Source organism: Selenomonas sp. AE3005 (assembly GCF_000686945.1).
GTDB lineage: Bacteria > Bacillota > Negativicutes > Selenomonadales > Selenomonadaceae > Selenomonas_A.
Genome location: NZ_JMME01000008.1, coordinates 1 through 57671, shown reverse-complemented (window position 1 = coordinate 57671; position 57671 = coordinate 1). Strand labels below are relative to the sequence as shown.

Annotated in this window: 46 protein-coding genes, 1 other RNA gene and 2 pseudogenes (1 of these 49 running past the window's edge); 9 read left to right on the top strand and 40 right to left on the bottom strand. The window is 46.8% G+C overall.

Features of this window, described 5'->3' with window-relative positions:
- The 37 genes and pseudogenes from DL94_RS14455 to DL94_RS0107010 all read right to left on the bottom strand — a co-directional run.
- Positions 1-377 carry the start of a glycosyltransferase family 2 protein gene (locus DL94_RS14455; protein WP_051586362.1) on the bottom strand. 1165 nt of this gene lie to the left of the window's left edge, so the window shows 377 of its 1542 coding nt (coding positions 1-377); the start codon lies at positions 375-377; the stop codon falls past the left edge of the window.
- Entirely contained in the window at positions 367-3201 is a 2835-nt protein-coding gene (locus DL94_RS14450) for a glycosyltransferase family 2 protein (RefSeq protein ID WP_051586361.1), read from the bottom strand. The genes DL94_RS14455 and DL94_RS14450 overlap by 11 nt, the downstream gene beginning before the upstream one ends.
- Positions 3202-3330: 129 nt before the next feature.
- Positions 3331-4650: a flagellin N-terminal helical domain-containing protein gene (locus DL94_RS0107185; protein WP_028129582.1), complete on the bottom strand. Its 1320-nt coding sequence runs from the start codon at positions 4648-4650 to the stop codon at positions 3331-3333.
- 223 nt (positions 4651-4873) lie between these two features.
- Positions 4874-6037: an FkbM family methyltransferase gene (locus DL94_RS15265; RefSeq protein ID WP_051586360.1), complete on the bottom strand. Its 1164-nt coding sequence runs from the start codon at positions 6035-6037 to the stop codon at positions 4874-4876.
- An 83-nt stretch (positions 6038-6120) separates the two neighbouring features.
- Entirely contained in the window at positions 6121-7440 is a 1320-nt protein-coding gene (locus DL94_RS0107175) for a flagellin N-terminal helical domain-containing protein (protein WP_028129582.1), read from the bottom strand.
- A 186-nt stretch (positions 7441-7626) separates the two neighbouring features.
- Positions 7627-8760, bottom strand: a complete 1134-nt coding sequence (locus tag DL94_RS0107170; protein WP_028129581.1) for a glycosyltransferase family 2 protein — start codon at positions 8758-8760, stop codon at positions 7627-7629.
- Positions 8761-8826: 66 nt separating this feature from the next.
- Positions 8827-9174, bottom strand: coding sequence for a flagellar protein FliT (locus DL94_RS0107165; protein ID WP_028129580.1), 348 nt, complete (start codon positions 9172-9174; stop codon positions 8827-8829).
- On the bottom strand, positions 9164-9577 hold the full coding sequence (gene fliS, locus DL94_RS0107160; protein ID WP_028129579.1) for a flagellar export chaperone FliS: 414 nt from the start codon (positions 9575-9577) through the stop codon (positions 9164-9166). The genes DL94_RS0107165 and fliS overlap by 11 nt, the downstream gene beginning before the upstream one ends.
- Before the next feature lie 29 nt (positions 9578-9606).
- On the bottom strand, positions 9607-11685 hold the full coding sequence (fliD, locus tag DL94_RS0107155) for a flagellar filament capping protein FliD (protein ID WP_028129578.1): 2079 nt from the start codon (positions 11683-11685) through the stop codon (positions 9607-9609).
- Between the two features lie 13 nt (positions 11686-11698).
- On the bottom strand, positions 11699-12133 hold the full coding sequence (locus DL94_RS0107150) for a flagellar protein FlaG (RefSeq protein ID WP_037371514.1): 435 nt from the start codon (positions 12131-12133) through the stop codon (positions 11699-11701).
- 41 nt (positions 12134-12174) lie between these two features.
- A complete protein-coding gene (csrA, locus tag DL94_RS0107145; RefSeq protein ID WP_028129576.1) occupies positions 12175-12402 on the bottom strand; it encodes a carbon storage regulator CsrA in 228 nt (75 codons plus the stop codon).
- The gene (gene fliW / locus DL94_RS0107140) at positions 12402-12848 is read right to left on the bottom strand and encodes a flagellar assembly protein FliW (protein WP_028129575.1); all 447 of its coding nucleotides are present in this window, start codon (positions 12846-12848) and stop codon (positions 12402-12404) included. Before fliW ends, csrA begins: the two co-directional genes overlap by 1 nt.
- Before the next feature lie 29 nt (positions 12849-12877).
- Positions 12878-13462 carry a DUF6470 family protein gene (locus tag DL94_RS0107135; protein WP_037371513.1) on the bottom strand — a complete coding sequence of 195 codons (585 nt, stop codon included), beginning with the start codon at positions 13460-13462 and terminating at the stop codon, positions 12878-12880.
- Between the two features lie 93 nt (positions 13463-13555).
- On the bottom strand, positions 13556-14878 hold the full coding sequence (flgL, locus tag DL94_RS0107130) for a flagellar hook-associated protein FlgL (protein ID WP_028129573.1): 1323 nt from the start codon (positions 14876-14878) through the stop codon (positions 13556-13558).
- A gap of 26 nt (positions 14879-14904) precedes the next feature.
- Entirely contained in the window at positions 14905-16707 is a 1803-nt protein-coding gene (gene flgK / locus DL94_RS0107125; RefSeq protein ID WP_028129572.1) for a flagellar hook-associated protein FlgK, read from the bottom strand.
- A 46-nt stretch (positions 16708-16753) separates the two neighbouring features.
- Entirely contained in the window at positions 16754-17221 is a 468-nt protein-coding gene (locus DL94_RS0107120) for a hypothetical protein (RefSeq protein ID WP_028129571.1), read from the bottom strand.
- Between the two features lie 35 nt (positions 17222-17256).
- Positions 17257-17739: a flagellar protein FlgN gene (locus DL94_RS15260; protein WP_028129570.1), complete on the bottom strand. Its 483-nt coding sequence runs from the start codon at positions 17737-17739 to the stop codon at positions 17257-17259.
- Between the two features lie 20 nt (positions 17740-17759).
- Entirely contained in the window at positions 17760-18038 is a 279-nt protein-coding gene (gene flgM / locus DL94_RS0107110) for a flagellar biosynthesis anti-sigma factor FlgM (RefSeq protein WP_051586359.1), read from the bottom strand.
- Between the two features lie 173 nt (positions 18039-18211).
- Positions 18212-18622, bottom strand: coding sequence for a flagellar protein (locus DL94_RS0107105; protein WP_028129568.1), 411 nt, complete (start codon positions 18620-18622; stop codon positions 18212-18214).
- Between the two features lie 79 nt (positions 18623-18701).
- Positions 18702-20363: a ShlB/FhaC/HecB family hemolysin secretion/activation protein gene (locus tag DL94_RS0107100; protein WP_028129567.1), complete on the bottom strand. Its 1662-nt coding sequence runs from the start codon at positions 20361-20363 to the stop codon at positions 18702-18704.
- 23 nt (positions 20364-20386) lie between these two features.
- A complete protein-coding gene (locus DL94_RS0107095) occupies positions 20387-30376 on the bottom strand; it encodes a YDG domain-containing protein (protein ID WP_028129566.1) in 9990 nt (3329 codons plus the stop codon).
- Positions 30377-30556: 180 nt separating this feature from the next.
- A complete protein-coding gene (locus DL94_RS0107090; protein WP_028129565.1) occupies positions 30557-31882 on the bottom strand; it encodes a flagellin N-terminal helical domain-containing protein in 1326 nt (441 codons plus the stop codon).
- Positions 31883-32099: 217 nt separating this feature from the next.
- Positions 32100-32504, bottom strand: a pseudogene (locus DL94_RS16450) (flagellin); the annotation flags it as partial.
- A 942-nt stretch (positions 32505-33446) separates the two neighbouring features.
- A pseudogene (locus tag DL94_RS16445) lies at positions 33447-33869 on the bottom strand (flagellin); the annotation flags it as partial.
- 145 nt (positions 33870-34014) lie between these two features.
- Positions 34015-35016: a GGGtGRT protein gene (locus DL94_RS0107070; protein WP_028129562.1), complete on the bottom strand. Its 1002-nt coding sequence runs from the start codon at positions 35014-35016 to the stop codon at positions 34015-34017.
- Between the two features lie 56 nt (positions 35017-35072).
- Positions 35073-35765: an iron-sulfur cluster assembly scaffold protein gene (locus tag DL94_RS0107065; RefSeq protein WP_028129561.1), complete on the bottom strand. Its 693-nt coding sequence runs from the start codon at positions 35763-35765 to the stop codon at positions 35073-35075.
- 125 nt (positions 35766-35890) lie between these two features.
- Complete coding sequence (gene gpmI, locus DL94_RS0107060; RefSeq protein ID WP_028129560.1) at positions 35891-37420, bottom strand: 2,3-bisphosphoglycerate-independent phosphoglycerate mutase; 1530 nt, start codon at positions 37418-37420, stop codon at positions 35891-35893.
- A gap of 15 nt (positions 37421-37435) precedes the next feature.
- Positions 37436-38185 carry a triose-phosphate isomerase gene (gene tpiA / locus DL94_RS0107055; RefSeq protein ID WP_028129559.1) on the bottom strand — a complete coding sequence of 250 codons (750 nt, stop codon included), beginning with the start codon at positions 38183-38185 and terminating at the stop codon, positions 37436-37438.
- Between the two features lie 278 nt (positions 38186-38463).
- Complete coding sequence (gene pgk / locus DL94_RS0107050; RefSeq protein ID WP_028129558.1) at positions 38464-39657, bottom strand: phosphoglycerate kinase; 1194 nt, start codon at positions 39655-39657, stop codon at positions 38464-38466.
- A gap of 97 nt (positions 39658-39754) precedes the next feature.
- Positions 39755-40765, bottom strand: coding sequence for a type I glyceraldehyde-3-phosphate dehydrogenase (gene gap, locus DL94_RS0107045; RefSeq protein WP_014425549.1), 1011 nt, complete (start codon positions 40763-40765; stop codon positions 39755-39757).
- Positions 40766-41049: 284 nt separating this feature from the next.
- Positions 41050-42450 carry a thioether cross-link-forming SCIFF peptide maturase gene (scfB, locus tag DL94_RS0107040; RefSeq protein WP_028129557.1) on the bottom strand — a complete coding sequence of 467 codons (1401 nt, stop codon included), beginning with the start codon at positions 42448-42450 and terminating at the stop codon, positions 41050-41052.
- A gap of 83 nt (positions 42451-42533) precedes the next feature.
- Positions 42534-42671 carry a six-cysteine ranthipeptide SCIFF gene (gene scfA, locus DL94_RS15620; RefSeq protein WP_065813989.1) on the bottom strand — a complete coding sequence of 46 codons (138 nt, stop codon included), beginning with the start codon at positions 42669-42671 and terminating at the stop codon, positions 42534-42536.
- 77 nt (positions 42672-42748) lie between these two features.
- Positions 42749-43528 carry a histidinol-phosphatase HisJ family protein gene (locus tag DL94_RS0107030; protein WP_028129556.1) on the bottom strand — a complete coding sequence of 260 codons (780 nt, stop codon included), beginning with the start codon at positions 43526-43528 and terminating at the stop codon, positions 42749-42751.
- Between the two features lie 61 nt (positions 43529-43589).
- Entirely contained in the window at positions 43590-44018 is a 429-nt protein-coding gene (locus tag DL94_RS0107025; RefSeq protein WP_028129555.1) for a hypothetical protein, read from the bottom strand.
- Between the two features lie 29 nt (positions 44019-44047).
- Positions 44048-44857 carry a hypothetical protein gene (locus DL94_RS0107020; protein ID WP_028129554.1) on the bottom strand — a complete coding sequence of 270 codons (810 nt, stop codon included), beginning with the start codon at positions 44855-44857 and terminating at the stop codon, positions 44048-44050.
- Between the two features lie 278 nt (positions 44858-45135).
- On the bottom strand, positions 45136-45777 hold the full coding sequence (locus DL94_RS0107015; RefSeq protein ID WP_028129553.1) for a hypothetical protein: 642 nt from the start codon (positions 45775-45777) through the stop codon (positions 45136-45138).
- Between the two features lie 163 nt (positions 45778-45940).
- A complete protein-coding gene (locus DL94_RS0107010; RefSeq protein WP_028129552.1) occupies positions 45941-46927 on the bottom strand; it encodes a diaminopimelate dehydrogenase in 987 nt (328 codons plus the stop codon).
- Between the two features lie 398 nt (positions 46928-47325).
- On the opposite strand from DL94_RS0107010, the gene DL94_RS0107005 reads away from it, so the two are divergent.
- Complete coding sequence (locus tag DL94_RS0107005) at positions 47326-47601, top strand: DUF896 domain-containing protein (RefSeq protein WP_028129551.1); 276 nt, start codon at positions 47326-47328, stop codon at positions 47599-47601.
- A 63-nt stretch (positions 47602-47664) separates the two neighbouring features.
- On the opposite strand, the gene ssrS is transcribed toward DL94_RS0107005, so the two are convergent.
- A non-coding RNA gene (ssrS, locus tag DL94_RS15615) (6S RNA) lies at positions 47665-47838 on the bottom strand.
- A 167-nt stretch (positions 47839-48005) separates the two neighbouring features.
- Between ssrS and DL94_RS0107000 the strand changes: the two genes are divergently transcribed.
- The 8 genes from DL94_RS0107000 to DL94_RS16040 all read left to right on the top strand — a co-directional run bounded on the left by DL94_RS0107000 (position 48006) and on the right by DL94_RS16040 (position 54797).
- Complete coding sequence (locus DL94_RS0107000) at positions 48006-48320, top strand: hypothetical protein (RefSeq protein ID WP_028129550.1); 315 nt, start codon at positions 48006-48008, stop codon at positions 48318-48320.
- A 56-nt stretch (positions 48321-48376) separates the two neighbouring features.
- Positions 48377-49624 (top strand): histidine-type phosphatase, encoded by a 1248-nt coding sequence (locus DL94_RS0106995; RefSeq protein ID WP_028129549.1) that lies wholly within the window; start codon positions 48377-48379, stop codon positions 49622-49624.
- Between the two features lie 2315 nt (positions 49625-51939).
- Complete coding sequence (locus DL94_RS14425) at positions 51940-53466, top strand: RNA-binding domain-containing protein (RefSeq protein ID WP_051586358.1); 1527 nt, start codon at positions 51940-51942, stop codon at positions 53464-53466.
- A gap of 213 nt (positions 53467-53679) precedes the next feature.
- Positions 53680-53904 carry a DUF1659 domain-containing protein gene (locus DL94_RS0106975; RefSeq protein ID WP_037371512.1) on the top strand — a complete coding sequence of 75 codons (225 nt, stop codon included), beginning with the start codon at positions 53680-53682 and terminating at the stop codon, positions 53902-53904.
- Positions 53905-53917: 13 nt separating this feature from the next.
- Entirely contained in the window at positions 53918-54130 is a 213-nt protein-coding gene (locus DL94_RS0106970; protein ID WP_028129546.1) for a DUF2922 domain-containing protein, read from the top strand.
- Between the two features lie 65 nt (positions 54131-54195).
- Complete coding sequence (locus DL94_RS0106965) at positions 54196-54402, top strand: DUF1659 domain-containing protein (RefSeq protein ID WP_028129545.1); 207 nt, start codon at positions 54196-54198, stop codon at positions 54400-54402.
- Between the two features lie 14 nt (positions 54403-54416).
- Entirely contained in the window at positions 54417-54635 is a 219-nt protein-coding gene (locus tag DL94_RS0106960; protein WP_051180441.1) for a DUF2922 domain-containing protein, read from the top strand.
- Between the two features lie 12 nt (positions 54636-54647).
- The gene (locus DL94_RS16040; RefSeq protein WP_071837954.1) at positions 54648-54797 is read left to right on the top strand and encodes a YvrJ family protein; all 150 of its coding nucleotides are present in this window, start codon (positions 54648-54650) and stop codon (positions 54795-54797) included.
- A gap of 146 nt (positions 54798-54943) precedes the next feature.
- On the opposite strand, the gene DL94_RS0106950 is transcribed toward DL94_RS16040, so the two are convergent.
- On the bottom strand, positions 54944-55741 hold the full coding sequence (locus tag DL94_RS0106950; RefSeq protein WP_028129544.1) for a hypothetical protein: 798 nt from the start codon (positions 55739-55741) through the stop codon (positions 54944-54946).
- Between the two features lie 1545 nt (positions 55742-57286).
- Positions 57287-57565, bottom strand: a complete 279-nt coding sequence (locus tag DL94_RS14420; protein WP_051586357.1) for a YnfA family protein — start codon at positions 57563-57565, stop codon at positions 57287-57289.
- Between the last annotated feature and the right edge of the window lie 106 nt (positions 57566-57671).

Below are 57671 nucleotides of genomic sequence, written 5' to 3'. Positions count from 1 at the left end.
GCATTGTGCCTATCCTTATCAATATTTATCAGCTTGCATATAAAGCCGGCCAGCATTTTATCATGGTGCATTTTTTTTATCTTGGCCTTAATCCTCGGTATGTCATTAGGACGGAAATATTCGTCAGCATCTAAAAAAACAATCCATTCGCCACTTGCTTGTGACAAAGCATAATTTTTTGCTGCAGAAAAATCATTACACCATGAGAAAGTATATACTTTTGCCCCTGCTTCTATGGCAATATTAACCGTATTATCCACGGAACCTGTATCCACGACAATCCATTCGTCAGCCAAGCTCTTAACACAGCGCAGCCACTGTGGTAAATTGGCTTCTTCATTCCTGACTATGACACATGCAGATATTTTAGGCATCATTCTTCAGCCTCCTTTCGTTCCATGTTATATATGACCTGCACTCTTCATCCGTATCATCATAGGCTGTGGCATTGGCAAAACATTCACCTGCAATTTCATTATTTCCTAAAGAGAACTGGCATATTCCGGCATGGCACCAAAATTTTCCTTTGACATATTTACTGGCAGCAGGAATTCTACTATAGACATTCCACGCTATCAACCATTTTTCACCTTGGAAAAGTTCTTCGGCCATTTCCCATAAGCACGAATCAGATAAACCAGCAGCCAATTCAACAAAATCTTGCAATTGCTCTGCACTTCCCCATACAATCATCTGGCGCAGCCAAACTTTATATCCATCCCAGTGAAAATCATTTACCGGTTCATATTTTTGCCAACACTCCCATACTGCATACATAGCCTCTGGCAAAGCTTGAGATAAGTTCGCTATCTGCACACCTTTTATCAACGAATCTCTTTCTTGATGTAATTTTATCAATATTCGGCATAAACCAACTATATTATTAGCCATATCTTGCTCAATTTTTTTATATAACACTATTAAATCTTCATTTTGAGCCAATACATATTCCTGTTTATTTTCCCCGGTAAAAATCTGCCAGTGCTTTAGGAAACCTTTTTCCTCCAGCCATTGAGCAATGTAATGCTGATTTATTGTTTCGTTCCCCATATATGATTGCAATGCTTTCACTTGTTCTGCTATATTTTTTTCTTTGTTGCTGTTTAAAATCATTCGGATTATACCATCATCAAGACTGGAAAATTGCTTTGCTTTTTGTAAGCACAAAGCCGCTTTTTCCCATTCACGTTTCTGATGATATATCAATGCCATATCCTGATATAACAATGATTGTTCTGCAATTGATGTATATGTATCACCTGTATTGTTGTTATTTTCCCGCAAGCATACCAGCGCCTTTCCAAACTCCTTTGCAGCATCATCCGTTTTTCCCACACTAAACAGATAATGCCCTGCTTTTATAAAATACGCCGCTTTTTTAGGGAATAATGCTTGCGCTTTTTTTGCCAAAGCCAGACATTCTGCCACTTTACAATCCATTTTTTCTACACAAGTTAAAGCAATATCAAACATATCACTTGCTGAATCAACGGCCTGTACTGTTGATCCCAGAGCCAGAATTGCATATTTCAATGCCTGTTCCATATTTCCTCTAGCATAATAGCAATCTGCCAAATAACGATAATGTACAGGCTGTTCGCCATTTTTTTCTATATCATCTTGCAGAATTTTCCAGTTTCTTTCTACTTTGCCAGCAATGATGTGCGATGAATATCCCGTATGGATAATTTGTAAATCATGTTCTTCTTTATATAGCTGTAGTGGCTTCCCTTCTGCCATCACCAGTCTTTCATGTACATATCCTTCATAATGAATACCCGGCAAATTCCTGAAAATACGCACATTTAAAAAGCGGCTTATTTCCTGATTATTCATATCCGTATCAATATTGATTATCGGAACCATAATTGCATCTATATTTTTTTTATATTTTTCTATTCCAGCTAAATATCCCCTTAATTGCTGCGGGTTAGCAAAAGTCTCATCCGCATCTAAAAAAAATACCCAATTACCTTTGGCTTTACTCAACGCATAATTTTTCGCCTGAGAAAAATCATTTTGCCAATTAAAATCATATATATATGCCTTACTTTTTTTTACAATTTCTACCGTTTTATCCTTAGAGCCTGTATCCACCACCACTTGCTGATCAGCGTACTGCTGAGTATTTGCCAGCCATGCAGCAATATTTTTCTCTTCATTGCGTACAATGACACAGGCCGTTATATATAGCTTTTCACTATTTTTTTGCAAAACTTTCCAGTCATTCAATCTTTTTTTTAGCATTATCAGCATATCTGTTGTAAATTGCATCGGTTCTATATCATCATAGTTATGAAATAATTTTTCTGCCTTTTCCGCCTCTCTTATCGCATCTGTATATATGTAATCAGCAGCCAGGCTCTCCGCTAATTCAGCGTGAAATTCCGGTATTTCAGGAAAATTAAACACAGCGCTAGCTGCTATCTCTCTGCGCTTTCTTTTATCATTTTCCTTAACTGCATAATCTAACAATATACGCCATGACTTGCTTGCAAATGTTATTCGTCGACGGCCATTTTTTATATCCTGTTCTGCGTAGTATTTTGCTTTTTCTGCATTATCCAATGCTGCATAAACTTCTGCCAAATATGGATATAGCACATCCGGTTTTTCTGTATTTTCCAATTCATACAATAACAACTGCAAATTTCGTTCTGCTTTCTCATGTGATATGGAAACAGAATATCCTGTATGAACAATTTTTAACTGTTCTTCTGGCACATAAACTATTTTTTCTACCTGTTTTCCACGATAGCGCAATTCTTCATGTATTCTTCCTTCATAGCACAATCCCTCAACATTGCGGAATATTCTCGGCGCATAAAATGTCAGAAGATTTTCCCGACTGTCTGCATCGATATTATCCATAGATACCAGCATGACATCAGCAGGCTGTAAGGACAGGATTACTTCATGCAAATCAACAGATGGATTATCCGAAAAATATTCATCTGCATCCAAAAACAAAATCCATTCTCCTGTTGCTTGGGCAATGGCCACATTTCTGGCTTCACTAAAATCATTTTTCCACGGAATACAGAAAATTTTTGCATTAAATTTTTTTGCTATCCCCACAGTATTATCTGTGGAGCCAGTATCCACTACTATGAGTTCGTCAACTTTATTTTTTATACTGTTTAAAGATTTTTCCAGATTAACCTCTTCGTTTTTTACAATATAACAAGCAGATATTTTCAATGAACTCCCCTCCATCACTATGCTGTTCTATCTAAAATATTCTCTATATAACAGAAAATACCTTCCACAAAAAAAACCGCCCCGAAGGGCGGTTTTTGGCAGTTAATCGTAATAACGAAGAATTGTCTGTTACTGGAGGAGGCTGAGTACCGAGCTGCTGCTCTGGTTGGCCTGCGCCAGCATGGACTGAGCGGCCTGCAGAAGAACATTGTTCTTCGTGTAGTTCGTCATTTCCTTCGCCATGTCAGCATCACGAATCGTGGATTCTGCAGCCTGTACGTTCTCAGATGCCGTGGTCAGGTTGCTGCTGGTGTACTCAAGACGGCTTTCGATGGAGCCGATAGTCGTCTGCTGATCCAGTGCTTTCTGTACCGCATTATCGAGAACATTGATCGCGGCATTAGCCTTCACCTGCGTGGAGATGTTCAGCTTCGTGCCATCGGAACCGGAAAGCCCCAGAGCCTCGGAACGCATATCCGTAAGACCTACCTTGATGGCCTGATTGGCTTTCGTGCCAACCTGTAATACCAAGCTGTTGTCATCACCGGTATTTTCTGCACGGATAGATTCGGTGAAGTTATCCAGTACAGCGTTGGCAGACTTATTTATATTGCCATCAGAATCCGTTACACTAATCGTGAAACCGCTAATCTGACCGGCAGTACCACTGACACCTGCTGCAATCGTCAGTGCATTGCCACCATCAGCCGTGTAGACTGAATTGCTGGAGCTGTCCAAACCGATATACGATGTATTGGCCTGAGAAAGCGATAAATCGCTACCACCGGCACCAGTTGCCGATGTTGCCCTATTGATAGCTGTACCCAAGTCAGTAGAACCTACACTAAACGTGGTAGAATAAGTCTTGCCCTGTTTTACATAGGAAACCGTAATGTTATCCGAAGAATGGATGTTCAGATTGTTGCCGTTACGATCCTCCAATGCAGTCAAAGCAGTACCGGAAGCAGTAGCAGAATTCAAGCTCTCATTGGTCAAAGCTGTAGAGGTCTGCACAATCTTCTTGTTGTGCGAACCATCAACAAGATACTTGCCGTTGAAGGTAACATTGGCATTGTCGTTGATCTGGTCAATGCTCTGGTTCAGTTCCTTCTGGATGGTCTGACGGTCGCTGTCCGTGTTGGTATCGTTAGCTGCGTTGATAACTTTCTCTTTCAGCGTTTTCAGGATATCAACGGTGGAGCTTACGGCACCTTCTGCAACCTTCAGCATGCTGCTGCCGTTCTGCGTGTTGGCATTTGCCTGATCAAGACCGCGAATCTGAACGCGCATACGCTCGGAAATCGCATAACCGGAAGCATCATCTGCTGCCGAGTTAATCTTCATACCGGAAGATACTTTCTGCAGGCTCTTGGACAGTGCGCTGGAGTTCTTGTTCAGAGTGTTCAGCGTCGAGATTGCCGACATGTTGTTCTTTACTACCATTGCCATGATGTTTTTCCTCCTTGAATGTAGAAAAATAATATTTTGTAACAGCCATCCCTGACTGTCGTTAGCATATATAATTAGCAAATCGCTACTCTTGCAAGTGGCTGCTAGCTGACCACAAGCATCCTTGTATTGATTTGCTGATTATCTTCGCTTACACTATATATATCGTATGTTTTTTCAATTTCTTAAGTATTTTTTTGCGAACCCATAATTTTTTTTACTTTTAACGAGCATATAATACATATTCCCAAGGGGTTGGCACCATATAATCCAAATCATAATGCCTGTATACTTTTCTCAGATTATCATCCAGATAATAATCACGCCCATCAATCCTGTAATGCCGGAAAGCAAATTGATAATCACATCTTAGTGAACGTATGTACTTTTGTATTTCATATAAATCCTCTGGCTTGTGATAAGCGCTTATTGCCAGTTTCGGCTTGAACTGGCTGATGGTTAAAAACGCCCCTTTCAGCACCTCAAGTTCAGCACCTTCTACATCCAGCTTGATATAATCAATTCTGGGTATATTATTCTCCCGGACATAGGTGTCAATATCTATCACACCAGCACACTCACCACCCACATTGCTTATATGGGAACCTGCTCCCTGCACATTGTAGTTCAGCTGCCTTTTACATGACCATAATCCCATGTTTTCAAACACGCAATTATTATCTGTATTGTTTTTTTGGCAAGCAGCAAAATTTACAGCATTCATTTCAAACGCATATACTCGCGCGCCCATCGCCGCAAAATCCTTGGCCGTTTTTCCGTCAAAAGCTCCGCCATCTATTACGATATCACCTTTGTCGGGCATATAACCACAAAGCATATATTGTGGTTCTGGCGCAAATCTAAACTCCGTCAATTGTCCATTCATGCGTTCGCGTATGACCGCCAGATACGTTTCCTTTGATTCATCATCTGCCAATAACATATATTCATCAAAATAATCCGTTATATGAGCCCATGCCTCCTTGCGCCGTATATGATAACGGTCGGAGTCCTCAAGCATATAAACCGACAAGCCCTGTTCGAGAAAGTATTGATAGATTGCCTCCGGCCATACCTTATAAGAATTCAATATCAATATTTTCTTAATCCCCCGTGCTTTACTGTTCAGCTGGCTGACTGTGACTATTTCCAGCTCATCAACGGCCAATCGAACCAGTTCGGCACATTCGTCCAACACACAAATACAAGCAATTTGCAGGCCTTGCATTCTCAAGTGCCGTACTATATCTATGGCTGTTTCCAAAGCCGGAACATCATTAGCAGCAGTAAACAAGCCTACCTTGTCCCCGTTTTCTATCAATTTTGCCAGTTCTGCTTCCTGAGTGCTCCCCTTCATTTTCTGTAACATTTTTATAAAATTTCTCATTACCTGTCTCTCCATATTAGCTGAAAAAGCCGCCCCGAGGGGCGGCTTTTTGGTAGTGAATTGTAATAACGGAAAATTGTCTGTTACTGGAGGAGGCTGAGTACCGAGCTGCTGCTCTGATTGGCCTGTGCCAGCATGGACTGAGCGGCCTGCAGAAGAACATTGTTCTTCGTGTAGTTCGTCATTTCCTTCGCCATGTCAGCATCACGAATCGTGGATTCTGCAGCCTGTACGTTCTCAGATGCCGTGGTCAGGTTGCTGCTGGTGTACTCAAGACGGCTTTCGATGGAGCCGATAGTCGTCTGCTGATCCAGCGCTTTCTGTACCGCATTATCGAGAACATTGATCGCTGCATTAGCCTTCACCTGCGTGGAGATGTTCAGCTTCGTGCCATCAGAACCGGAAAGCCCCAGAGCCTCGGAACGCATATCCGTAAGACCTACCTTGATGGCCTGATTGGCTTTCGTGCCAACCTGTAATACCAAGCTGTTGTCATCACCGGTATTTTCTGCACGGATAGATTCGGTGAAGTTATCCAGTACAGCGTTGGCAGACTTATTTATATTGCCATCAGAATCCGTTACACTAATCGTGAAACCGCTAATCTGACCGGCAGTACCACTGACACCTGCTGCAATCGTCAGTGCATTGCCACCATCAGCCGTGTAGACTGAATTGCTGGAGCTGTCCAAACCGATATACGATGTATTGGCCTGAGAAAGCGATAAATCGCTACCACCGGCACCAGTTGCCGATGTTGCCCTATTGATAGCTGTACCCAAGTCAGTAGAACCTACACTAAACGTGGTAGAATAAGTCTTGCCCTGTTTTACATAGGAAACCGTAATGTTATCCGAAGAATGGATGTTCAGATTGTTGCCGTTACGATCCTCCAATGCAGTCAAAGCAGTACCGGAAGCAGTAGCAGAATTCAAGCTCTCATTGGTCAAAGCCGTAGAGGTCTGCACAATCTTCTTGTTGTGCGAACCATCAACAAGATACTTGCCGTTGAAGGTAACATTGGCATTGTCGTTAATCTGGTCAATGCTCTGGTTCAGTTCCTTCTGGATGGTCTGACGGTCGCTGTCCGTGTTGGTATCGTTAGCTGCGTTGATAACTTTCTCTTTCAGCGTTTTCAGGATATCAACGGTGGAGCTTACGGCACCTTCTGCAACCTTCAGCATGCTGCTGCCGTTCTGCGTGTTGGCATTTGCCTGATCAAGACCGCGAATCTGAACGCGCATACGCTCGGAAATCGCATAACCAGAAGCATCATCTGCTGCCGAGTTAATCTTCATACCGGAAGATACTTTCTGCAGACTCTTGGACAGTGCGCTGGAGTTCTTGTTCAGAGTGTTCAGCGTCGAGATTGCCGACATGTTGTTCTTTACTACCATTGCCATGATGTTTTTCCTCCTTGAATGTAGAAAAATAATATTTTGTAACAGCCATCCCTGACTGTCATTAGCATATATAATTAGCAAATCGCTACTCTTGCAAGTGGCTGCTAGCTGACCACAAGCATCTTTGTATTGATTCGCTGATTACCTTTGCCTTACATTATATTTATCGGTCATTTTTCCGATAACTTAAATGATTATTTTATTTTTTTGCAAAAAATTTCGCGCCTTAGCCACAATCCGGTCATTAGTCTGACAATAATCCAGAGCCTGCACGAACCAGCCGGCTGCTTCCTTTTTATTACCGTAAAGTTCCGCAATCTCGCCCAACCTTGCTGCCACCTTAGCTGCAACTTCCGGAGAAAAATATGTTTCGTGACGAAAATCAGCTGTTCCCTCGTTATAACGCTGCAGTGACTCCTGCAAAAGTGCCCGTGCCTCCGATAGTTTCCCCATTCCACAAAGTACCATGCCACATTCAGCATAAAATTCAGGCAAATCCGGATATGCCTGACATGCTTTTTCAGCCCATGGCAACATCTCCGCATCAGGCATTCCCAGTGCCCGCATACACTCCAAAATCATACGGTAGCTGCGCCCATTCCCACCATATATAAAAGTACCACTTTTTAAGTAGGCAATAGCATGTTGCAAGGCAGCCTCATAATTTTGTATACCATAGTAACAGTCCGTTAAATAATAATCATAAACAGGCTCCCAAGCCCCCTCATCAATAGCCTGCTTGAGAATTTGTAAATTTCGCTGACATTTATCCGCACTAATGCTTTCTGCATAACCAGTATGCAGGAGATAAAATTCCATTGGCGCATAGCCCACCTGTAAATCACCATTCGATTTGCTAACATACTCATGAACCCGCCCCTGGTAGCGCAAATCATGTCGATTCCGGAAGATACGCGGACTCCAGTCCTTATAAAATATACTCTGTTGGTCTAAATTGTCTATGTTATGCCGAGTGAGCAAGATCATCTCCTTATCCTGCATACTATCTAAATAAGACAAAATTCTATCCTTGTCTAATGGAGTAGGAAATGTTTCATCTGCATCCAAAAACAAAATCCATTCGCCTTGCGCTTGCTCAATGGCATAATTGCGTGGTGCAGAAAAATCATTTTGCCAATGATAATCATATAGTTTTGCACCATAATTTTGTGCTACAGCCTTAGTATTGTCAGTAGAACCTGTATCTACCACAATGATTTCGTCTACAGCTTGCTTAACAGAATTTAAGGAGATTGGCAGATTTTTTTCTTCGTTCCTTACAATATAACAAGCCGATAATCTTATATTATTCATTTCCATTTTTGCCTCCCCCCTGATTATATTTCGGTAAGAAAAATAAAAAACCTCTCCCAAAGGAGAGGTTTTTTAATATTTTTTGTTAAAAATATTCCCCAGACTATTCATATTCTGAATATCATAGGCATGAACAGTAGCATTCTGCTGACGGGATTTATTGAGCCATGCTTTTGCCTTATAGACCACCTGCATATCAAGCGGCTTAATTTTCCCGACCAGCTCCCTGCATTCATCAGTCTTTCGAAAAACTTCCGTTTCCGGCAGAGCTTTCATGCGTGTAACCAAGTCATTACGCTGACGCTCCAGCTCAAGAAATTCATCAATATCTTCCTTATTGATGAATTTCAAGAGTTCCTGCGTCAACGTATAGTACATTTCAAAATTGGCCTTTGCCTGTGTCATAGCTTTATCCGACATAGCTATCACCCTGAACATTCTTGGTGCCGCCATCCTGACGGGCTTTTTTCATCGCCTGCGCCCAAGCATCTCGCAATTCCTTAATGATGTCAATAGCTTCCTGAATCATGGCTGTATCGCTTTTGATATTGCCCTCCACCAGGCGGTCATAGCAATAATTGTACAGGGGCATAAGTTGATGTGATATTTCATAATCCATATTCAAGGTAATACGGAATTCAGAGATTATCTGCTGGGCACGCTGCAGCAGGTTGTTGGCATTTTCATACTGTTTTGCCTCTACTGCATCTTTACCCTCATTCATAAACTTTAGGCAGCCATTGTAAAGCATCAGGGTCAATGCTTCCGGGGTCGCTGTCATAATTTGTTGTCTTTTATAGGCTTCTGCTGCATTGTTTACCATATATGTGCCTCCCTGTCAGACCTATTCTATTATTGGCCTCCTGTAATATAGCCCATAGATACGCTTAAACGCTGAATAGCTGTTTCCATTGCATCATATTTCTTATATAGCAGATTTTCATAGGACTTCATCATCGTTTTGAAATTAGACATCTTCGTCTGAAGTTCACGAATCAAATTCCCCAACGTGCTGCCATCAGAAGTCTCCGTGGATGTTCCTGCATAGGACTTCATCGTCTTGAGATTATTATACAAAGAATCAGAAATTCTCTGCACCACGCCTTCACTCTTGTAATCAGTAGTTGTCTTGCCGTTGGCATCAGTGATTTCACCACTAGCTGTAAAGATTTGGCGCACACAATCCGGCTCAGCTGCCAAAGCTTTCTTCAGCTTATCCTCATCAAGATACAAGTGACCTCTATCCGTCTTTGAACTAATACCTATGGACATCATGGTATTGTATTTGCCCGTAACGGAATCAACCGGCGTGTAAATTGCCTCACGCATTTCACTGATAATCTTACCGATGGTATTATCATGATTGAGCAAACCGGATTTTGCTTTTTCATTCCACTTCTCAATCTGCTCCTTGGTCATGCCGTCTTCCTGAGTCTTGGTAAGCACACCATAGTCGCTGTACTTGGTCTCATAATACTTATCATTGAGCGAATCCAGCATTTTGTTGTAATCTTCGACAAACTTCTTTACGTTTTCAATAAGTTTATCCGTATCCTGATTAACCGTGACGGTTGTCGAACCTTTAGCAGCCAATGTATAGGTGACATTGCCTACAGTAATTTTGCCCGTGTCAGAGGTATAGCTGCGGCCATCAATAGTCACCTGTGCATCCGTACCAGCAGCCTGTATCCCATTAGTATCAGCAGTAAGTTCCGTAGACGAAATCTGCAAGCCGTTTATCAGCTTACGACCATTAACGTCAGCCGCTTCACCAGCATCACTTGCAACACTAAGCGAAATGGTATTCGTGCTATCCGGATCCGTATTCGCTATTTTCAGCGTACTGCCATCCAAACTGGCGGTTATGCCAAGGTTATCCGCAGTGCTGGCACTATTAATAGCATCAATCAAATCTTGAACAGTAGCCGTTGATACATCTGCAATGCTTATTTCGCTGGAGCCGGTACCATTTGAAAGCGTAAACTTAGCCTCATTGCTGCTGGCTGAAGCATTGAACAAGGTATTCAATACCGTGCTTGCCGAAACAGGAGCTGAACTGCTAAAGGACGAAGCACTTACAGAACTCGTCCCTGTGGTTGATTCAAAGGACAAAGGGCTGGACAATTCACTGTTCAAGCTGCCACTGCTATCCACCACCTGCGTTACAACGCCCAAGTTCAAACTGGAAATCAGGTTCTTGCCATAATTGGCTGCTGCGTCTGAACCAACAGAGAACATGATTTTATTAGCAGATCCACCGGTTTTTTGATACAACGAAAAAGCATCATTAGCACTGTCGTACGATGCCTTGATGTTCACCCCTGCACTATTGATACTGGAAACCAAATCATTCAGGGTTTCGTTACTGTTCAATATGTCTGCGTACGTAAATGAAACTTCCTTACTATTTGCTCCCGAACCAGTACTGTCAGCTATAGTAAAGCTGACCAGCTTGGATTTTGCCAAAGTTTCATTTCCCTCTATTTGTGACCTCAAAGTGTTTTGCGTAGCTTCATCAAAGAGTATATCCTTCAAATATATACTCTTATTCGCACTAGTTGAAGAAGTGTTTGCCCTGTCAATAGAGCCATTGGTAAGCAAGTAAGCATTAGATGCCGTAGCCGACACATTGACCGTGTGCGACATAGAGGCTGCATCGGCATTAGCCGCAGCAGTTGCCACAGATGTATTACTGCTGACAGCTGACATAGGGCTTGACGTAGACGACAGCTTATAATTATACAGCGTAGATGAGTTGAACGTATTGAGACTATTATACATATCCGAATAGGCTTCTTTTGTCCACTCGTTTTTTACTTCCTGCTTATACAGCTTGTCATACTGATTCTGCTTGTTCATCATGCCCATCTTGACCATGGAGTCAACATCGATGCCCGAACCTGACAGGCCGTAAATTCCTATACCACTCATTTCTAACACCTCCTCACGCGTTCTTATCGAGGAAGGCGCCCAGCCATTCACGTGCCTTTGCCATCTGGTCAAGCATTTCCTCTGGCGGTACTTCCTTGATTACTTCATGGGTTTTCTTGTCCAGCATCCGCACTGACATCATATTGACTTCCTTGTGATACTGGAATTCCAGGTTGCAGTTAATCTTGCTCATGAGTTCATTTAATTCTTCCATCATATAACTGACGGTTTTTTCGTCCATAGGCTCCTGTTCTTCTTCACGAGCCTTTAATGGATCTTCCTGTTCCTCTGCCTGATTAAACTTTGGGGCATTACCAGTATCTTCAACGCGTTGTACCTGTGGCTCCTGCTTTTCAGGGGCTGCTGTTGTTGCCGTTGTATTGCTGACCCGCTCCGCTGCGCCGGCCACAATCGAGGCCGACACAATGTCCTGAATTTTTCCTACCATGTTGATCCCTCCGTAGATTCACACCAGTTTTCCCTAAAACTTTACTTCTTCGGCAGGCCAGCGCTTAAGTCCAAATCCATGGGCACTGGAGCGGCCGCATTTTTGTTTTCTTCCTGAATAGCACGGTAAATCTCACCGCGATATATCTTAATGTCCCGCGGTGCATCGATGGCAATGCGGACATTGTCCCCCTGCACTTCTACGACATTGATAACGATGTTGTCACCAATCATAATCTGTTGACGTGGTTTACGAGTAAGTACGAGCATTATTGTTCCTCCTTATTTTCCGGAAACAATCTATGCTTTGTAGTATAGCTGCTGCGGTCAAGTACAATCTGCCGTGCCTGCATATTGGCGGTGTTTAAAACCACCGGTGCCATAAGGTTGGCGGTCATATCCTTTACCTTGCCCCCATTGATGGTCAGCAAAGTATAGATAAGCATATCTTCCTGACGGGTAAGTTCCAACTTGTTCTGATTTTCATCATCCAACTCAAACTCATATTCCGGGAAGAACACAAACGGTATCGTCATTAAAAACGCCAAATCCGGCGTCGTCAACGACTGCAGGAAAACATAAGGACTTTCTTCATCATAGGGAACGATAACAAATTCATGTTCGTCTTCGAAGGCCGGGATACCGTCGGCAAAATGTACAACTTTATCCTCTGCTACTTCTACTTCACCAAATCTCAATGTGTTGACTTTTCTCATCTGTTATGCCTCCACTTCCGCATAAGTCTTCATGCGTAAATATCGTACTTGCCTTCACTCACCCAACGCTCAACATTAGCCTTTTGCTGCATATATACCTCGACCTTGCCCGGCGTGAAATTCGTCTCCGCAAAGGCCTTGGCATTGATATCAACAGACACATCCCCTAAATCCGACTCCCCCACCGCCTCGATGGGGTGGAAGGTAATCACGGGGTCGGGGATAAGCTCCGTTTTAATATGCCAGTTTTTGCTTTGTTCTATTTCCTGCCGCAGCTTGCTGTCATACCGCTGTTCCACGGGCTTTTTGCCACGCTTGCCACTGTTTTCCACATTGTCCCACGCCTCCTGTGTCCACCGGGAGGTAGTCTGAGACAAATCGGAAAAGCCCTTCTGTCCATGCTCCTTGGCAAAATCCGTATGATTGGTAAAACCATAAGCATGACGGCTGGGATATTGGTCAATATCCACGGTAGGCTGCGTCCAATGCCTGTTGGAACGCGCCTGCCGCGTATTGGTATGCAGTTCGGCAGGAGTCGAGTGAGCCTCCAGCTTACCCAGCTGCGTATGCATGCCTATCATGGGCTGAGTAACGCGCATATTTAATCGCAGCATAGATTATTTCACCCTTTCCCTAGGAAAATCCTGCTAAATCCTTTTACTTACTCCTATTTTATCATGTTTTTCTTAAAAATTCCCTAAAAAATTTTACAAGTAATCAGCCAGACTCTGCGGCAGAATACGTGCTCCCAAGGACAAGCTCATGTTGTAAATTGTCTGCTCCTGCATGAGCTGAACAGCTAATCTGGCCACGTCCGTAGAAGAAGTATCCGTGATATCACCCGTGATAATCTCATTCTGGGTATTAAGCATGGTGCTGACAGAGTTATATAGCTGCGTACGTGCCCCCAGTTTGGTTTCCGTTTTTACGGTCTGGGCATGCGCCTCATCAGCAATAGTCACACCATCGGTATCCATCCATTTTTGGTCATTGGATATCACCTTCGTATATACAGTCAGCATTTCATTAAGCATGGCCGTTCCTGATGGCGCATTCCCCGAATCCGCATCATCAAAAATATCAGTTCCAAAAATATCAGCACCTGTAACATTGACCGTATCAGCAGTGGGCTCTGTGGTACCGTTTTTCTTCACCATGGAAATATATTTATTGTCCCCCGTAAAGGAAACAATCTGCTGTTCAACCGTGTTAAACGAAAGTTTTACCGGTTTCCCATCTACCGATATTTGCTGGGAAAAATCTTTACCTGCGTCTTTTATCTCGCCGGTGCTTTTGAAATATGTCGACACCTTCTCAAAATCAGTCAGCTCACCGACTTGATCACCATTAGCTACGGCCGCCTGGGGATTGGCTGCCAGCTTATTCTTATAACCGTTTTCCACAAAATCTTCTGTATAGACACGTTTCGTAATGGTATTCAGATAATATGTATTCCCGTCATCGCCTTTAAGGGACAACATCTGGCGCATGCTCCCCGTTTCGCCTACCCCGTAATCGCCGGAAAAAAAGGCCTGCTGTGTGCTGTCCAAGGTCTTTGTCATACCGCGAGTAACTTCTGTCGTAGACATCTCAAAAGGTTTAGTCAAGTCACGCTGGCCGCCGAATACATAACGGTCACCCTGCATGGTATTTCCCAAAGATACGATTTCCTGAATTTCTGCCATCATTTCTTTGCCAATGGCCTGCATATCAGTCTCGTTATTGGTGGAATTTGCTGCCAAAATAGTTTTTTCCTTGAAGGTAGTCTGGATATTGGTAATATTTACCAGTGCCGAGTCCGAGGTTTTCATCCACGACAGGGCCGTATTGACATTATTTGTATACTGCTCGTTTTCATTCAAGGCCGTATCGTAACGGATAAACTTGGAGTAGTCCACGGGGTTGTCCGAAGGACGATGCAGCTTGCTGCCATCCCCCTGCTCCAGCAGGGAAGTCTGCCGGGTATTGGCGTCATTTAACTGTTTCTGATAACCGTAGACCATCTGATTGCTGCTTACGCGAATAGACATTTATTTCACCTCATTTGCTGTTTATCTTAGCGGCCAACCACGCCGGTGCTGTTAATCAGCCTGTCCAGCATTTCGTCCATGGTGGTCAGGCAACGGGAGCAGGCACTGTAGCCCTTCTGGAAAGTAATCATATTCGTAAGTTCCTCGTTCCAGTCAACACCGGAAGTCGAGGAGCGCCAGTTGACAATCTGCGTGATCAAATCTTCCTGAGCACTTTCCTTCTTATCCACGGAACTGGCATCCGTACCAAGCTGCGACATAGCTGACTGATAATAGGAATTCAGCGATATTTTACCTATGGAGCGGTTTGTTGCAGACGTTACCTGTACGTTATCACCATTGTAGTTAATTGTGGCTGTCGTTGCTATATTTGACAAGTCAATATTGAACAGGTGACTCAGATTTACCGCATTGGTACCATCGCCAGAGCCGTTAACCGTAGTGGTCAAATTGCCAGTATAGGCACCATCCTTAACTTCCTTCTCCACGGAAAATGTACGGGCCGCTATCAGTGAAGAACCACCAGCCACTGTTATTTTCTGGTTTAAGGAAAAAGCATTGATAATATTTATGCCTTTTAGTTTATCTTCCTGTAACTGTGTTCCTTCGATCTTGACTACAGGACGGTACTGTTCTTTACCATCAACATCGTAGATAGGAGCACCGGTATCATCTGTCAGCTGCTCTTTATCCAGGCTGCGTGTAATGGTCTGTGTGGAGTCCATAACCTTGGCCACCACGCATTTATCGGTGTCGTTCCATTCATAAATGGTATTATGGTCACCAAAGAAGTTAATTCCATAAGTGGGGCCGGCATAAGTGCCGCTGGCTGGGGGATTCGGTCCCAAGCCACCGTCTGTCCCATCAATACCTGCGCCCTGCTGGTGCATATTGTTAAAAATAGTAAGCATGAACGCGGCCATATCAGCCATCTTGTCAATATAGGCCTTGTCCTCAGCAATGGTATCCATCTGTGCTCTAAGGCTGCCGTTCTGGGGGATAAAGGCAATATCTGACTCCTTAATCAGGACAGTGTAATCATTGATGCCATAATCAGAATTATTTATGGGGTCAGACATGGTCAGCGTCAATTTGTTAATGCCGTTGACCATGGTAATGCCGTTGGACACGATGCTGTACATGCCCTTATCGTCCTCGTAGACATTGAGGTTCATGTGTTTGGAGAGCTCGTCCACGAGCAGGTCGCGCTGGTCGCGCAGGTCATTGGCCTGAGCGCCGGTAGCCTCGACCGTCATTATATTTTTATTCAGTTCCACGATGCGGCTGTTGATATCATCGATAGCACTGACGTTTATTCGCATATCATCATACTGGGCGTTAATCTGGTCCTGCAGCTGAGCAGACACCGTCTTTATCCTGTCGATAAAGATATTGCCTTTTTCGATAACATTCACACGGTTACTGTCCAGGGATGCATTGGCGGACAAATCACTCCATGCCCGGTAAAACTCATCCATGGCATTTTTTATTCCCGTCTTATCAGAATCATCGAAAATGGCCTCCAGTTTATCGTAATTCACCTGCTCAGCCTTGTAATATTCATGTGTGGAAGTTTCTGCCCAGAACTGTTTGTCGGCGTAGATATTACGGGCACGCTGCAGCGACAAAGCATCTACCCCGGTGCCCACCATTACCTGACCATAAATGGAAGGTACTTCCTGCCCGAGGGTAGCCGCCTGATTCACGCGCTGGCGCGAATACCCTTCGGTAGAGGCATTTGTAATATTATGGCCAACCGTATCCAAAGACAGCTGGTTGGCAAATACGCCGCGAACCATGGTATTGAGTCCGGAAAACGTAGAACGCATGATAATTCACCTATTATCCTTTCTGCTGCTTATTCTGTCCAAGTGCTCAAACGCTGGAATCAAACATCTTGATTTCCCGACGGCTTTCTTTATTCGCCGCGTCCTGCGTATAAGTTTCGCTAGCCACGGTTCTGGTCATAACGTTTATATGGTAGTCCACATACTTCTTGCCACGCTCCAGCAGGAGCCTGGCAGCCTCGATTTCCCGACCTAAGGCCTCTTCAAATTCCTGCACCCGGTGCAACAGGTGCACCACAATTTCCCTTTCCTCTGAGGGCGGCGCTTTTGTGATAAAAGCGCTCATTGCAGGCATTTTATGTTTCCGTAAAAATTCCTGCTTATCTTTTTCCAGTTTGCCTAATTCCAACAGGGCAGGCTCAATTGCCTGAACGGCAGCCACAATATCGGCCCCCTTATTTTCGGCTTGGAGTGTTTCTTTTAATGCTTTGATTTTTTCTATACATTTGTTGCTGATCAAGATTTGCGCCCTCAGCAAACGTACTACTTCTTCCAATTTTCTCCCACCCTTGGCTGTGTCTGTAACTGTGGCTATGCGTTAAATTCAAAATTTCGGCGGTGCGTAGTAACTTCGCCGCCCTTGCCATAAGCCGGTTCCACCTTGGCGCCGCCCAGCCTGTTCAAATGGAAGGCGGCAGCCTCCATAGCGGCCCTAATCAGCAGGGCATTGCCCTCACTGATTTCCTGCGCCTCCTGCACGGATTTAGCCAGCATAGCATGGAGTTTCTTTATGACTTCCTGCAATTTTCCCGGCGGTACTACGCCGATGATATCCTGCATATTGGAATCCGGCCCCAGTCTTTTTTCGCTGGCAGCCAGTTTCATGAGCAGGCCCTGCCGTGTCTTTTCCAGCCGTGCCACACTGTCCGTCAGCTCTTCCTCTGTTTTCAGCAGAGATTCCACGGTTTTCATATCCACGAGCACCAAAGCGCTGCGTTTCTTTTTTCCCAGTTCAATAAGTGCTTTGTAGGCTTTGTTTAATTCGTTGAGATTGTTTGCGAACTCCTGCCACATATTTGTTTTGCCTCCCCGGATCAGAACCGTGCATTCAGCAGGCTGGCTGCGAGGTTTTCACTGGACACCTCATAACTGCCGGCGTTCAGACGTGCGCTCAGTTCCTGAACCCTATCTTCACGCACATCGTCCATACTCTGGAGTTTCTGCAGCATGCTGGAAAAACTCTGGCCTTCATGGGACAGCAGGACTTCGTCCTTCTTTTCTACAGCCTGCGCATTGTAGGCCCGCTTGACGCCGCCCGTGCTGCTCACGCTGTAGGCACCGGCTACGGCCTGTACATTGCCATTGATAATCATCTTAATTCACCACCCTGTTCATTCTCATAGCTGCTACCCTGAATGGTACACAGCCTCCTCTGAATGAACTATCGACAAAAAAAGCAGGAAACTTAATTCCTGCTTTTCGGTCATTATTCGCTTTTAGCGGTGATTATCAGCGATTATCGCCGTTTTTCGCCTATTTGCCTATATCATTCATCATGCTTTTTGGAATACATGCCCTGACCTTTGTCTGCTTTAGCCATCTGTCTGGCAGCCGTAACGGCTGCTGCCTGTTTCTGGAGCGTGCTGCGGGCTGCATCTTCACAGGACTTACAAATCTTGCCCGTCACAATCGGCGCACCGCATTTTTCACAAGGATAGGTCATCTTCACGCCAATCTGCTCAAAGCGGCCTTCACGAATCATCTTTTTAATCATGCCTGCCGGTGCCTTGGTAGCCTCACAGATTTCAGCAATCTTAGCGCCACGATGTTCGCGGACATACTCCACGACCTCGTGTTCTTTTTCCTGTATCTTCTCAAAGCAATCCATACAAACCTTATGACCAGTGTCGTTGAAAAGTTTGCCGCACATCGGACAATTTTTGATTTTGCCTGCCATTTTATCTCACTCCTTGGACGACTTTTAACTTGTTATTAGCTATATTTCGCTGTTAAAAGACAATATCCTTCTTTTAGTTTTACCAAATCTTGCCCAGCATAAACCAGGTTCTGCCCTTGGCCTGGGCTTTTTCACTGAGATTCGGGTCACCGCCGATACGGCGGGCATAATCAAGGCGGGCAAACCAGTCGTTGGGCTTGCTGTAGGTAATGCCTACGCCATAGCCCTTCAATGTCATCCCTGACGCATCACTGCTCCGTCCCCAAGGTTGTCCATCTTTGCGAAATTTTACATGACCAATATCAAAATAGGTACTAAAGACTAGCCCGGGAACATTAGTATAAAATCTTGTCTCCACAGTTCCCATCAGACCTTCATCACCGGAACCTTCACCCTGCGGATAAGCCCTGACACCGTTAGCGCCGCCCAGATACATCTTCTCCGAGCCATCTAAATTGTGACTGGCCAGCTGCCCGGAGGCCTTTACCAGCACATCCGCCCGATTGCCCAGCCGCTGCACCGCAGTCACGTTGAACTCACCTTTAGTGTAACGTCCTTCCGTTTTATTATTATCAAACATAGATTTCGAGAAAGCGTCATCCGAATCCCTGCCTAGCGTTCCCGTGGTCAGCTTTGCTTCGTAATTTACGGCAAGCCCCTTACGACGTTCAAACCCCTCCGCTGCCACATAGACACTATGCGAATGTTTATTCACCTCATACAGGGACATATAATCATCCTTCAACCTACGGTAATCATAGCCATACTTTATTTTCAAGCCGCTGTTGGTCAGGTGATATATAGGACGATGGCCGAACACGCTGATGGTATCAGCTACGCCTTTCAAATCACCGGAGTTTATGCCCACGCGGTAATCCATGCGGCTGTAGCCAAAGCCCAGCGTTGTACCGCCACGGCCTACGATAGTCTCATAGTTGGCATAGTAGTTGTGCATATTTTGATTGGACAACAGGGTACCAATGCTCACCTTATCACCATTGCCGCTGACATCATAGATATTATGCTGCAGGCCATAGCGGTAGCGCCCCGTATCCTCACTGCCGTAATTTTCCACATAAAGAATCGTGCTGGTGCCCTTGCCTTTTTCGATGCGCACAGTCAGGTCACTGGTGCCAAACTCCTTGCCGGGACTCAGCACACCTACGGCCTTGGTACCGCTGACATCAGAAATAGAATAGAGTGTCGTTTCCAGTTTGCCCGTGCGAATGATATCCCCGGACTTTAAGGACTTGACAAAACCATTAGCCACATCAGTTTTCAGCCGGCTGCGGTTGTCAATTTTTATCTCGCCATAACGCCCCGGGATAACCTTGATGGTAATCATGCCATCGGAGCTTTCCTGCGCAGGCACATAAGCCGCCGCCGCCGGATAGCCATGCTGGCGGCAATAGCGGGTGAGTTCTGCCAGTGTGGAATTCAATTCCTTCATGGTCTTCTTCTCACCCATGCCGTCCTGCAAAATTTTCACCAGTTCGCCCTTATCAAGGTAAAGGTCAGGAGCCTCTAAACGGAAATTGGTAATAGTAAACTCCACAGCCGGAGCCTGCTGAGACTGGTCTGCATTGCTATCCTGCACCTCCGCCTGCGGACGGGGCAGATTCTGCTCCACTTCCTGTCCGGGCTGATTCAGGGAGGGCGCGGCTAGTGCCGCCCCTCCGCCAAAATTCATAACAGCAACTGCCAATCCTGCTGCAATTTGTACTTTGCCTGGTTTCTTCATGCTGTCTGTCACACCTCAAATAATCAAGCTACCTTAACGCCACTACCCTCAATTTTCAGCTCAATTTCGTCATCATTTTGGTTATTTTGGGACTCAATGGCGATTTCGCTGTCCTTTTTCTCCTCATCCTTATCTTTATTCTCCAACTGCTCAAGAATATCCTGCCTGTCATCCAGATTCTGGATTTGGGCACTGCTATTGTCTGCCGCCGCAGGTACACTTGTAATCTCTGCCACCGCCTGTTTGTCACCGGATTCTCCAGAAGACAGGGAAGTGATTTCAAGATTTACCGTCGTGCCGTTATCGGTGACTTCGATATTGGCCATGTTGGCAGCATCGGCGCCGTCAACATTGACGATGTCGCCGCCCACGATACCGATATTAGCCAAGGACGTATCCTGACTTGTCATATCGTCAGCATTCCCCAGACTTACACTACCATCATGGATTTCACCGCTGTCGATGGTCTCCCTGGCGATGACCTGACCATTTTTATCGACATATTCCAAAGCTGCCGCTGCATTGTCGCCAAAGCCGCTGCCCTTGTCCTTGGAAATCTGCTGATAAATATTGTTGGTCGGCGTGATTTTGGTATCAGGGTTGTTGCGGCCGCTGTCCACGTATTTTACCGTAAAGGCCGTGTCATTAGCCGCATCCTGATCAAAGGTATAATTCAGACCAAAGTTGCCAGAGGTCTGATTACGATACCAGCCATAAACCGGATTCGGCTTCTCTACGCTAGTATTTGTCACCGTAGGCATTGTATCAAATACAAAGGACGAAGCCAGATTCTCATCGCCGGAAACAAGACCTTCCACCGTACCACTGAACTTCGGCATAGCTTCACCGCTGTTAATGGAAACAGGCGTTGCCACGATGGTTAAGCCCTTGCGCGAAATTGTGCCGGTGCCGGTGATGGTATCTTCGGCTAGCTGATAGTTTGGATTGCTGAGATTCAATTTATAAGTAACCTTATGATTTTGCAGTCCGTCACTATCTTCTGCTGTTCCTGCATTAGGATTATCATAAACTGCTTTAGCCGTAAGTCCTACATTATCACCGCTCAGCACATTGCTAAGCGATACACTCGCGGCGGCATTTTCCGTGCCGGCTGTTGTGCCATCGTAGACCTTTGTCATGATGCCATTTACAGTGGGGGTGATGATACGCTTGTCAATGGTGCCGTCACTTGCCTTGATCTGGCCTTTAAGACCATTGCCCGTTACCGTAATGTCAGGAGCATTGCTTCCCTGCACCAGCGTGTAATTGCCATTCCCCAGCGTGATATTGTAGGTGTAGCCTTTATTCGTACCGGCGCTTGCATCATCATAGTCAGCACTGCCAATTAGAATATTGGCGCTGTCACCTGTAAGCAGTCCGCTAGGTACAAGGTTGGCATTAGCCGCAGCCGTGCCTTTGACCGTAGTCGTACCATCATAAGCTTTATAAGGTGCTGCAGCTATGGACACGCTTACAGGCAAAGGCTTAATTACGCCACTTCCATTAGCATCAATCATAATATAATCATTGATACTGTTATCATTGGCTGTATCCGTATCATTAAGCTTAAACCCTGTGAAGTTAATATTCTGTGCGATAACGGAGCCATCTGCAGCCCGCTTAACATCAGGACTTACATAATGTCCCTCAACCTGCGTGGCATCAAGCTTTAAATCGCTATCACCGGTCACAAGTCCCGTAGTGCTGTCAGCATCCCGCAGACCAAAGCCCATAGCGTTGTAATCGGTGCCGGATGGTAAATCGGTATTGCCGTCATAATCCTTAGGTGCTGCGACAGCATTGGTGCCATCTACATAAACCTTACGACGTTCAATATCGCCCTGTGCAACAGCAGACGGCGTAGCAATCGCATAATTGCCGCTGTTATCGTTAAGCGCTAAGGTATACGTTATGGTCTTGCTGTTGCTGTCTGCCTCACCCGGATTAACGCTGGCATGTTTATCCCCATACCTCGCCGTAATCACTACGTCATTGAGCAAACCATCCTTGCTAAGTATCGCCTGATCATCAGCATCCACCACAAAATTAGACGTATCTGCACGATCATTGCCGTCATAAATCTTGCGATTGCCGCTGTCTTTCTCCACCGCTGCATTTAACTGCCGCGGGGTTATATGGCTGTACACAGCCGCATTACCGGCATTATTGGCTGCGCCGCTATCTACATCATGGTTCACCAAAGCCGTCAGCACGGAATCATCCAGGATGTAGTTGGCATTACCCACAGCATCTTTTACTTTGCTCTCCACGGAATTGATATGATAGTTCAGCGTATGGTTATCCCCTACATTCTGATTATCATATTGGCCCGCAGCCGTATATCTAACCGTCAAGGCATTGCCATTGCTATCCGTCACGGTATTGCCATCATGGGTCAGCGTAAACGTCAGTATATCGTTAATGCCCAAAGGTTCCGCTGTCGCACCGCTATAATCATACACCTCCTGCAAATCCGTATCCGCATTGTATTCACGCGTAACGGCTTTCCAATTCTCCGTAGCCGCCTGAGTAATCGTGATGGGCTTAATTTTCCCTTTGGCTTTGGCTGCGGCAAAGTAAGCCGTACCATCAATCGTATAATTCTTGGAAATCGTATCTACGTTGTTATCCACCATGTACTGCAAGGCATTGTCAAGGCCCGTGAAACGTATATCCTTGTCAACGACATTATCGCCATTCCAGCTGACATTTTCATCCGCAGTAAAATCATTTGCGCCGGTGCCCTTGCCAAACTCGGCAGTGACCTTGTTCAGCGCCCCATCATTTAAGGTTACAGTTTCCCCGTTTACCCCCGTCAGGACTACACTGCCTGCATTCAAACCAACGTTTGCATCACCTTTCCGGTAATCGCGGTCAAAGGCGTGGTCATCTGGATTAAACGTAAGCGTTGCTTTGTCAATCTTGCCTGTGCCTTCAAGCGTATTGTAGACGCTATCGGCATTTGTACCCAGATTCTCCAGACGGTGAATCTCGTAGTTATCCGCACCATTTCCCGTAAGCTGCACCTGATAGATTACTTTTTTGTTATCGCCTGCATCCTTGTCCTCATACTGGGCATTGATTACAGACGCATTGCGATTGAGATGGGTACCCTCATTCAGTAAATCACCGTCACGAACAATAATCATATTGGTAACATCCTGCTCTACACCGGTGTCACCGTCATAAGTCTTTCTGATTTCAGGCGTGGTATCCAGCGATACATAGACCTTGCGCGGGGTAATATCCCCGGTGCCGCTCTTTGCAAAAGTGCCATCAGCGTTCATCCAACCATTATTCACTAGTGAACCGAAATTATAATTATCACTGCTGAGCTGCAAGATAAAGTTAACCGTTTTCCCAACACCTCTGGCCGAGTCGGTATATTCCGCCTTGACCAATTCATAAGCGATATCGCCCGGCAGGTTAGTGGCCGTGATGAAGTTACGTTTAATAGCATCGGCATCGCTGCTGCGATTGTACTTCACCAAAGCATCAGTATCGTATTCCTTGGTGACATCATGGATGGTAAATGTCGGCAAAGCCGTAAGCGTATACTTTTCAATATAGCCCGTGCCCGTAATGACATTCTTGCCAGCCTCGGTATCAATGGCGCTACCATCAGCCTTGGCCAGATAATAATTGTCATTATTCAGCGTAAAGCCCGTATAGGTCACGGTATGCGCCGCACCATTCTGTACATTGGGGTTATCATATACACCGGTATCATCCGTAACATCGGTCAGCTGCAAATTGTCATAGCTATTCCCTAGCTGCAAAGCCGCCGTGGATTTAACTGCTTTTACGCCCTTAGTTCCATCATACGTCTTCGTCGTATCAGCTGTTGTCAGGACAACGCCAAAGGGATTGATGGTATTTTGCGTAGTTGTCAGGGCTGTTCCCTGACCATTCGTCAATTCATGCCCCTCAGCATCCACAAACTTGTAGTTGCCACTATGAGCATCATCTACTTTGGCCGTGTAGTTAATCGTCTTGTTGTTCGTGCCAACACCTGCATCGTCATAAGCACCTGTGCTTACATTGGTACCATCAAGCAGGCCGGTCTGTGTCGTTGTGCCATCTGCCACAACAGCGGCAAAAGTCACAGCATCAGCACCGCTCAATTCTGTGCCGCTGGCTGCTCCTGAATAGGCCGCATTATCACCATTGTAGATTTTCTTCGTGCCATCATAGTATTTTTCCAGATAATCATGGGTAACACTGGCTATAATGGAACGCTTATTGATTGTGCCCGTATTACTGCTATCCGTTAAGTCAATTGCATCAATAGCTACAGCATCATCTGCATAATCATAATTGTTAATCGTCGCGGCATCAACATGGACATTATAGGTTACAGTCTTATTCCCTTCACCAGCATCGGCTGAATTAAATTTTGCACTGTTAATGCTGTAATCATAAGCACCATCAGCCAGCGAAATATCCACTGCTCCATTACCATCTAAATCTACGCCGCTTGTTACAGGATTAACCCATGAACGTTGAAACGCATTTCTGGCCGTAGCATCCATGCCATACTCGCCCACCACTTCACTGCCGCTATAAGTCTGCGACACGCTATCTGAAATGTAAAACTTGAACGCCGTGTGGTCAATTGTTGCAGGCGTAATCTTACCAATGCCATAGAAAGTATTGGCTACATCATAATTACCCGCATCATCGCCGAGTGCCGCAAGCACACCGCTATACTGCACATCTTTATTCAATACAGTTCTATTCGTATCGGTTGCACGATTCACATCACCATTCGCCACGAAAGTATCATCCGTTGTCCCAGAACCATATAAGCCTGTGAGCTTGGTAACATCAAAACCATCCCGGTTCACAACAGTTTTATTTTCATCACTGCCAAAGCTGATAACCTCCGCCGTAGGCATAGTGCTGCTCTTGACCGATTCCAGCCTGTTTGTTGTTACATCATCATCATAGGTGCCATAAACTTTAGATGGTTCAGCCGTAGTATTAAGGGTCAAAGTTCGCTTATAAATCGTGCCTTCACCAGTCCAGGTAGTACGATGTGTGTCCGAATTTTCCGCGCGGAAATAGTAATCTCCCTCCGTATCACCAGCTACCTTCAATGTATAAGTTACAACTTTACTACCAGCATTTTTATCGTTATAAACAGCGGTAATTCCGTTGCTGACTACATAGGCTGTGTCTACATCTGTCACCAGCTGGTCTTTAATCGTAATCAACTCTTCACCTGTACGCTCAATGTCAGGCAATGCATCATAAGTCTTGGTAATATTATGGTCAACAATATCATCATTGACATAATCTTTATTATCAATAATGGTAATCGCCCGTGGAGTTATAATACCACCACCGGTCAGAGTCTTTTCCACATATCCATTGGTAAGCAGGCTATCGGCAATGGAATAGTTCCCCGTCTCGGTAACGACCAACTTATAAGTAACATCACGGGTTCCCTGATGCTGACTGGAATACTCTGCGCCTGCCACGGTCAAATTAAGTCCCAGTTCATTCGTCGTTCCCGTCGGCTGCACATAGGCCTGTCTGTCCGTGAGATAGTCCATAGCATGGGCAACATTTTTTGTACCATCATAGACCTTGGTTATGGGCGTAGAATTACGATCCAGCTTAATCCATTCACCATCCGTAATCTTCAGCGGTCTGATGGTTCCTGTACCATAGGCTTTTTCGCTAAGGTTATCCGCCAGAATATAATTGCGCGTATTCAACAGATTGCCCAGCCCCATATACTCCACGGTCTTACCATTTTCGATTACTTCGTGAGAGGCAGCACGAAGTACATCCGCATTAGGCGTAAACACGCCATCTGCCATCTCACCATATTGCCCCTTCAAAACCTCCGAATTAAGTGCTAGCTGGCCATTTTCATCAACGCCAAAAACATCCTGAATGCCTTCGTTATTTACCGCTCCCGTTACTCCGGTAATCGTAATACGGTCATTTTTATACGTTGGCTGGCCTACTGTAATCCCTGCTTCACTGGTCGAATTTGTGACATTATAATCACCGTCATAAGTCTTTTCGGCCGTCTTAAATGTCACTGCAGTTATCGTTGCCGGCGTTATCTGGCCAATGCCGTCAAAGGTTTGCGTAGCACTGCCATTTTCACCAAATTTGTAATTCTGGGAAATAACCGCACTATCCCCTGTACCTTCATATACTTTTGCTTCGTAAACAATATTTTTATCCGCTACGGTATAAGTAGTGGTCGTTGTATTGCCATTCTGTGTTGTATTCTGGGTATAGTTGACGTTCTTCGCTGCCCCATCGAGTCCCGTTTGCTGATAGAGACCAGTAATCTTAATATGCGAACCATCATTCGTCAAGAGATGATGTTCCGTATCCTCTGCATTTGCATAGGAGAGATAACCATCATCCATACCAAAAGTGGTTTCTCCAGCAGCATCCTTGACATTTGCATTGCCATCATACTGTTTAGTGACATTTTTCGTCGGATTAACCACTACATTCAGCGTGCGCGGAGTTATTGCGCCAGCGCCAATCACAGTATTGCCATTGGCTACGATATCCTGACCGTCAAGGGTATAGTTATTCGCTACCCCTGTACCGTTATCCGAAATAGTCACCGTATAAACTACACCCTGAGCACCAACCTGCGTATCGGTATTTACATTTTTGGTCGTACTATAGGTATGATTTACAGATTTGCCATTTTCATCCGTATCCTCCCAAGCTGCACTTTTGACAAAGGTAGCTGACTGCACCGTAAAGAGCAAACTATCCCCTTCCAGCATACCACTGCCTACGGTAGAATTACGCTCATTGCTGACCTTTGTTCCAACGGGTTCCGCGTAATTTTCAGAACCAGTATATTCCCGTGTAGCTGCACCAGCGGTTGCACTATTATTATGCCATGTCTTGTTATTCTCGTCACCCGTGTACCACTCAAAGCCTGTGGAGGAAATATTACGACGATTAATAACACCTGTACTATAAACATTGCCGCCGCCACCCGTACCATCCTCATTTTCAGGATTTATTGCAGTTCCCTGCTCATATTCACCTTCACGATTTAACTCTATAAGCCCCTTAGTACTAAAAATGTTCTTGCGATTGCCAGTGCTATCTTCGTATACCAGTACATAATTATCTCTCGCTGCGCCTTTAAGTTTCACGCCATTCAACCGAACTGCATGGTTTCCAGCTGATACAGCCTCTTCTGATGAATCGTTTGCACTAATTACATAATTCGCTGTTTCACCAAAATCAAGTTCAACATCATCTGCTACTGTTTGCGCAGCATTATTAGCACTTGGCAGACTAACGATTTGAGACGTATCAAAATCAAAATCATCTGCAGTAATCGTACGAGCTATATATTCGCCTGTTGTTTCATCTTTAATTTTGACCGTACTATTCTTATCGTAAACCTTTTCATAATCATCCTTTGCCGCTTTAACAATAAGCTCTCTTTGATAAATAACACCTTTAACATTACTTGTCGGCAAAGTCACACTGTTAACATACTCACCTGCACTGTTAACCAAGGTATAATTATTCTCAGTATAATCAGATGTAGTAGTAGTTCCATCCGTATTGGTAGTTATACTTGCTAAAGATAGATTTCCATTAATATTAATTCTTTTATCAATACCTACATTAGCATCATCTGTCCACGCACCAGTATTAGAGTTATAACTTTGAAACGTCGCTGTACCAGAGTATCTGACCTTAACTGAGCCTTCATCCTCTGGCAGGATTCCTGTTGTCGAAGTAGTTTCCCCTGTGAACACATTTGCTACATCATCTGAAGCATCATAAGACCCATTATAGGCGCGAGCTATCATATAAGAATCAGTAGTTGTTTTAGTAGGAACCGAACGAGGTGCTATAGAAATATTACCACCAGCAATATCATAACCTAATTGGTCAGAGTAAATCATTGCCCATGAATTTACTTTACTGCCATCATAGGTAGAATTCTTACGTCCAGCTGTATCATATTTTATATGACTCAACTCTTTTTCCGCTATATCCTGCTGAGCAAACTGAATAGTACTGCTATCCGTTGCGGCACCATTCTGGTCTTTATTCAAAATTTTCAAGGTTTTTCCATTATATACCAATCCTTCTGTTGCCTCGCCATAAAAGGCTGGTATATCATCAGCATTTCTAACCGTATTGCCTGCCGCATCTGTATATGTTGATTTGGTATTACTACCAATTCCATTAGAACCACCATAAACTGAAACAGTCTTATTTAGTCCATCATCATCGAAATAGCCATAATTATAATTGACCGTCTTAACGCCCTTGAGAAACGACGTCAAAACCGGCATCATATCCTGTCCTTCATATATACGCCAAATTGAGCGTGTAACTTCACCATTTTCGTTAGGCTTTACTCCACCTATATTGGTAATACTAGTCCACCCAACATCTATTCCTGTATAACTATCTTTATACTTTAAGTCACTCGTATATGGTTGTGTTTCACTAGATCCAGTGTTTCCTCCATAAGCACGGGTCCCATTACCTAAACCATATACTATCGAATTTTTAATCTTTATTCCTGAACCATTTCCTGCGGCACCTTTATATGATTTTGCATAGCAATTCTCAATTGTTATAATAGCAGATGAACTTGCTGCTCCAACAAATCCCATACCTGTACTAGTAAGCTCGCCTATACTGTAGGAGTTTTTTATCGTAGATTCAGCCGAAGAATCCGAAGAGTCCGCTTGAGCAACTAATCCATGACCTGTAATTTGTCCATTATTATAACTTTCATTTATCTTTACTCCACTTATTTTCCCTACTAAACCACCAGCTCGACCATCTGCAATAACACCAGAAAGGGATACTTTGACACTCGTCCCCTCATTAAATACATTATTAAACGTTGTGTCAGTTGCCTCGCCAGCAATAGCTCCAGCATACTCACGAGAATCATTCTCAATTTCAGATCCAACCACACCAACATTCTCTATACGTTTTTTTCCACTCGTTTTTGCAAACAGCCCCTTTTTTGCCTTCATCCCACTAATAGTATGGAAGTTACCATCAAAATTGCCCTTAAAGGTTTCTGTAATTGGTGTAAAAGTAGTTGCCTCATCCGTTGCAACTATATCACTTCTCAGCATATAATTGCCACTGAGATTTGTTGCTATCGTTGTACTCCAATTATTGCCATCTACCAACTGATAATAGTTAGTAGGCGGCAGCGTTGTAAGGACACTATGCCCATTTTCATCAACATCAGTTGCGTTATTCCTTATAGACATAGTCTTGTATGCGTCCCCTGCTGATGCTCCATCATAATTGCCCACATGAACATATCCACCATCAACAGAATCAGCTTTTAATATTACACTGTTTGCCTTTACCCATGGCGTAAGTTCCGTTGCTTGTGTCTCACTATTCGTACTAACTGTAGAATCATTTAGAAAACGAACATTTTGGCCTTCCATCACGACTTTGTTGGCACTAATCTTACCCATATTGACAACATCCGTTGCCACTCCAGCAGATGCAGTATTTATAACACTTTCCATGGTTGTACCATTAGCGGCAATGGCACCTTTTACCGTATCTGTAACACCACGGGTAGAGGCATAAAGACTTCCCACATCTACGCTGGCAGTTTCACCAAAAATAACTCCATTGGGGTTAATAATATATACTTCATTGCCTCCCTTGATTGCACCATCAATCTGAGATGTATTCATCCCAGAGACAATGTTCATATAATTATGCGCACCTTGGGTAGGGTCAGTTGTTTCACCATCAAAAACAACTTTCTCACCTTTTGCAACCGAAAAATCCTGCCAATCAATGACATTATTCATAGTTGTACTGGTAATACTTGTATCTTTACCACCGTTAGCCGCATCACTATAGGCAATGTCAGCTCCACCAGTAGTTACCGTGCCCCCCACAGGCGCACCATAAGCCACGGGCACAATACTAAACATCCCTGCCGACAGGGCAATACCTACGGCTATGGCAATTTTTTGCTGATTACTGTCCCTGCGCATTTTCTACACCCCATTTATCTTACATCTAAAAGCATATCACTACGTTTTCATTTTTAGACAGTCGTCCTTTATGTATATCGACAGAAACCATGTCTTTCTTAAGGGCAAAAGCTCTATTTTTTTTACAATAAGGTCAAAAAAAATAAGGCAATGCCCTAACGCATTGCCCCTGCGGATATATTATTGTAATAAGCTTAATACTGCGCTGCTGTTCTGATTAGCCTGCGCAAGCATCGACTGTGCGGCTTGTGTCAGCACATTATTCTTGGTGTACGTTGTCATTTCCTTAGCCATATCAGCATCACGAATAACGGACTCGGCAGAATTTGTATTTTCGTTAGCAGTTGTCAAATTAGCCATCGTATATTCCATACGACTTTCTACTGAGCCTATAGTTGTCTGCACATCCAATACTTTAGAGAGTGCCAAATCTAATACACTAATCGCAGCATTAGCTTTCATTTGTGAGGTTATGGACAACGTGGAACCATCTTTGCCTCGTAACCCCAACGCCTCACTACGCACATCTGAAAATCCCATCTTTATTGCCTGATTAGCTTTTGTTCCTACCTGAAAGACCAGTGCATTATCTGGCGAAGGATTTTCAGCTTTTATTGCTTCATAATAATTGTTTAATACTGCATTAGCCGTCCTGTTGATGGAACCATCTTTCTCTATTACATTAAATGTAAGTCCAGAAATTTGCCCATCCAACCCTGGATTTTTAGCTGTAAAAATAACAGCTTTTTCACCATTAACACTATTTACAGGACTTCCTACTCTATCAACGCCAATAGTGCTATTTATTGAAACACTCATGACATCATCTACATCTGTTCCATCAGTACTGACACATCCTGTAAGTAAAGTTTGAACTTCATTTAATCCAACAGGATCCATGCGGAGTAAATGTGTTTCTCCCTGTCGCACATATGAAATCTCTATTACACTATCCATTTTTATACCCAGCGAGCGCCCTGCAACATCCGTCAAGTCAGTCAATAAATCATCTTCAGCAATGTTTGTTGACAAACTTTCATTTACTAATGTCGTAAGGGTACCAGGACTCTTTACATAATTATTATGCGACCCGTCCAGCATAATCTTGCCATTATACTGGACATTGGCATTTTCATCGAGCTGGTCTACGGCCTGATCCAGTTCCTTTTGAATCGTTGCCCGGTCGGCATCGGTATTGGTGTCATTTGCCGCATTGATGACTTTTTCTTTGAGGGTGCTGAGAATATCTACAGTGCTCTGGACGCCACCTTCAGCAACTTTGAGCATACTTGCCCCTGTCTGTGCGTTGTCAATGTCCTGCTCCAAGCTGCGCATCTGGGTACGCATTTTCTCAGAGATAGAATATCCCGAAGCATCATCTTCAGCACTATTGATTTTCATCCCTGAGGAAACCTTTTTAAGGCTCTTGGCAAGAGCCTTGTCATTCTTGTCCAGCTGATTGAGCGTGTTCTTAGCTGGTATGTTGTTCTTTACCACCATAGCCATAGCGGCCAACCTCCTTGTTTTCTGACCTTTTATACAATAGGCACACCTGCATCATCCTCAATGCAGAGTTGCCAAGATTTCTATTTTATATATCGGTGAAATCTTTTTTTCCTTAATAGCTGCAGGAAAAATTTTTCCTGCAAAATAAAACAAGGTGCAGGACTCACTCACCAAAAGGCACATGCCCCCAATAGCAGCATGTGCCTTGTATATTTAACTAGCCCAACAGACTCAGTACACTGCTACTGTTTTGGTTGGCCTGCGCCAGCATGGACTGAGCGGCCTGCATGAGTACGTTGTTTTTGGTATAGCCGGTCATCTCCTTGGCCATATCCGCATCGCGGATTACGCTTTCGGAGGAAGTTACGTTTTCATGGGCGGTGGTCAGGTTGGCAGCGGTGAATTCCAAGCGGCTTTCCATAGCACCGATAAGTGTCTGCTGTTTAAGTGCCCGGCCAATTGCCCGGTCGATAACTGTAATCGCCGAGTTAGCCAGTTCCTGAGTAGCAACGCTGACCTTAGTGCCGTCTGACTTCGCCAGCCCCAAGGCTATGCACCGCATATCGGCCAGGCCCACACGCATACTTTGATTAGCCTTCGTGCCCGTCTGAAAGACCAGATTTTTCTCCGGCTCGCCATCGGCAGACTGTTTGGCCAGATAACGGAGAATCATATAGCCGGCAGCGTAAGCCTCATCACCGGCAGGAGCGGATGAATTCAGCAAAACATTCTTTAAGGCGTCCGGGTCGCTGGCCAGACTGGCAATGGTACTTCTACGAAAATCATCAATACCATGTACCACTTCAGCAGCCCCTTCCTTTATGTATTTAGGCAGGCTGCTAAAGTTTTTGATGTTGGCCGACATCAGGGCATGTGTCATCTCATGGGCAATCGTGCGGTCAAGATAGCCGGCACCGCCGCCGGCATTACCATTCCAGTCTTTTGTGTCCAATGAAGAATAATAATCCATGTTTATGGTCATACTCAGCCCTGTAGTTACACCGCCCGAAATACTGCTCGTAACATAGGCCAGCTTTCCATTCTGACCTTCGTTGGACAGTTTTACATCCATCGTACGTACAGAAGTGCCCTTCTCCCAAAAATTTAGCGCATAGGATTCATCAATAAGGTCTATACAATTTTACAGCCAGGGATTATCTAAAGCCCCCAGTATCGCTCTTTCTACATCAGAATTTACGGAGCTCGGCCAATTCACGGTCAGCCCGCGAATACGGGATGTTCCCCCTGTAGGATCCCCTCCATAAGGATAATGTTTTTCCGGCACAACACTTTCCGCAGTTTTGACCACTTCATTCCGCGCATCCTTGCCGGTAATGGCCCCGGTATCCTCATTGTCGAGGACTATGCCGCAGGCCGCCAGACCGTCGTTCGTTATGTCATTGATAAACGTATTTATCAGGGCTGTTTCGTTTTCAAACATGCCGCCAGAAACATATTTTATAGCACCGTCCAGCGCCTCCTGTGCTGTAGCCGTGTCTGCATTATCCAGATAGCTCATAAAAGAGGCCATGGCATCCCAGGGGTCTGCGGCAATGCCATGCCCCTGCGTGCCATCTAAGAGACGCTTGCCGTTAAAAGTCACTGCAGCGTTATCTTCAATCTGCGACATGTATTGGTCAAGTTCTTTTTGGATAGCAGCACGGTCCTTGTCCGTATTGGTGTCATTAGCCGCGTTAATGGCTTTTTCCTTAAAAGTTTTGAGTATATCAACGATAGACGATACAGCCCCTTCCGCCGTTTTAAGGAGGCTGGCAGCGTTTTGCGTATTGGCGATGTCTGCCTCTAAACTGCGCAGCTGTACCCGCATGCGTTCGCTGATAGCATAGCCGGAGGCGTCATCAGCAGCGCCGTTGATTTTCATCCCGGTAGATACCTTCTGCAGGCTTTTAGTTAAAGCATCTGCATTTTGATTAAGGGTGTTTAAGGCATTTATTGCCTCCTTGTTGTTCTTTATAACCATTGACATGATCCTTCCTCCTTGAAGATATAGCCAATTAACCACCTCATTGTGTATATCGTAGGATTTTACTCATTTCTTAAATAAATTTATTTTGTAAAATAAAAAAGGCACAAGTCCTTTTCAGAACTTGTGCCTAAAACAACAGTTTTAATTATTTGCTCATAGCTTCCTGTACAGCTACAGCTACGGCTACGGTCATACCAACCATCGGGTTGTTGCCGGCGCCGATGAGGCCCATCATGTCAACGTGTGCCGGTACGGAGGAAGAACCTGCGAACTGAGCATCGCCGTGCATACGGCCCATGGTATCGGTCATACCATAGGAAGCCGGGCCAGCAGCCATGTTGTCCGGATGGAGCGTACGGCCCGTGCCACCGCCGGAGGCAACGGAGAAGTACTTCTTGCCGTTTTCGATGCAGTCTTTCTTGTAGCAGCCTGCAACCGGATGCTGGAAACGAGTCGGGTTCGTGGAGTTACCAGTGATGGAGATATCAACTTTCTCCAGTTTCATGATGGCAACGCCTTCCTGTACGGATTCAGCACCGTAGCAGCGAACCTTGGAACGGAGGCCATCGCTGTAAGCGATTTCCTTCACGATGTTAACTTTGTCAGCCTTGAAGTCATATTCAGTTTCTACGAAAGTGAAACCGTTGATACGGCTGATGATCTGAGCAGCGTCTTTGCCGAGGCCGTTCAGGATAACGCGCAGGGGGTTCTTACGAACTTTGTTAGCCGTCTGAGCGATACCGATAGCACCTTCAGCAGCTGCGAAGGATTCGTGGCCAGCCAGGAAAGCAAAGCAGCCAGCGTCTTCGGACAGCAGCATAGCGCCGAGGTTGCCATGGCCGAGACCTACTTTACGATGGTCAGCAACGGAACCCGGTACGCAGAAAGCCTGCAGGCCTTCACCGATAGCTTTGGCAGCGTCAGCAGCAGCAACACAGCCCTTCTTGATAGCGATAGCAGCGCCGAGGGTGTAAGCCCATTTAGCGTTTTCAAATGCGATGGGCTGCAGGTCGCCGACGATGTCGTAAGCCTTTACGCCTTTTTCATCACAGATTTTCTTTGCTTCTTCGATGGAAGCAATACCATACTTTTTGCAAACTTCGTTAATTTGGTCAATACGACGCTCATAGCCTTCGAATAATGACATTCTATTCATTCCTCTCTTTTACCTAGAAACTTGCGGAAATTGTCAAAGAGTCACAATTACTCTTCGCGCGGGTCAATCGTCTTGACAGCATCAGCGAAGCGGCCCTTGGTGCTGGTGTTAGCTTTGATAGCTTCGTTAGCATCCTGGCCCTTGCGTACAGCTTCCATAACTTTGCCGAGCTGTACAACTTCGTAACCGATTACGCGGCCTTCTTTGTCAAGACCGAGTTTCGTTACATAGCCTTCTGCAAGTTCGAGGTAACGGGGACCCTTCTTCAGCGTGCTGTAGAGGGTACCAGTCTGGCTGCGGAGGCCCTTGCCCAGGTCATCAAGACCTGCGCCGATGGGCAGACCGTCATCAGAGAAAGCCGTCTGGCTGCGGCCATAGGCAATCTGGAGGAAGAGTTCACGCATAGCAGTGTTGATAGCATCGCAAACCAGGTCAGTGTTCAGAGCTTCGAGAACCGTGAGGCCCGGCAGGATTTCTGCTGCCATTGCTGCGGAATGAGTCATACCGGAGCAGCCGATGGTTTCAACGAGAGCTTCCTGAATGATGCCTTCCTTAACGTTCAGGGTCAGCTTGCAGGCACCCTGCTGCGGAGCGCACCAGCCAATGCCGTGCGTCAGGCCGCTGATGTCCTGTACGTTCTTGGATTTTACCCATTTGCCTTCTTCAGGAATGGGAGCAGCACCATGGTGTACTTCCTGGGCTACGCATGCCATGTCTTCCACTTTCTGTGAATAAGCAATCATTGTTCGTATTCCTCTCTTTTTCTAAAATATAATACTTGAGGAGCAGCCTTGGGCAAAGGGCTAGCATGGGCAGGCGGCTGCCTGCCCTCTTTGCTCAAAGAATGCTGCCTCTGTCCTGCTGATTAAAGTTCCACCAGATTCTTGCCCGTCATTTCGGCCGGAATCTCTACGCCTGCCAGCGTGAGGAGAGTCGGTGCGATATCGCAGAGGGCGCCGTCCTTAACGGACTTAACGCGGTCGGATACCACGATGAACGGTACAGGGTTGGTGGTGTGCTTGGTGAAGGGCTGGTCGTTTTCGTAGTCCATCATCTTGTCGGCATTGCCGTGGTCAGCAGTGATGCAGACCTCGCCGCCAACTTCGCGGATAGCGTCTACGAAACGGCCCACACAGGTGTCTACCGTTTCCACAGCCTTGATTACAGCCGGGAACACGCCGGTATGACCAACCATGTCGCAGTTTGCATAGTTGAGGATGATGAAGTCGTATTTGCCGGATTTAATGGCCTCTACAACTTTATCCGTAACTTCCACAGCACTCATTTCCGGCTGGAGGTCGTAAGTAGCAACCTTCGGGGACGGAACGAGGATGCGGTCTTCACCCTTGTAGGGTTCTTCTACGCCGCCGTTGAAGAAGAACGTTACATGAGCGTACTTCTCGGTTTCAGCGATACGCAGCTGGGTCATGCCCTTGTTCTGGATGATTTCGCCCAGCGTGTTGTTGATGGATTCCGGCGGGAAAGCTACGAGAGCATTCATGCCGTCTTCGTACTGGGAGAAAGTAGCGAACGGAATCTTCAAGTCTTCATCGCGTTCGAAACCGTCAAAAGTTTCATCCACAAAGGAATGAGTCAGCTGACGGGCACGGTCCGGACGGAAGTTGAAGAAGATAGCGCCGTCGCCGTTCTTCATGCCTTCGTAGCCTTTGACTACGAACGGCACTACGAATTCATCGTTAACATCGTTGTCGTAGCTGGCTTTAAGGCCGGCTACAGCGCTGTCAGCGCTGACGCCTTCAGCATGAGTGATGGCCTCATAAGCCTTGACTACGCGTTCCCAACGGTTATCGCGGTCCATAGCGTAGTAACGGCCGCTGACGGTTGCAATGCAGCCAGCGCCGATTTCCTTGCACTTAGCCTCGAGTTCTTCGAGGAAAGGCTGTGCGCTCTGGGGCGGTACATCACGGCCATCGAGGAAAGCATGTACATATACTTCCTTGATGTCGTTTTTCTTAGCCATTTCGAGCAGGGCATAGAGATGGTCCTGATGACTGTGCACGCCGCCCGGGGAAACGAGGCCCATAAGGTGCAGGGCGCCGTTCTTTTCTTTCACGCCGTTGACAATAGAGAGCAGGGCTTCGTTCTTGAAGAAGTCGCCGTTGCGAATGTCACGGGTGATACGGGTCAGCTGCTGGTAAATGATGCGGCCGGCACCGATATTGGTATGACCAACTTCGGAGTTACCCATCTGACCGTCAGGCAGGCCGACGAATTCGCCGGAGGCCTGCAGCTGGCTGGTCTTATAATTGGCAAGAAGGCCGTCGAGTACGGGGGTATTAGCTACCTGTACAGCGTTGTTCTTGTCGGTTTTATCACCGAGGCCGCAGCCATCCATGATGATGAGGGCCACTGGTGCATTTTTAAGAGTTGCCATGTGTCTTTCTTCTCCTTAGAAGTTAACGATAGCGCTGAAGTCTTCAGCCTTCAGGGATGCGCCGCCTACGAGAGCGCCGTCAACGTTCGGCTGCTGCATGAGGTCTTTAATCGTAGCCGGTTTTACGCTGCCGCCGTACTGAATACGGATAGCGTCAGCTGCCGTCTGGTCGAATTTCTTGGCAACAGCTTCACGGATAGCTTTGCAAACTTCTTCAGCCTGGTCAAAAGTAGCCGTCTTGCCCGTGCCGATAGCCCAGATCGGTTCATAAGCGATAACGAGCTTAGCAACTTCGTCTGCTTTGAAACCTTCGAGAGCAGCGTTAATCTGAGCAACTACATGGTCGATGTAAGTGCCAGCCTCACGAATTTCAAGGCTTTCACCGCAGCAGATAATCGGGGTGATACCAGCAGCGAAAGCAGCACGAGCGCGCTTGTTAACGCCTTCGTCCGTTTCACCGAAGTAATCACGGCGTTCGCTGTGACCGAGGACAACGTAATCTACGCCGATTTCGTTGAGCATACCCGTGGAGATTTCACCCGTGAAAGCACCTTTTGCTTCCCAATGTACGTTCTGTGCACCAACATGAATGTTCGTGCCCTTAACTGCTTCACAAACGGAAGAAAGAGCCGTAGCCGTCGGGCAAACCACAACGTCTACCGTAGCGTCCTTAACAAGAGGAGCCAGAGCCTTTACGAGCTCAACGCCTTCCTTAATCGTGTTGTTCATCTTCCAGTTACCAGCAATAATCGGAGTTCTAGCCATTTATATAGCCTCCCAGTAATTTTATTGTTATAAGACCAGTTAGCGGTAAGAACCTCATCCACCGCTAACGCGGTCCCGTACGGGGTGTCCACCGGACACCCGCGGCAAAGCCGCCCCCATAGGGGAAGGCTTTTACTTTTATCTCGAAAAGATAATGCGTTCTCGTTAATCCGGCGCCCACGGATGGGCGCCAACGACCTTTAAATCCCGTGATGGGATTTAGGTCGCCGGTTTCTTTTGGTGACTTTTCTTTGCTTAAAGAAAAGTCACACCACGCATTATTTGTCTGCGATTGCAGCTACGCCCGGCATTTCTTTGCCTTCGAGGAATTCCAGCGTTGCACCGCCACCTGTGGAAACGTGGGAAATCTTATCGGTCAGGCCAGTCTTCTTCAAGGCTGCTACGGAGTCACCACCGCCAACGATGGAAATAGCGCCTTCATCCGTTGCCTTAGCAACAGCCTCAGCCACAGCCAGGGTGCCTTTAGCGAAAGCGTCAAATTCGAATACGCCCATAGGACCATTCCAAACAACCGTCTTAGCGCCTTTGAGAGCCTCAACGTATTTTTCGGAAGTCTTAACGCCGGAGTCAAGAGCCTGCCAGCCATCGGGAACTTTGTCCACGTCAACAGTCTGAGTCTTGGCATCAGCAGCGAACTTGTCAGCGATAACGAGGTCAACCGGCAGAATTACTTCTACGCCCTTTTCCTCAGCTTTCTTGAGCAGGTCACGAGCCAGGTCGTACTTGTCCGGTTCGCAGAGGGAATCACCGATGGGCAGGCCTTTAGCTGCGTCAAAGGTATGAGCCATGCCGCCGCCGATGATGATTTTGTCGACTTTCTCAATCATGTTGCTGATTACGCCGATTTTATCGGAAACCTTAGCGCCGCCGATGATAGCAACGAACGGATGCTGCGGAGCTTCCAGAGTCTTGCCGATGTAGTTGATTTCTTTTTCCATGAGGAAACCGGCAACAACTTCCACGTACTGGGCAATACCAGCGTTGGAGGCATGGCCGCGGTGGGATACACCGAAAGCATCGTCAACAGCAACGTCAGCGAGGCTGGCCAGCTGTTTAGCAAATTCAGGGTCATTCTTCTTTTCTGCTTTGTGATAACGGAGGTTTTCGAGCAGCAGAACTTCACCCGGCTGAAGGTCAGCAGCAGCCTTTTCAGCAACTTCGCCTACACAGTCAGATGCCCACTTTACATCTTTGCCGAGGAGTTCGGACAGATGAGCAACGAGGTGTTTCGTGGAGAACTGCGGCTCACGAGCCTCGGTCGGACGGCCGATGTGGCAAGCCAGGATAACAGCAGCGCCGTTATCGAGCAGGTAGTTGATGGTCGGCAGCGTACGAACCATACGCGTGTCGTTGGTGATGTTCTGGTTTTCATCGAACGGAACGTTGTAGTCAACGCGGACAAATACTTTTTTGCCCTTGACGTCAATATCTTTCAGGGTTTTCTTATCCATTTGTAAACCTCCAAATATAAATTGAGGCCCGGCCCAAGTTTGCCAGGCCGGACCTCAATAGATCTTCGTCTTATGAAGTTATGCTGCGAACAAATAATTAGCCGAGTTCAGCGAAGTATTTGATCGTACGAACCATCTGGCTCGTGTAGCTGTTTTCGTTGTCGTACCAGGATACAACCTGTACCTGCGTGCCACCTTCAACCGGGTTAACCATGGTCTGAGTAGCATCGAACAGGGAACCGAAACGCATGCCAACGATATCGCTGGATACGATTTCTTCTTCGTTGTAACCGAAGGATTCCGTAGCTTCCTTCTTCATCTGAGCGTTGATCTGTTCAACCGTAACGTCGCCCTTAACAACAGCGTTGAGGATCGTCGTGGAACCAGTCGGGGTCGGAACGCGCTGTGCAGCACCGATCAGTTTGCCCTTCAGTTCAGGAATTACGAGGCCGATAGCTTTTGCAGCACCCGTGGAGTTCGGAACGATGTTGCAAGCTGCTGCACGGCTGCGACGGAGGTCGCCTTTACGCTGCGGGCCATCCAGAGTCATCTGGTCGCCAGTGTAAGCGTGGATCGTGCACATGATACCGGACTGAATCGGAGCCAGGTCATTCAGAGCCTTAGCCATCGGAGCAAGGCAGTTCGTCGTGCAGGATGCAGCGGAGATAACCTTGTCTTCCTTCGTCAGGGTTTCATGGTTAACGTTGTATACGATAGTCGGGAGGTCGTTACCAGCCGGAGCGGAGATAACAACTTTCTTAGCGCCTGCAGCCAGATGTGCAGATGCTTTTTCTTTGGAAGTGTAGAAACCAGTGCATTCGAGAACTACGTCTACATCATGCTTGCCCCAAGGAATGTCTTTTGCATCCTTTTCAGCGTAGATTTTGATTTCTTTGCCGTTAACGGTGATGCTGTCTTCGCCAGCCTCAACCTTGTCAGCGTACTTGTACTTGCCCTGCGTGGAATCATACTTCAGCAGGTGTGCGAGCATCTTCGGGCTCGTGAGGTCGTTGATTGCAACTACTTCATAACCCTCTGCATCGAACATCTGACGGAAAGCGAGACGGCCAATACGGCCAAAACCATTGATAGCAACTTTTACTGCCATTTGAAAAATACCCCCTAAATTTTTTAGAAGTTTCAGTTCTTACAACGTCTATAATACAATAACTTCCCTGCAATTGTCAATCTTTTTATCATAAATTACAGCAATTATTCCATGAATCTCCCTCTTTTTTTTCAAAAAATTCACAACGAATAATCAACAATAGTTTATACATGGTAAAATGGCGCAAAATGCTGAAAAACAATAGCGTAAAACGCACATAAAACAAGCGTGACAAGGTTTTCACCTTGTCACGCTGTTGTCAGTATTATAAATAGCATTTATGCTTATGCCAGTTCGTCTTCTTTTTCCAGTTTCTCCAATTCCAGCATAGCCTGTACATAAATGGCACACTCCAGACGTTTCTTCTGGATTTCACAGCCGACTTCGTAGGGCTTGCGGATATCACCGTGGAACAGATCAGCATTGGCATGGCAGCCGCCGGAGCAGAAGAACCGGGACCAGCAGTCACGGCATTTTTCCTTGTTCAGCACATGGCTTTCACGGAAGTACTGCGGAAGTTTCGTATCCGTCACACCTTCGTCCAGGGAGCCTAAGCGGTAACCTTCGCGGCCAACAAACTGATGGCACGGATAGAGGTCGCCGTTTTCGGCCACAGCAAAGTACTCGTGACCGGCACCACAGCCGGACAGGCGCTTGGCTACACACGGGCCATTGGAAAGGTCCATATTAAAATGGAAGAAAAAGAATCCCTTGCCCTCACGATGGCGCTGCATATAAGCCTCTGTCAGCTTGTCATATTCCTCAAAAATACGCGGCAGGTCTTCTTCCGTAAAGCCCAGCGGACTGTCCTTTAACACCACCGGTTCCATCGAGAGGATATCAAAACCTTCGTCATTCATGGACAGCACGTCTTTTGTGAAGTCCATGTTGTTTTTCGTATAGGTGCCGCGCAGGTAGGTGTAAACACCGCGGTAATCCCAGTCACCGCCCTTGCGGGAGTCGAGGCACTTATGGAAGTTCTTGATGGCACGGTCATAGGAACCGTTGCCGCCCACATCAGGACGCATGGCGTCGTGAACTTCCTTGCGGCCGTCCAGGGACAGCACGAGGGAGAAATCATTGTCGTTCAGCCATTTGATGTTTTCATCATTTAATAACAGGCCGTTGGTCGTAAGCGTCAGCTTGAATTTCTTGCCGGTTTCCTGTTCACGCTGGCGGGCATATTCGGTCACAGCTTTGACCGTTTTCATATTGATAAGCGGTTCGCCGCCGAAAAAGTCCATTTCGAGGTGCTTTCTGGGGCCGCTCGCTTTAATAAGGAAGTCAACCGCTTTTTTGCCGGTTTCCGGGCTCATGATAGCCCGTTCCTGACCATAGCTGCCGCCGTCCCCGAAACAATACTTGCAGCGCAGGTTGCAATCCTGGGCAATCATCAGGCACAGGGATTTTACGAGCCCTTTCTGCTTGAAGGTAGGGGGCACGTCAATATCCGGCGCGAAGAGCTCACCTTCGTCCATCAGGGCATGCAGCTCGTCAATGGCCTCCTCGAGGTCAGCCTTTTTATAACGGTCCTGCAAAGCAGCGATAACCGCATCATCATTTCCCCCATCAAAGGTGTCCATGATTTCGTAAATCATTTTATCCACAACATGCACGGCACCGCTGTTAATGTCCAGCAGGATATAGGTACCGTTCTGCACGAATTTATGAATTCTGGCTTTCATTGCAACTCCTAACTTTCACAAAGCAAATAAATGTAAAAAGCCCTTCCAGAGAATCTGGAAAGGCCTGTAATATAAGCAAATGCTTACTTTTCGCAAACCTGATTGCCCACAGTGCAGGAAGTCTTGCAAGCGGACTGGCAGGAAGCCTGGCACTCGCCGCAGCCGCCCGTCTTCAGGGTTTTCTGCATGCTCGGCTTGTTCACCGTCTTAATGTGCTTCATTATTAGCCCTCCTATCAAAAATAGAATCTCATATTATTTTAACAGTTTTTGACAGATAACACAAGGTAAAACGCAAATTATTTCTGACAATTCACCATCTGCCGTTGCTGGAAGGTCACCGGCGTAAGGTGCAGGCTTTCCGCAAAATCATACGCCAGCAGCAGATGCGCGCCCACCGCCGCAGGGACATGGGCGTCAGACCCCAGCGTGACATAGCGGCCGCCCAGTTCCCGATACCGCTGGTAAATTGGCATTAGGTCAGCCAGAGCCTCTTTGTCCCCCAGCCGCCGGGTGTTTATCTCCATGGCGGTATCCGTGTCCACCGCCGTCTGTAACACCTTATCGATTTCATCAGCAAAATCCTTGTAGACAATGCCGGCATTTTCATACGGTGCATAACGGCAGATGTAATCAATATGCCCTAAAGTATCGGCAAAGCTGTGCCCCCGGAGATTGTCAGCCATCTGCTCAAAATAGCGGTGATAGGCTGTCTGTTTATCCTTATCCTCATAATAATCGGGATAAAAAATATCCAAATCATCGACGATATGCTGGGAACAAATCACCATATCAAAGGGCACACGCCGGGAAAGCTCCTCAGAATAATCCCTGGTGCTCTCACGCATACCGATTTCCACGCCCAGCCGCAGGTTGTCACCGCGCAAGGGGTTGTAAGTACGCCAGTACTGCTCCGGCTCAAAGGTAAAGGTCTTGCCCTCTTTGCTGATATAATCAGCGTCCAAGTGCTCGGTAAACACCAGACCAATCCCCTGCCCGGCTGCCGCCTGCAGCGCCTCACGGGCTTTCATGTCCGCGTCTGCGGAAAACTCGGTGTGAATATGACTGTCAAATATCATCTGCGCACACTTTCCTTACTATATTATTTACAGCTAAATTTCCGCACCTGCCGGACGGCTTTTATTTCTGTGCTTTGTTTTCCTGCTGCTTAATCGGGTTCATGCCAAAGTTTTGCAGGTTGCCCTGTTTATCGAAAATCAGCACGCAGCGTACCACGGGTTCCTTTTCAAAAGTCATGAAGTACACCATCTGGTCAGCCTGGTCAAAACGCGTCCAAGCCACAAACTGTGCGCCCTTATACTTACCCAAATCATTGGCCATCTTCTGCGCCGTGCTGGTAATTTTAGCAGCGTCAATTTCCTTCTGTGCCTCACTGCCCATCATTTTCAGGGCATCGACCGGTTTATTCTTCACCAGCATAACGTCCATCCAGGCAGCGGCTTTTTCCTGCTCATTGGAAAGCGCCTGCGCGTCCGGCGTAACAGCCATGGCCACAGCCGAGCAGCTCAGCATTGCGCCTAAACATAAAGCCATAATCTTCTTTTTCATGTTAATCACCTCATAATTTTTATTATATATTACATGGATACGTCTGTAACTACGCCATCTCTGGTGTATACATAAACGCTTTTGCCATTATGGTTGAATACATACTGTTTGAGCTCCGCACCTTCACCATTCGTGACATTCACGCGGCTTGGCTGCCCCATAGCAGCAGCAATTTTCGTTTCGCTGTCGCCGGGATGAATGCCGCCATATTTCCCCTGGGAGAGATTGGCCGCATGCTTTTGGGCATTTTCCTTATCGAGCTTTGTCTCGTGCTCTGCCTCCTTGCACATGGCCACAATCAGCCGCTGAAAAGGCAGAATTTTTTCCGACAAACGCCCCTGATAGCCTTCCGGCATATCCTGAACTATTGAGAGCAGCTTGCGGTCAGCAGCCACGTCCTTGTTGGTCATGTGCCCCCGGTACAGAGCTACCTGATTCATCGCCTCGGCATAAGCCAGGAGCATCTGCGCATCGGGACAGGAACCTTCCAGCTGACTGGCTAAATTCTTGTCGGCAAAATCCTGTAACAGGCGGACAGCCTCCTCGCTTTTCTCCCTGTCAGGATGATTGAAATCAAGCTGTACTAGAATCTCCAGCGCCTGCTCATACCGGCGGGTCTGATTCTCGCGCTGGTCACGGGCGTAATTTGATTCCGTACTGTGCTTGGCACTGTTTTCCATTTCCCCATATCCGGTAATACCGCCCACCGCGCCTACGGCTACGGCCAGCAGGACAAACATGGCTGTCATTTTTAAATTGTGCAGCCGCAAGTAGCGCAACGCCACCAAGAGCAGCAGCACCGGACAGACAAACATCAGGCATAGCGCAAATACTGACATGGATTACCTCCTTTAGTATCAATAAAAATCAGTTTCTATTATACCGCCATTATGCCAGTTTTTCCATAGGCAAAACTATCTCCCCACCATAATATAGCCCTCACCTTGGAAAAAGGTGAAGGCTATAACGAGGCCGAAGATGTCCCCCACTTCCGTAAGTGGGGGTGAACATCTCGTAACAGGCGGTGAGCATATCTCCCGCCTCGTTGAAACGCTAATTGGAAGATTTTGCCTTCGGCAAAATTTGAACAATGGCGTTATAAATGTTTTTGCCGTTACTATTGTACACGGTAATCGCTGAAGGAAGTTATCGTGCCCTTGGTCAGGCCGATAATCAATTCCCGGATAATCTGCGGGTCACTGTAATCAAAAGGCAGGAAACAACGCTCAGCATGATTGTAAAAGTCACGCACTTCATTTTCCATGCCACGGATATCAGCATCAAGCTGGGCTTTGCGTTTTTCGTAAGCCTTACCGGCCTGCACGTAGCCCACACTGGTCACACCCAGCCACAGCACAAAGAAGAACGTCCAGGGTGTTCCCGGCAGGAATCCCGATAGAATCAGATAAAAGAACAACGTGGAAATAAAGCCGCCTATCGTCCAGCTAAACAATGATGGTTCCGCATTCTGTGAACGCATCATCCACAAATCGCCCAAAGTGGCATATTTGCTGCGAACATGCGCAAAATATCCTTGCAGACGGGTCAGTTCAATGATGAGCATTTCCTTGTCCTGCGGCACTTCCGCAAGTTCCTGCAGGTTTATCAGCCCGGGCATCGCCGCCCGAATTTCGCTGGCACCGTCATCCCCTACGGTACGCGTCATCAGGTCAACACTGCCAGGTTCCGCCTGTTCGCCACAAAAGGCACACACCTTTGTCTTTTCATCTAATATACAGCCGCATTTTCTACAAATCATTGTTCTTCCCCCTTTCTCACCGTTATTGTTTCTTTACAACATTTATCGGTGAATTTCTACAATGATTAAACAAATTATGCTTTTTTGGTTTGATAAGAATTCTATTTCGGCATAAATATAAAAAACCCTGCTAAAGCAGGGCTTTTTTAACCAAAGTTTAATTTTACAACAGATGAGCGCGCAATTCTGCACCGCTCTGTGCTGACAGGTAAGAAGGTGCAACATCAAGTACAGTCTTGCAGCCGGTAACACCTTCCTGCGCCAGACGGTAAGCAGCGCGGGCATAGCAGACCAGCACGCTGGTGGTGAATTCCGGATTGGAATCCAGGTTCAGCTTGAACTCGATGACATGCTTGTTTTCCTTATCGTGGCCGGTTACACCGGAGCGGATTACCGAACCGCCATGGGGCAGCCCCTTGTGGTCACGGTCCAGCTCTTCCTGACTGATGAAATGTACCGTCGTGTCATACTCGTCAAAGTAGTTGGGCATGGTTTTGATTTCCTGCTCCACCTTGGCGGCGTCGGCACCTTCTTCCAGCATGACATAGCACTCACGGGTATGCTTTTCACGCGTGGTCAGGTCAGGATTTTCACCGGCACGGACAGCAGCCAGCGCTTTTTCCACCGGTACCGTGTACTGACGAGCATCAGCTACGCCTTCAATGCGGCGGATAGCGTCGGAATGTCCCTGGGATACGCCGCGGCCCCAGAAAGTGTAATCCTTGCCCTGCGGCAGAATGGCGTTGCTATAGACGCGTGCCAGTGAGAACAGGCCCGGGTCCCAGCCCACGGAGATAATACCCACGTGGCCGTTTTCCTTGGCAGCCTTGTCAACATTGGCAAAATGCTCAGGAATGCGGGCATGCGTATCAAAACTGTCGACAACATTAAAGAGTTTGGCATAATGAGGAGTCTGCACCGGTAAATCCGTAGCGCTGCCGCCGCAGAGAATCATAACATCAATTTTATCTTCCCATTCTTCCACGTCGCTGACGTTCACCACAGGCACGCCAGGAGTTTTGATGGTGAGCAGTGCCGGGTCACGGCGCGTGAATACAGCCACCAGTTCCAAATCATCATTGGCCTTTACCGCACATTCCACACCACGGCCCAGATTGCCATAACCTAAAATACCGATACGGATACTCATAATCTGCCTTCTTTCTATAACAAAAAAGTAATAGCTACCCTCATACTATACCACATCATCGGAGCATTGAAAATAATTTTCTTTAATGTATACAACAGACAATAGTTGCGTTATAACGAGGCAAGAAAATGTCCCCTACCTCAGCAGGTGGGGGCACGAATACCAAAACAGGCGGCGAGCATATCTCCCGCCTCGTTGAAACGCCAAGAGGAAGTTTTGCCTATGGCAAAACTGGAACAACGGCGTTATAACGAGCCCCCAAATATCTCCCTAGCCTCTATAACTTTGCAGGCTCGTTGAAACGCCAATCGGAAGATTTTGCCTATGGCAAAATTTGAACAATAGCGTTATAATATCATGCATATGACATGTAAAGAGATTGAAAGAGAGGCTTTTTTATGATAACTCCGGAACTCATCGCCCGTATCAATGAATTATCACGCAAACAGCGTTCCACCGGCTTGTCCGAGGAAGAAAAAAAGGAACAGAAAAATCTCCGCGAAATATACCTGGAAGGTATCCGCGGTCAAATGCGGCAAATGCTCGATAATATAGAAATAGTCCCCGGCCCGGGCGAGGCCGGCAACAGTGCTGCCAGCGCGCCTTTAGCCAAGGACCCGAAAATCACCCATATAAATGAAGTGGCCATCAATCTGCGTCCACAGTATCATTAAGCATTTTAACCCCAAACGCGTGAAAAGGGACTGCCATCTGCAGATAGCAATCCCTTTTCAAAGAAGGGGTCCAAAATGCCGATCGCTTAAAATGCCCAAAACCTGCGACTAGCAGGTGGGTGCCCTAAGTCTGGTTTCTGCATCTCGCCGTGGCGAACATCTACCAGAATCAAATCAAGCTCCCTGTAATAAATGTAGGTTGGACATTCTATAAGCCCCCGCACACCCCAGGCTTTTCCTTCTTTGTAAGTATAGTAGCACAAAAAAAATGCCTATGCAAGACTTGACAAATACAAACTTTTGAAAATATTTACCAAATTCGAGCATTTTGCCAATAAATTTGTCAACTAAACACAAATAATATATAATAATATCAGCAAGAGCTCTAAAAGGAGATATGAATCATGGAAAATAAATTTAGTGTGGCTATCAGCTTTGGCCGCGATTTAGGCTGGATTGATTACGACGCTGACACAAAAAGCGCTACCGTCAACATCAACAACGCCGAGGCCAAGGAACTCACAGAAAAATACCTTAGCGAAAAACACAGCATCAACGTTCCGCATGAAACCCTGATGGATTTTACGCCGGAAGAAATTGACCCGTTGGCTGATACCGCCAGTTTCAAACTGGCCATCACCCGTCTGTGGAATGCAACCAAGGTTCACGTAGACTGGAGCCGCCCGGTTGATTACGTAAAGAAACACCCGTCATATTGATGCAGCCAGCCCCCTTGTGGGGCTTTTTTCCTATATGCTGATTAGGGGGAATTATTATGACACTACGAAAAACTTTGGCCATGCTGCTGACATTGCTGTGCCTAAGCATCAGTCAACCGGCGCAGGCAGCCACACAGGACACGCTGCACGAAAAATATCAGCTGGTGCAGGTTATCGTCCTTTCCCGGCACAACATTCGCGCACCCATCGCCGGCAAGGACAGCGTACTGGCCAAAATGACCGACCATAAATGGCACGATTTTGGCGTAAAAAACGGGTACCTGACAGCCCGTGGCGCCCTCATGGAACACTACATGGGAACCTACTTCCGCAACTATCTCCAGCAGGAAGGACTCTTCCCTGCGGACTACCAATTGCAGCCTAAGGATCTCTTCTTCTACGCCAACAGCTTTCAACGCACTATTGCTACCTCCCGGAATTTTGCCCAGGGTATGTTCCCAGAGGGAGCAGTAGACGTCACCTATACCCGGCAGATTGATGAGGCGGACCCGGTATTTATGCCGGGAGCTCTAAACCGCAAGCCAGCATTCAACGAGGCCAATGCACAGGAATTACAGGCACTCGGCGGCAGCCAGGCCCTGACTGCCACCATAAGCAAAGGCGTTGCCACCGCAGCCACAGTTTTGGACCGGCCGGTTATCAGCCTCGCTGATTTTAATATCGGCGTCAAGGACGGTCTGCAAATCACCGGCGCCGCCCGTCCCTTGATGTTCACCTGCGATGCTCTGGTGCTGCAATACTATGAGCTTGGTGACAAGCGCGCCACCTTTGGTCATGAACTCACCTTCCAGCAATGGCAGGAAATCGCGGCAGTCAAAGACCTGGGCATTCACGCCTACCGGCACCTGCCCACCTTGTCCCGTGCCAGATCACGATCGCTGCTGTCCATCATGCAGGAAGAACTGAACCTGCAACGCCGCAAGTTCACATTCCTCTGCGGCCACGACAGCAATGTCGCTTCGGTCATGTGCGCTCTGGAAGTCAAAGACACGCCACTGCCGGACACCATCGAACAAGAGACCCCTATCGGCTGTAAGTTAGTTGTCGAAGAATGGCAAGACAAAGACGGCGAAAGTTATGTAAGTCTCAAACTCGTATACCCCACCAGCCAACAGCTCGCCACAGCATCTCCACTGACCGCTGACAATCCGCCGGGAATGATTCCCCTGCACCTGCAAAATATCCACGCCAATGAGGACGGCCTGATAACCATGCAGGACTTCCAGCAGCGTCTTACCGACGCCATCACCAGTGATGCCGAACTCACGGGGCAGCACTACTAAAAATTTTATAAAAATATAGAACTAGGGCTGTTGCACTGATTTCTCTTGCAACAGCCCTAAAAATGTTATTTTTCGCTTTTATAAGCCCCAGCCTTGCGGATATTGCGTCTGCGTACATGCCGGTAGTGTTTTTGGTTCCACTGATTGATATAATACCGTTTCATTCTACTCGCCTCCCTGCCCTATAAACTGTCTTTCTATTTACATATACGACTGACTTTCGCGTTCATTACATATTTTGCCCGATTTTAATACACATTACCATTTAATAGCAAGGGCGCTTACTTTCTAATAAAAAAGAACCAGTATCCCATAGGAATACTGATTCTTTAATGACAGGACTCTTCTTCTCTCCTGTTGACAACTTTTTGACAACCAGTTTTAGCTAAAATGGAAACCAGTCTAACCAAAACCTGCTAGAACGAAAAGCCCTTTAATCTCAATGGCAGAGAGGGTGGGATTCGAACCCACGGTGGCTATTAACCACACTTGATTTCGAGTCTTAGAGGGGGGCTATGAAAACAGATTTTATGGAATGTCTGTGGAGCGTGTACTGGCGGGGAATGACGGAACCCTTGACAGGATTGGGACGGCGGAGTCGTTGATTAGGAAACTGGTTGTTTCGTGACGTTTAGTTTCTTTTAGAGGTTGATTGACTTCTTCATGGTAGCCCGCAAATTGCCCGCAGTTTTTGCAGGCCGAGGGGCGAATTTATGAAGTACATCAAAACTCTGAAATGGAGAATGTTTGAAAAGGGAAATTTGTGAGATTTATTTTTTAGAGATTGATGGATTATCATACTGGAAAAACTGACAAGCTCTATGCGGATAGCGTGGAGCTTATTTTTTTGTCATAAGTCAAATGTTTATTTATTCGTTTCTTTGGGATTTTATGCAGAGACTGGCAATGTTTTTGGCTTATGTCTATATTAGCGAGTTGACCGGTCAAAGGCAATGCGTATTTTTACCGGTCAAAAGTATTCCCCGCCCCTGCGGCATCCCTGCTTGGGTGGACGCCGGCACCCATGACGACCCTCGACCGTCACGGACGGCTGGCGTCCACGTCGCAGAGGGACACCGCGCCCCGCCCTATGACCCGTCATCGGCGCTAAGAAGCGAGGCGGAGCCGGACTGTCCGCCTCCAGGCATAACGAGGAACAGGCAACGGGTGTCCACTGGCTTGGGTGGACAGCTACGCAGTCCACGTCGCCAGAGACACCGGCGCATTTGACCAGTCAATCTTGAAATGGTCAACATTATGCAAAAGTCAATGCGCAGGGGGCGGGCTTTGGGACGTGCTGCGCACCTCCCGCTCGGTACGTTCCGGCCACCGCAGGCCGCAGCCTTGTCGGTCAAAATCGGCAACAAGGCGGGCGGCACTGAGGGCAGGGAGCCGTCTCTGCACATGGACGCATCCGCGTCCATTCTCCGCCCCCTTTCCCCCTACGGCCACGACAGGCGTGGCCTACCCTCTTTCCCCCGAATGTCTGCCCTGCGGTGCTGTAGCTCCTCGGTCAGACGGGGAATAATGTGCTGCGGGATAGGGGGACAGGGGGCTTGGCAGCCCTCCCTGCGGTCGGGACGACTACGGCGGCCAGCGAGAGCGGAGCAGGATAGCTCGCGCCGCCGTACATCCCTGCCCTCAGTGCCTAATGCTGACCAGATGGAGTAGTGGAAGCCTGCTCGTCGTTCATGCGTAATCCCACCCATAGCGGTGTCCCGCTGCTTTGGTGGACAGGTAAACTGTCCACGTCGCAGAAGAACACCGTCCCGCCCTTGATAAAAGTCCATGAATGGCAGAGCCGGAGGGGGCGGCGGACTGTCTGCTTCCATTCCTGCGGCCTTCCAGTCGTCAGTCTCCTGCTGGTACGGGCGCTCAGGTCTTCGCACTATTTCCGCACCAGTAGGAACCTTCCTCCTTCCAGCGCTTAGTCATTCCACCAGACAGACCGCCGCCAGCATACCCCGTTACAGGCATCGCGTGTCCGTTGCTTTTGGTGGACAGCTGCGCTGTCCACGTCAGCACCGACACGGGGAACGCAAAGCGGCCATCTGACCAGTCAGCCGCTGCCTCGTGTAATCGGTCAAAATTTGACGGTTCATAGCAAACACGCTTTGAATCGTGCTATAATATTAAAAACGATTTGGCACGATTTCGAACGATTCGCCGGTTTTTCGAACGATTCTTCACTTCGCTAAAGTGTGGGGGGAGCCTTGTTCCACAAGGGTTGAGCGCATATCCCTAAAAAATCATGGACAAATCGTTCGAACGATTCGCCATTTTTTCGAACGATTCGGCAAGTCACGGAGTAAAAGATGAGCAATAGCAAAGAGCAACTAAAACATATCATTGAAACCTTGCAAAAACAGCAGGAATCATACAATCTGGAATTCAAGGAGGCCAAGTCCTCGCTGCCAAGCGCCTTTTGGGAAACCTATTCTTCCTTTGCCAATACGGCGGGCGGTCATATTCTGCTGGGGATTCGTGAGAATCCCTGGGAGATTTCCGGGGTCAAGAATCCGGATAAGATTTTGAAAGACCTCTGTAATACGGCCAATAATAAATCCATGGTCAGCTACAATCTGTTGGATAATCAGAATATGCAGGTGCATGAGCTGGATGGCAAGAAGATTATCTCCGTTTATATTCCGGAGCTTCCCGATAACAAAAAGCCCCTTTACTTGAAGGGGAATCCCTTGAACGCTTATATCCGCATCAACGAGGGGGATTATAAGATTAGCGAAAATGACCTCAAGCGGTTTATGCGCAATGGTCAGCCTGACCAGGATAGTGACCTGTTGGATGACTATATTCTGGAGGATTTGGATATGGATAGCGTCCTGTCCTTCAAAAATATTCTGCACGCACGTCACCCGTCGAAAAATTACCTGGCGATGGACAATCTCGATTTTCTGCAGACCATTGGGGCGTATCAGATTGACCGCAGGGGCGGGAGCCGTGAGCTAAAAATGACCGTGGCCTGCCTTCTGTTTTTCGGCAAATATAACGCCATCCGACAGAAGTTCCCGCATTTCCATCTGGAATACCTCAATCACCGCAACTGTCAGGGGAAAGAGCGCTGGAGTGACCGCGTATGTACCGGCGACTTGGAATATGCGGAACTGAATATCTTTAGTTTTTTCCAGCTGCTGCGTGAAAAGCTCCGGGCGACCATCAACGATAAGTTCGAGCTTGACCAGAACAGTGAGCGAAAATCCTCTGCCGAGCTGCAGGAAGCCCTGCGCGAAGCCTTGGCCAATATGCTGATTCATGCCGATTACGCCGACGGGGAAACGGATATCAAGGTCACGGTGGAAGACCTTTATTATACCTTTACCAATCCCGGCAAGATGCTGGTTACGGCAAGTCAGTTCTTTATGGGCGGCGTTTCCCATCCGCGCAACAATACGCTGATTACGTTCTTCCGTCAAATGGGCATATCTGACCGTGCCGGCACCGGCGGTTCGACACTGCTGAACTTTGCCAAGCTGAATAAATTCCGGGCGCCGGAGATTGAGACGGACTTAAAACATACTGTATTGAAACTTTGGATTGCTGCGCCGCTGGATTCGCATCCCGAATTTGATGACAACGAGCAGCAGATTTATAAGTTCCTGCATAGCAGCAAGCATGGAGGCTCCGTGGCGGAGTTAGAGGAGGCTACCGGCCTCACCAAATACCAGGTGCGTAAAATCCTGAGTCAATTTATCGAGCAGGGGATTGTCACTCAGACCGGACGGGCAAGAGCTACGCGCTATTATTGTACCCCCAGTATTATTGAGCGGGCGGATATTGCGGACAAATTCAGGCGTACTATGTTGTACCAGCCGGAGGAAAAATAAAAAATAGCCTTGCATTTGACCGGTCAACTCCATAATATAGGAGTTGAAAGAACTTTCCTATAACATCCTAACTGAATACATATCGGAAATGACAAAAACTATTACAGGTATCTACGCCGACGGGCGCGAGATATATTTGGGTTGTCATTCCGCAAGAAGGCCGCAGGGTGACAATCCGGCGGCCTTTTTGCTATCTATGAAGGAGGGAAAATCATGCCTACCATTCGTTCGAAACAGACCACTACGCTGAAAATCACCCGTGTAAAGGGCACGTCCAGCACAGGCAAGGACACCCATGATTACGTCAATCTTTCCGTCAATCCGGAACTTGCGGACGGGGACGTGCTTTCCATTGGGCAGAAGCTCAGCAATTTGCAGAAATATCCCGTTGACGGTATTGGGCGCATTGACGCTAGTTCCTTGGCAGAAGAACATTAAGGAGGGCTAGACTATGAAAGAAACGCTTTTGATTGAGTTCGCGGTGGAAAACGGCAAAAATACCACCATTTCCATCCCCGACCCGCGCGAAGATGTCACTAAGGCGGATGTGGTCACGGCAGCTGATGAAATCGTGGCCAAGAAGGCCGTCCTTTCTGCCGGAAATCCGGTGAGCGCCTTCAAACGGGCTTATGTCCGCACCATTGAGGAGACGGAGCTGGCGTAATTGCCGCTGAATAGACGTAGAGGAGGCCGCAGACTAGCGGCCTCTTTTGGTAAGGAGGGACGAGTATGCGCGTGAATTCGACGACGAACCTGAAAATTGCCTGTGTGATTGGCTGTGAAAATAACCGGGATGTTTGTAAAATTATTCATTTGCGGGTCAATCCCGAGGCGACGGACGATGACCTGCTTTTGGCCGGCAAAACCATTGCCGCATTGCAGACACTACCCCTGCATAGTATTGACCGCGCAGATTGCTGTGATTTGACCGAATAAGGAGGGGCTGACCTGTGGTAGAAACAACGCTGATGATTATTTTTTGGCTGGATAATGGCAGAACCATGACCCTTTCTATCCCGAACCCGCGCAGCGACTTGACGCAAAGAGAGGTCAGCATGGCCATGTTTGAACTCTTGAAACGCGGGCTTATCCTGTCGGAAAACGGAGGGCGGGCAACCGCGGTCAAGCACATGTACCTGCGGATTGTGGATGAACAGCTCCTGCCATAAGGGGGAAAAAAGATGGAGCAGACCATACTCACCGCCGTTTCGGCTGTGGGCTTTCCCATTGTCGTGACGTTTTATCTATTGACCAGCTTTCAGAAGTCAATGGATAAATTCACCGATAAGCTGGGGGAGCTGATACAGGAGCTGCGGCGGTTTGAAAAATGACACCTAAAGGTATGGCGGGCGGCTGACTGGTCAAAGTTGACTGGTCAGCTGCCGAAAATTTTATGGTTTTATTATGTTTGCAAGCACATATTTTGTTTTTACTGGCCAAGATGAATAATTCGTTTAATAGCGTATGGTTTGATTGTTTATTTGGGCGCATATTTCAAGAGCATACTAATAACATAAAAGAAGAAACCAACTTGACCAACGTAAGTTTTCATGGGTTCATCAAAGAAAATTGCTATCGCCATGAGTGTTGTTCCTGCTTCGTTTAATTGTGGTGTAATGGTATATATTTTTTCAAAAGTATTTTCATCATGGGATGAAACGTAATCTGGTAAATCTTCTATTAATATGTTATTAGGAATAGTATTTGTTATATCATCAGTTTCATATATTTCCATATACTGATGATATAAATGGGGGTATGCCTTGCAAAGTGAGTCCATAGCAGGTTGTATAGCTAAATACATTTCCTGTATAGATTTTATGCAATCGGAAGACATGTAGGTACGAATTAGCTCTGAGATATCCGATATTTGTTTAGTATGTAATTCAGTAGCTGCCATCCATGTTTCTCGTTGTTTATGAAGAGTTTCGAGTATAGGTTGTAATTCTTTATTAAACATTTCTTGCTGAATTTGAATAGATTTGAGTGTAGGCTGAAGTGTTTTGCTAAGGGCTTCTTGTTGTATACGAATAGATTTAAGCAGAGGTTGGGAAGATTGGTTAATATTCGTTAATGTTGCCTGAAATGCATCAATTGAAGGTTGGAGAGCTTTGCTAAGTGCTGCTGACTGTATTCGTAATGTGTCGAGTGTTGGTTGAAGTGATTTAGCCAACTTTTCTTGTTGGATTATAATTTGTCTAAAGGATTCCGAATTGAGTATATCAAGTAGGGATGCTTGCATTTGCAATAAATCGGATGATGACGTTTTGTTCACAGAAAATCCTCCTTAGACCGTCCAAATAAGCAAATTTAAGTATTGATTATTATTGAATTATTGAATTATTAAGAGTATAGCATATATAGAGAAAAAATTCAGTGTGAATAAATGAAAATCTTGGTGTCGGATGCGAAGTGGACAGCTTGCCTGTCCACCCGAGCAATCGGACACCCGTAACCTGTGACCGCTTGTGCCCAGGGCGGTCTGGCTGACGGAATGACTAAGCGCTGGAAGGAGGAAGGTTCCTACCCCCGTGGAAGTAGGACGAAGACTTGAGGCCCCACGGGGGCAGGAGACTGACGACTGGAACGCCGCAGGAATGAAGTCAGACAGTCCGCCCCGGATTGACGGGTCAAAATCGTTCTGACTGGATAAAGGGTGGGGCGGTGTTCTTCTGCGACGTGGACGCTGCTAAGTGTCCACCAAAGCAGTGGGACGCCGCCATGGGTGGGAAAGTGCAATAACGACGAGCAGGCTTCCACTAGCCTTTGAGGTCACCACTAGGCACTGAGGGCAGGGGGTACGGCGGCGCGAGTTATCCCACTCCGCTCTCGCTGGCCGCCGTAGTCGTCCCGACCGCAGGGAGGGCTGCCAAGCCCCCTGTCCCCCTAATCCGTGGCACATTATTCCCCTTCCTGCCAGAGGAGCCACAGCACCGCAGGGCAGGAAAACAGGGGTAAGGGGGTAGGCCCCGCTGGACGGGGCCGTAGGGGGAAAGGGGGCGGAGAATGGACGCGGATGCGTCCATGTGCAGAGACGGCTCCCTGCCCTCAGTGCCGCCAGCCTTGCTGTCACAGATGAACGACAAGGGCACGGCCTGCGGATGCCGAGCAGTAACGTGCGGGAGGTGCGTCTGCACGTCCCGAAACCTGCCCCCCTGCGCATTGACCTTTGCATAATGTTGACCAATCTCAAAATTGACTGGTCAATTATAGGTGTCTCTGGCGGCGTGGACGGCGCAGCTGTCCACCCAAGCCAGCGGACACCCGTTACCTGTTGCGGGCTGTGCGCGGGGGCGGTCTGTATGCGGAGGCGGACAGTCCGCCACCGCCTGACTTGTTAGCTTCTTATTGATTTGGGATAAGGGCGGGGAGCGGTGTTCTCCATGCGACGTGGACGCTGGCGGCTGTGGCGGTTAAGGGTCGTCATGGGTGCCAGCGTCCACCAAAGCAGAGAACGCCGCCTGGGCGGGTAAAACCAAATGTATAATTTTTTGTTCACAATGCGCGCACATTATGACTTTTTTGTGCTATACTATTTTTGCCGCGACCGCTTACCATGGGAATCCCACGGCAGCGATGGAGGTGAATCTTGTGGAGGAAACTATCATTACTTCATTTGTCGTAGGCATTGCCAGCAGCCTTGTGGCGGCATGGCTCTACGACAGAATCCGGGAACGCGGCAAACATTAACTCTGTCTGAAGTCTGGCCCTACCAACCAGGCGGATGACGCAGAAAAGGGGCTGTGAAATCCACACATCTCCAATAATAAAGGCGAGCCACTGACTAGAAATAGTCGGTGGCTCGCTTTTATTGATAAAATTAACGAGGCCAGTACATGATGACAAAGACACCAATCATGGCAATAAGACCACCAATGATGTCAAAGCGGTCTGGGGTTATATGGTCTATGCCCCAGCCCCATAGGAGAGACATGACAATGAAAATTCCTCCATATGCAGCGTATATGCGGCCAAAATTTCCTTCAGGTTGAAATGTGGGTATCACGCCGTAAAGGATAAGTATGATAGCGCCCATAAGAGCAAAATAGATGCTTTTTCCTTCTCGGAGCCACAACCATATTAGATAGCCGCCACCGATTTCAGTATAATCTCAAACTTCCCACATGCAAAAACCTGACGGCTTCTTGAAAACTGTATACTAAGTTTATTATTAAACTTACCAGCATAAGTATTTGCTCTTATAC

Excerpts from the sequence above, each read along its gene's own strand:
- DL94_RS0107185 (WP_028129582.1), bottom strand. The coding sequence starts at position 4,650 with ATGGCAATGGTAGTAAAGAACAACATGTCGGCAATCTCGACGCTGAAC.
- DL94_RS15265 (WP_051586360.1), bottom strand. The coding sequence starts at position 6,037 with ATGAGAAATTTTATAAAAATGTTACAGAAAATGAAGGGGAGCACTCAG.
- DL94_RS0107175 (WP_028129582.1), bottom strand. The coding sequence starts at position 7,440 with ATGGCAATGGTAGTAAAGAACAACATGTCGGCAATCTCGACGCTGAAC.
- DL94_RS0107170 (WP_028129581.1), bottom strand. The coding sequence starts at position 8,760 with ATGGAAATGAATAATATAAGATTATCGGCTTGTTATATTGTAAGGAAC.
- DL94_RS0107165 (WP_028129580.1), bottom strand. The coding sequence starts at position 9,174 with ATGTCGGATAAAGCTATGACACAGGCAAAGGCCAATTTTGAAATGTAC.
- fliS (WP_028129579.1), bottom strand. The coding sequence starts at position 9,577 with ATGGTAAACAATGCAGCAGAAGCCTATAAAAGACAACAAATTATGACA.
- fliD (WP_028129578.1), bottom strand. The coding sequence starts at position 11,685 with ATGAGTGGTATAGGAATTTACGGCCTGTCAGGTTCGGGCATCGATGTT.
- DL94_RS0107150 (WP_037371514.1), bottom strand. The coding sequence starts at position 12,133 with ATGGTAGGAAAAATTCAGGACATTGTGTCGGCCTCGATTGTGGCCGGC.
- csrA (WP_028129576.1), bottom strand. The coding sequence starts at position 12,402 with ATGCTCGTACTTACTCGTAAACCACGTCAACAGATTATGATTGGTGAC.
- fliW (WP_028129575.1), bottom strand. The coding sequence starts at position 12,848 with ATGAGAAAAGTCAACACATTGAGATTTGGTGAAGTAGAAGTAGCAGAG.
- DL94_RS0107135 (WP_037371513.1), bottom strand. The coding sequence starts at position 13,462 with ATGCTGCGATTAAATATGCGCGTTACTCAGCCCATGATAGGCATGCAT.
- flgL (WP_028129573.1), bottom strand. The coding sequence starts at position 14,878 with ATGTCTATTCGCGTAAGCAGCAATCAGATGGTCTACGGTTATCAGAAA.
- flgK (WP_028129572.1), bottom strand. The coding sequence starts at position 16,707 with ATGCGTTCTACGTTTTCCGGACTCAATACCATGGTTCGCGGCGTATTT.
- DL94_RS15260 (WP_028129570.1), bottom strand. The coding sequence starts at position 17,739 with ATGTGGCAGGAGTTCGCAAACAATCTCAACGAATTAAACAAAGCCTAC.
- flgM (WP_051586359.1), bottom strand. The coding sequence starts at position 18,038 with ATGATTATCAATGGCAATGTACAGGCCGTAGCCGGTGCCTACAGCGTG.
- DL94_RS0107105 (WP_028129568.1), bottom strand. The coding sequence starts at position 18,622 with ATGGCAGGCAAAATCAAAAATTGTCCGATGTGCGGCAAACTTTTCAAC.
- DL94_RS0107100 (WP_028129567.1), bottom strand. The coding sequence starts at position 20,363 with ATGAAGAAACCAGGCAAAGTACAAATTGCAGCAGGATTGGCAGTTGCT.
- DL94_RS0107095 (WP_028129566.1), bottom strand. The coding sequence starts at position 30,376 with ATGCGCAGGGACAGTAATCAGCAAAAAATTGCCATAGCCGTAGGTATT.
- DL94_RS0107090 (WP_028129565.1), bottom strand. The coding sequence starts at position 31,882 with ATGGCTATGGTGGTAAAGAACAACATACCAGCTAAGAACACGCTCAAT.
- DL94_RS0107070 (WP_028129562.1), bottom strand. The coding sequence starts at position 35,016 with ATGTCATTATTCGAAGGCTATGAGCGTCGTATTGACCAAATTAACGAA.
- gpmI (WP_028129560.1), bottom strand. The coding sequence starts at position 37,420 with ATGGCAACTCTTAAAAATGCACCAGTGGCCCTCATCATCATGGATGGC.
- tpiA (WP_028129559.1), bottom strand. The coding sequence starts at position 38,185 with ATGGCTAGAACTCCGATTATTGCTGGTAACTGGAAGATGAACAACACG.
- pgk (WP_028129558.1), bottom strand. The coding sequence starts at position 39,657 with ATGGATAAGAAAACCCTGAAAGATATTGACGTCAAGGGCAAAAAAGTA.
- gap (WP_014425549.1), bottom strand. The coding sequence starts at position 40,765 with ATGGCAGTAAAAGTTGCTATCAATGGTTTTGGCCGTATTGGCCGTCTC.
- scfB (WP_028129557.1), bottom strand. The coding sequence starts at position 42,450 with ATGAAAGCCAGAATTCATAAATTCGTGCAGAACGGTACCTATATCCTG.
- scfA (WP_065813989.1), bottom strand. The coding sequence starts at position 42,671 with ATGAAGCACATTAAGACGGTGAACAAGCCGAGCATGCAGAAAACCCTG.
- DL94_RS0107030 (WP_028129556.1), bottom strand. The coding sequence starts at position 43,528 with ATGATATTTGACAGTCATATTCACACCGAGTTTTCCGCAGACGCGGAC.
- DL94_RS0107025 (WP_028129555.1), bottom strand. The coding sequence starts at position 44,018 with ATGAAAAAGAAGATTATGGCTTTATGTTTAGGCGCAATGCTGAGCTGC.
- DL94_RS0107020 (WP_028129554.1), bottom strand. The coding sequence starts at position 44,857 with ATGTCAGTATTTGCGCTATGCCTGATGTTTGTCTGTCCGGTGCTGCTG.
- DL94_RS0107015 (WP_028129553.1), bottom strand. The coding sequence starts at position 45,777 with ATGATTTGTAGAAAATGCGGCTGTATATTAGATGAAAAGACAAAGGTG.
- DL94_RS0107010 (WP_028129552.1), bottom strand. The coding sequence starts at position 46,927 with ATGAGTATCCGTATCGGTATTTTAGGTTATGGCAATCTGGGCCGTGGT.
- DL94_RS0107005 (WP_028129551.1), top strand. The coding sequence starts at position 47,326 with ATGATAACTCCGGAACTCATCGCCCGTATCAATGAATTATCACGCAAA.
- DL94_RS0107000 (WP_028129550.1), top strand. The coding sequence starts at position 48,006 with ATGGAAAATAAATTTAGTGTGGCTATCAGCTTTGGCCGCGATTTAGGC.
- DL94_RS0106995 (WP_028129549.1), top strand. The coding sequence starts at position 48,377 with ATGACACTACGAAAAACTTTGGCCATGCTGCTGACATTGCTGTGCCTA.
- DL94_RS14425 (WP_051586358.1), top strand. The coding sequence starts at position 51,940 with ATGAGCAATAGCAAAGAGCAACTAAAACATATCATTGAAACCTTGCAA.
- DL94_RS0106975 (WP_037371512.1), top strand. The coding sequence starts at position 53,680 with ATGCCTACCATTCGTTCGAAACAGACCACTACGCTGAAAATCACCCGT.
- DL94_RS0106970 (WP_028129546.1), top strand. The coding sequence starts at position 53,918 with ATGAAAGAAACGCTTTTGATTGAGTTCGCGGTGGAAAACGGCAAAAAT.
- DL94_RS0106965 (WP_028129545.1), top strand. The coding sequence starts at position 54,196 with ATGCGCGTGAATTCGACGACGAACCTGAAAATTGCCTGTGTGATTGGC.
- DL94_RS16040 (WP_071837954.1), top strand. The coding sequence starts at position 54,648 with ATGGAGCAGACCATACTCACCGCCGTTTCGGCTGTGGGCTTTCCCATT.